Annotated in this window: 40 protein-coding genes, 1 tRNA gene and 2 pseudogenes; 29 read left to right on the plus strand and 14 right to left on the minus strand. The window is 67.0% G+C overall.

Annotated features, from left to right (window positions below; translation table 11 throughout):
• Nucleotides 1-208: 208 nt before the first annotated feature.
• A complete protein-coding gene (locus BUC15_RS09705) occupies nt 209-3,592 on the minus strand; it encodes a hypothetical protein (protein WP_073187620.1) in 3,384 nt (1,127 codons plus the stop codon).
• A gap of 170 nt (nt 3,593-3,762) precedes the next feature.
• Here BUC15_RS09705 and BUC15_RS19475 point away from each other — a divergent pair, with 170 nt between their 5' ends.
• Nucleotides 3,763-3,951: a hypothetical protein gene (locus tag BUC15_RS19475; RefSeq protein WP_139280192.1), complete on the plus strand. Its 189-nt coding sequence runs from the start codon at nt 3,763-3,765 to the stop codon at nt 3,949-3,951.
• A gap of 402 nt (nt 3,952-4,353) precedes the next feature.
• On the opposite strand, the gene BUC15_RS09710 is transcribed toward BUC15_RS19475, so the two are convergent.
• From BUC15_RS09710 to BUC15_RS09730, 5 genes are all read right to left on the minus strand, one after another.
• The gene (locus BUC15_RS09710; RefSeq protein ID WP_073187622.1) at nt 4,354-5,589 is read right to left on the minus strand and encodes a TIR domain-containing protein; all 1,236 of its coding nucleotides are present in this window, start codon (nt 5,587-5,589) and stop codon (nt 4,354-4,356) included.
• The gene (locus BUC15_RS19895; RefSeq protein WP_073187625.1) at nt 5,586-7,214 is read right to left on the minus strand and encodes a hypothetical protein; all 1,629 of its coding nucleotides are present in this window, start codon (nt 7,212-7,214) and stop codon (nt 5,586-5,588) included. The genes BUC15_RS09710 and BUC15_RS19895 overlap by 4 nt, the downstream gene beginning before the upstream one ends.
• Nucleotides 7,204-8,943: a hypothetical protein gene (locus tag BUC15_RS09720; protein ID WP_139280193.1), complete on the minus strand. Its 1,740-nt coding sequence runs from the start codon at nt 8,941-8,943 to the stop codon at nt 7,204-7,206. Before BUC15_RS09720 ends, BUC15_RS19895 begins: the two co-directional genes overlap by 11 nt.
• 223 nt (nt 8,944-9,166) lie before the next feature.
• The gene (locus BUC15_RS09725) at nt 9,167-10,069 is read right to left on the minus strand and encodes a hypothetical protein (RefSeq protein WP_073187629.1); all 903 of its coding nucleotides are present in this window, start codon (nt 10,067-10,069) and stop codon (nt 9,167-9,169) included.
• A gap of 85 nt (nt 10,070-10,154) precedes the next feature.
• Nucleotides 10,155-11,090, minus strand: a complete 936-nt coding sequence (locus tag BUC15_RS09730) for a hypothetical protein (RefSeq protein WP_073187631.1) — start codon at nt 11,088-11,090, stop codon at nt 10,155-10,157.
• A gap of 250 nt (nt 11,091-11,340) precedes the next feature.
• Here BUC15_RS09730 and BUC15_RS09735 point away from each other — a divergent pair, with 250 nt between their 5' ends.
• Complete coding sequence (locus tag BUC15_RS09735; RefSeq protein WP_073187633.1) at nt 11,341-12,258, plus strand: hypothetical protein; 918 nt, start codon at nt 11,341-11,343, stop codon at nt 12,256-12,258.
• A gap of 172 nt (nt 12,259-12,430) precedes the next feature.
• Here BUC15_RS09735 and BUC15_RS09740 read toward each other — a convergent pair whose 3' ends face one another.
• The 4 genes from BUC15_RS09740 to BUC15_RS09750 all read right to left on the minus strand — a co-directional run bounded on the left by BUC15_RS09740 (nt 12,431) and on the right by BUC15_RS09750 (nt 13,992).
• Nucleotides 12,431-12,640, minus strand: coding sequence for a hypothetical protein (locus BUC15_RS09740; RefSeq protein ID WP_073187635.1), 210 nt, complete (start codon nt 12,638-12,640; stop codon nt 12,431-12,433).
• Nucleotides 12,637-13,068: a hypothetical protein gene (locus BUC15_RS09745; protein WP_073187638.1), complete on the minus strand. Its 432-nt coding sequence runs from the start codon at nt 13,066-13,068 to the stop codon at nt 12,637-12,639. The genes BUC15_RS09740 and BUC15_RS09745 overlap by 4 nt, the downstream gene beginning before the upstream one ends.
• 189 nt (nt 13,069-13,257) lie before the next feature.
• Nucleotides 13,258-13,386 (minus strand): hypothetical protein, encoded by a 129-nt coding sequence (locus BUC15_RS20990; RefSeq protein WP_281249274.1) that lies wholly within the window; start codon nt 13,384-13,386, stop codon nt 13,258-13,260.
• Nucleotides 13,387-13,470: 84 nt separating this feature from the next.
• Nucleotides 13,471-13,992 carry a sulfite exporter TauE/SafE family protein gene (locus tag BUC15_RS09750; RefSeq protein WP_217652189.1) on the minus strand — a complete coding sequence of 174 codons (522 nt, stop codon included), beginning with the start codon at nt 13,990-13,992 and terminating at the stop codon, nt 13,471-13,473.
• A gap of 319 nt (nt 13,993-14,311) precedes the next feature.
• Here BUC15_RS09750 and gyrB point away from each other — a divergent pair, with 319 nt between their 5' ends.
• The 4 genes from gyrB (at nt 14,312) to BUC15_RS09770 (ending at nt 19,837) form a co-directional block, all read left to right on the plus strand.
• Complete coding sequence (gene gyrB, locus BUC15_RS09755; RefSeq protein WP_175558293.1) at nt 14,312-16,309, plus strand: DNA topoisomerase (ATP-hydrolyzing) subunit B; 1,998 nt, start codon at nt 14,312-14,314, stop codon at nt 16,307-16,309.
• A gap of 49 nt (nt 16,310-16,358) precedes the next feature.
• Nucleotides 16,359-18,935 (plus strand): DNA gyrase subunit A, encoded by a 2,577-nt coding sequence (gyrA, locus tag BUC15_RS09760; RefSeq protein WP_073187641.1) that lies wholly within the window; start codon nt 16,359-16,361, stop codon nt 18,933-18,935.
• On the plus strand, nt 18,928-19,686 hold the full coding sequence (locus tag BUC15_RS09765; protein ID WP_073187643.1) for a DUF3566 domain-containing protein: 759 nt from the start codon (nt 18,928-18,930) through the stop codon (nt 19,684-19,686). Before gyrA ends, BUC15_RS09765 begins: the two co-directional genes overlap by 8 nt.
• Nucleotides 19,687-19,760: 74 nt before the next feature.
• Nucleotides 19,761-19,837: transfer RNA gene (locus BUC15_RS09770), tRNA-Ile, on the plus strand.
• A gap of 513 nt (nt 19,838-20,350) precedes the next feature.
• On the opposite strand, the gene BUC15_RS09775 is transcribed toward BUC15_RS09770, so the two are convergent.
• Together BUC15_RS09775 and BUC15_RS09780 are read right to left on the minus strand one after the other, a co-directional pair.
• Nucleotides 20,351-20,563, minus strand: coding sequence for a hypothetical protein (locus tag BUC15_RS09775; RefSeq protein ID WP_073187645.1), 213 nt, complete (start codon nt 20,561-20,563; stop codon nt 20,351-20,353).
• On the minus strand, nt 20,560-20,889 hold the full coding sequence (locus BUC15_RS09780) for a hypothetical protein (protein WP_073187648.1): 330 nt from the start codon (nt 20,887-20,889) through the stop codon (nt 20,560-20,562). Before BUC15_RS09780 ends, BUC15_RS09775 begins: the two co-directional genes overlap by 4 nt.
• Nucleotides 20,890-21,209: 320 nt before the next feature.
• Between BUC15_RS09780 and BUC15_RS09785 the strand changes: the two genes are divergently transcribed.
• The 15 genes from BUC15_RS09785 to BUC15_RS09850 all read left to right on the plus strand — a co-directional run bounded on the left by BUC15_RS09785 (nt 21,210) and on the right by BUC15_RS09850 (nt 34,419).
• On the plus strand, nt 21,210-21,509 hold the full coding sequence (locus BUC15_RS09785; RefSeq protein WP_073187650.1) for a hypothetical protein: 300 nt from the start codon (nt 21,210-21,212) through the stop codon (nt 21,507-21,509).
• A gap of 1 nt (nt 21,510) precedes the next feature.
• Nucleotides 21,511-23,337, plus strand: coding sequence for a hypothetical protein (locus BUC15_RS09790; protein WP_139280194.1), 1,827 nt, complete (start codon nt 21,511-21,513; stop codon nt 23,335-23,337).
• Nucleotides 23,338-23,359: 22 nt separating this feature from the next.
• Nucleotides 23,360-23,740: a helix-turn-helix domain-containing protein gene (locus tag BUC15_RS19900; RefSeq protein WP_175558289.1), complete on the plus strand. Its 381-nt coding sequence runs from the start codon at nt 23,360-23,362 to the stop codon at nt 23,738-23,740.
• A 70-nt stretch (nt 23,741-23,810) separates the two neighbouring features.
• Nucleotides 23,811-24,512, plus strand: coding sequence for an SAF domain-containing protein (locus BUC15_RS09800; RefSeq protein WP_139280195.1), 702 nt, complete (start codon nt 23,811-23,813; stop codon nt 24,510-24,512).
• Nucleotides 24,512-25,243: a CpaE/TadZ family protein gene (locus BUC15_RS09805; protein WP_073187661.1), complete on the plus strand. Its 732-nt coding sequence runs from the start codon at nt 24,512-24,514 to the stop codon at nt 25,241-25,243. The genes BUC15_RS09800 and BUC15_RS09805 overlap by 1 nt, the downstream gene beginning before the upstream one ends.
• Complete coding sequence (locus BUC15_RS09810; protein ID WP_073187663.1) at nt 25,240-26,760, plus strand: TadA family conjugal transfer-associated ATPase; 1,521 nt, start codon at nt 25,240-25,242, stop codon at nt 26,758-26,760. Before BUC15_RS09805 ends, BUC15_RS09810 begins: the two co-directional genes overlap by 4 nt.
• Nucleotides 26,757-27,635 carry a type II secretion system F family protein gene (locus tag BUC15_RS09815; protein WP_073187666.1) on the plus strand — a complete coding sequence of 293 codons (879 nt, stop codon included), beginning with the start codon at nt 26,757-26,759 and terminating at the stop codon, nt 27,633-27,635. Before BUC15_RS09810 ends, BUC15_RS09815 begins: the two co-directional genes overlap by 4 nt.
• Complete coding sequence (locus BUC15_RS09820; protein ID WP_073187668.1) at nt 27,632-28,522, plus strand: type II secretion system F family protein; 891 nt, start codon at nt 27,632-27,634, stop codon at nt 28,520-28,522. The genes BUC15_RS09815 and BUC15_RS09820 overlap by 4 nt, the downstream gene beginning before the upstream one ends.
• Before the next feature lie 19 nt (nt 28,523-28,541).
• The gene (locus tag BUC15_RS19905) at nt 28,542-28,718 is read left to right on the plus strand and encodes a hypothetical protein (protein ID WP_175558290.1); all 177 of its coding nucleotides are present in this window, start codon (nt 28,542-28,544) and stop codon (nt 28,716-28,718) included.
• Nucleotides 28,693-29,082: a TadE/TadG family type IV pilus assembly protein gene (locus BUC15_RS09825; protein WP_073187670.1), complete on the plus strand. Its 390-nt coding sequence runs from the start codon at nt 28,693-28,695 to the stop codon at nt 29,080-29,082. The genes BUC15_RS19905 and BUC15_RS09825 overlap by 26 nt, the downstream gene beginning before the upstream one ends.
• Nucleotides 29,083-29,095: 13 nt before the next feature.
• Nucleotides 29,096-29,686, plus strand: coding sequence for a hypothetical protein (locus BUC15_RS09830; protein WP_073187673.1), 591 nt, complete (start codon nt 29,096-29,098; stop codon nt 29,684-29,686).
• Nucleotides 29,680-30,603, plus strand: a complete 924-nt coding sequence (locus tag BUC15_RS09835; RefSeq protein WP_073187675.1) for a hypothetical protein — start codon at nt 29,680-29,682, stop codon at nt 30,601-30,603. Before BUC15_RS09830 ends, BUC15_RS09835 begins: the two co-directional genes overlap by 7 nt.
• Before the next feature lie 5 nt (nt 30,604-30,608).
• Nucleotides 30,609-31,034 (plus strand): TadE/TadG family type IV pilus assembly protein, encoded by a 426-nt coding sequence (locus BUC15_RS20995; RefSeq protein WP_073187678.1) that lies wholly within the window; start codon nt 30,609-30,611, stop codon nt 31,032-31,034.
• Nucleotides 31,031-31,489, plus strand: a complete 459-nt coding sequence (locus BUC15_RS09845) for a pilus assembly protein TadG-related protein (protein WP_139280196.1) — start codon at nt 31,031-31,033, stop codon at nt 31,487-31,489. Before BUC15_RS20995 ends, BUC15_RS09845 begins: the two co-directional genes overlap by 4 nt.
• The gene (locus BUC15_RS09850) at nt 31,486-34,419 is read left to right on the plus strand and encodes a tetratricopeptide repeat protein (protein ID WP_073187682.1); all 2,934 of its coding nucleotides are present in this window, start codon (nt 31,486-31,488) and stop codon (nt 34,417-34,419) included. The genes BUC15_RS09845 and BUC15_RS09850 overlap by 4 nt, the downstream gene beginning before the upstream one ends.
• 260 nt (nt 34,420-34,679) lie before the next feature.
• On the opposite strand, the gene BUC15_RS09855 is transcribed toward BUC15_RS09850, so the two are convergent.
• Nucleotides 34,680-35,156 (minus strand): DUF2690 domain-containing protein, encoded by a 477-nt coding sequence (locus tag BUC15_RS09855; RefSeq protein ID WP_073187685.1) that lies wholly within the window; start codon nt 35,154-35,156, stop codon nt 34,680-34,682.
• Between the two features lie 236 nt (nt 35,157-35,392).
• Between BUC15_RS09855 and BUC15_RS19910 the strand changes: the two genes are divergently transcribed.
• The 8 genes and pseudogenes from BUC15_RS19910 (at nt 35,393) to BUC15_RS09890 (ending at nt 40,645) form a co-directional block, all read left to right on the plus strand.
• Complete coding sequence (locus BUC15_RS19910; protein WP_175558291.1) at nt 35,393-35,560, plus strand: hypothetical protein; 168 nt, start codon at nt 35,393-35,395, stop codon at nt 35,558-35,560.
• Nucleotides 35,550-35,849 carry a hypothetical protein gene (locus tag BUC15_RS09860; protein WP_073187688.1) on the plus strand — a complete coding sequence of 100 codons (300 nt, stop codon included), beginning with the start codon at nt 35,550-35,552 and terminating at the stop codon, nt 35,847-35,849. Before BUC15_RS19910 ends, BUC15_RS09860 begins: the two co-directional genes overlap by 11 nt.
• Nucleotides 35,834-36,241: pseudogene (locus tag BUC15_RS09865) on the plus strand (transposase); the annotation flags it as partial. The gene BUC15_RS09860 and the pseudogene BUC15_RS09865, both read left to right, overlap by 16 nt.
• Before the next feature lie 131 nt (nt 36,242-36,372).
• Nucleotides 36,373-36,690: pseudogene (locus tag BUC15_RS20775) on the plus strand (IS1380 family transposase); the annotation flags it as partial.
• A 571-nt stretch (nt 36,691-37,261) separates the two neighbouring features.
• Nucleotides 37,262-37,873 (plus strand): hypothetical protein, encoded by a 612-nt coding sequence (locus tag BUC15_RS09875; RefSeq protein WP_073187693.1) that lies wholly within the window; start codon nt 37,262-37,264, stop codon nt 37,871-37,873.
• A 29-nt stretch (nt 37,874-37,902) separates the two neighbouring features.
• Complete coding sequence (locus BUC15_RS09880; protein WP_175558292.1) at nt 37,903-38,889, plus strand: peptidoglycan-binding domain-containing protein; 987 nt, start codon at nt 37,903-37,905, stop codon at nt 38,887-38,889.
• Complete coding sequence (locus BUC15_RS09885; RefSeq protein WP_073187698.1) at nt 38,877-39,536, plus strand: ABC transporter ATP-binding protein; 660 nt, start codon at nt 38,877-38,879, stop codon at nt 39,534-39,536. The genes BUC15_RS09880 and BUC15_RS09885 overlap by 13 nt, the downstream gene beginning before the upstream one ends.
• The gene (locus BUC15_RS09890; protein ID WP_073187701.1) at nt 39,533-40,645 is read left to right on the plus strand and encodes an FtsX-like permease family protein; all 1,113 of its coding nucleotides are present in this window, start codon (nt 39,533-39,535) and stop codon (nt 40,643-40,645) included. The genes BUC15_RS09885 and BUC15_RS09890 overlap by 4 nt, the downstream gene beginning before the upstream one ends.
• Nucleotides 40,646-40,865: 220 nt before the next feature.
• On the opposite strand, the gene BUC15_RS09895 is transcribed toward BUC15_RS09890, so the two are convergent.
• A complete protein-coding gene (locus tag BUC15_RS09895) occupies nt 40,866-42,134 on the minus strand; it encodes an IS256 family transposase (RefSeq protein WP_139280199.1) in 1,269 nt (422 codons plus the stop codon).
• Nucleotides 42,135-42,289 lie beyond the last annotated feature (155 nt).

Consider the following 42,289-nt stretch of genomic DNA (forward strand, 5'->3'; position numbering starts at 1 on the left):
CTGGTAACGGGGCCAACCCGGCCCCGACGCCGTCACCAGCGAAATGCGTCGACACCAGCGAAGTACCGCAGGTATCGCGCACTATCCCTGGTAACCGGAGCGGAACGCTGGTGACGCGCACTATCCCCTGGTGACGGGCCAACCCGGCCTCGGGTCCTTCCCGCTCAGCCAGACCTCATCACGACCCAGGCAGCTGAGGAGGTCTGAGCTACGACCCCAGCACCGCGTCGGCGACCTTGTCCGAATATGCCGTGTCGCCGTCATTGACCACAACGCTCGCGATCCACACACCGTCGCCCAACACGTGGCTGCGTGCCAGTAGGTACTCTTCGGCCGCGTCGACCAGTTCGCATCGGGTCCGGCCGTCTACCTCCTCGCACAGGATTCCATTGGCCTCGATCACTGCGACGACCTCGTCCACCCTCTCGGCGGGAAGCAACGCGAGGGTCGTCCGGAACCCCTCGGGAGCGCCCTCGAAGCGGCCCCAGGAGCAGTCGATCCGCTCCAGCGGCGCGAGCAATGCTGCGATCCCGACATCGGTGGACTGCGCGGCGACGGGGGCGCCGAGCGGCCCGGGCCCCTCGAAGAGCTCATACCCCCGAGAACCCATCGTGCTGAAGGCCGGGTCGTCGAACAGCGCGATGCAGTTGGAGGGAAGCCCAACGGCTTCGGGGGCTGACGGCGATTGAGCAGATTCGGGGGCTGACTGCCCGGGTGCGGTAGCCGGCGGAGAGGCCGGTTCAGGGGGTGATGAGGGATCGGGTCGACCCGATGCGCCAGGTGTCGTCCCTGCCCCGCCGCAGGTCAGGTCACCGGGCACCGCCCGCCCGGTGGTCTCCCGCCATTCGGCCGCCGTCAGGCCACGGCCGACGGTCGCGCACACCACCTCGATCCATCGGCTCGGGCTGAGATCCAGTACGGCGAGCCCACCGCCTCTTGCCGAGGGATCGTTCTCGTAGCTGATCACTAGGCGCTCACCATTGTCGGAGAAGCCGTATCCCAATCTGGGCGACGTCCGCTCGACGTCCAAGGGGAGCCCGCCGAGGACGATTCCGGAGCTGAGGCTACTGAGTTGCATTCGTCCGACCGCGAGGAACGATGCGACCAGGTCGTTGCCCTGATCGATGACCAGTGGCGCGGCCGGATTGTCAGCCAGCGTCGCGACGATCCGTCCCCCGTCTGCCGTGCGCACCGTCGTGACGACCCCCTCGCGCAGCACCAACAGTTCATCGTGGTAGCGCGAGGTGGTGTCCAGCGGCACGGGCAACTCGGCGACCGTCGTGTCGTCGGCGACGGACGACACGATCACGGGCTTCCCGTTGAAGGTGTCGTTGCCCACCGCGTATGCACCGCTGCCGGAAAGAGACGATGTCTGAATTGCTGTTGCCGTGGTGTTGCCAGAAGCGAGGTCGAGCCGGACGAGCCCTGCCATCGTCCCAATGAGCAGCGTGTCGTCGGGCGCCAGGTACCGCCCCGTCACGTCACCAGAGCGCAGCTGGGCTTCGTCCCGCAGCACGCTGGCACCGGCTTCGCCGAGGCTGTTCCGCGCGATTTCGCTCCCGTCAGAAGACAGGATCACGACGTCGCCAGTGACGGGTTCGACAAAGAAGGCGGAGCCGTCGTCGAGCCAGTCAAGGAAGAGCCCAGAGACTCGTTGAGGCATCCCGACGCCGAGGACGTGCCAGACCGCCTCTGTTAGTTCATCCGCGGTCACGATCGCCTGCGTGCCGGAGTTGTTGACGTGAACCACCGGGGCGCCACTCGCATTGGAGAGCGTCGAGGTCGTTGCCTCCATCGTAGACAGTAACGGATGCCGGTCGAGGTCCCACAACAGCACCCGCCCACCTCCCGCCGAGAGGAGCTGGCCGTTTCCCAGGTACTGGAGCTGGGTCACGATCGTGCTGCCGGTCAGGGTGAGGAAATCGGGCCTCTCTGCGTCAGCGGGAGCCGGCTCGGAGACGTAGATCGCCCCCGAACTGGCGACGGCGACACGGGCACCAGTGGCTGAGACCGCCGACGCTGTGACCGTGCCATCGGGAGCCGCGCCACGCCGGGCACCCTGGCTCATATCGGAGCCCAGCGTGGAGTAGACCGCTACGTCGCCGCCGGGCATCGGGACCGCGACAGCCGAGCCTGAACCCGCGAGGGCATCCACCTGGTACCTCAACGGAATCCAGCCGCGTCCAGCCTCAGAATGCAGCGAGAAGTCGTCGATGCCGCGATGCTGCGCGGTGAGAAGGTCGTCGGAACTGATGAGGATGACGATGTTCTCCTCGTCGCGGAAGGCCACGCTGCGCAGGTACCCATCGACTTCGCCGAGGGGTTCAGCATTGGCGGTGCCGCTGACGCCGCGCAGGACGGCGACCTCGACTCCTGGGACGGCGTCTCCCGACGAGGTCGTCGTCGTACGGGCGTGGACTACGGTCTCGCCCGACGGCGAGACGACCACTGGGCCGACGGCATCGCTGGGGCCCTCGACAAGCGCTCCGTCTCGCCAAACTGCGATCGAGCGGGTCGTGCGCCAGGCATCCTTCCCGAACGCGGCGGCGACGGTGCGCCCATCGTCGCTCACTGAAATCCCTGTGACGGCCCCGCCGTCCTCGCGGAGTGCGGTCATGGCCCGCCCGGCGCGATCCCATTGGAGCACTGCCCCGGCGGAGGTTCCGATTATGACGTGTTTGCCATCTGCCGAGCCAGCCAGCGCCGTAGCACTCCCGTCGAAGTCGACGGCGTCGAGCAGATAGGGGTTTGAGGTGATCGATTGCAGCAAGGCTGCGCGGGTCAGCGCATCGTCCTCCATCCGGAACGCCTGGTCGGCCAACAGCCGGGCCTTCACGATGTCGGTGTCGACGAGCGACTGCGCCGTCGCCGCGAGCTGACGTGCGGTGGCAACCCGGGCCTCCTCCTCCGCACGGTCGCGCTGCTGGGTGGCCTCGCCGGCCTGCATGACGGCCACAATTCCTGCCATGACGGCGACCAGCAGTAGGACGGTCAGCCCCGCGATTGCGCTGCGGGCGAGCCTCCGGGCCCGCCTGTGTTGTCGCACGTTCTCGCCGATGAGGCCATCGCGGTCTTCGCCCCGCACGGTGGCGGCGATGTCAGCGACGCGTTCCTCGAATCGGGGATCGGCGGTCCCGAGGCCACCTTCATCCTCGAACCAGCGCAGGTCGATCCACCGCGGCTCCTCGCGGTAGGCATCGACGAGCACCCGGGGGAGGGCTGTCGAGCGAGCCGTGTCGAACCTGTTCGCCGCTCTGTCCCACCACAGCTCACCGGATGCCTGGACGAGGAGGATGGTGTCCGCGGACTTGTGATCCAGCCACCAACGCAGCTCGTTCGTGACGTATTCGGAAGCTGCGGCCTCTGGAGTTGCGAGCAGGACGAGCCATTTTGACTGTCGCAGCCCACCCTCGATCGTCGACCACAGCGCCGTGTTGGCCGACATGCTGGTGTCGTCGCGGAAGATCCGGGTCGCCCTCAGCCGGTACCAAGGCTTCGCGAAACGCTCCACTGCCCCCTGCAGCGCTGTCGCGAGCGGCGTGGAAGTGGATCGCGCATAGGAGATGAACGCCTGAAACTGCTCGGAACTCATTGGCCCTCCGCATCAGTTGTGGGGGAGAATCGAGTACTGCTTAGGTGCATCTGGCAATTTGTTCTGCGACTCTACTGCTCTCGGGACGCCACCGCAGGCGACCAACGGTCTCAGGACTCCGCTGGCTAGAAGGTGACGCCTTCGTCGTCGGCGCGTACGCGGTTGGGGCGTTGAGCACTATCCAGGACTCGATCGGCGACACGCCGCAGGCGGGCGTCGATTCCCGCAACGAGCCGGGAATAGTGCTCAACGCCCGACGCAACCCGAGCCCCGGAGCCAGGGCCGAGGTCCAGCCTGGTGGCGGGCCAACCCGGCCCGGACGTCGTTACCAGCGAAATGTCTCGACACCAGCCCTCTGACGTCGTCACCAGCGAAGTGCGTCGACACCAGCCCCCTGACGTCGACACCAGCGAAATGTCTCGACACCAGCCCTCTGACGTCGTTACCAGCGAAAACGGTCGATACCAGCGAAGTACCGCAGGTATCGCGCACTATCCCTGGTAACGGGTGCAGACCGCTGGTAACGCGCACTATCCCTGGTGACGGGTCAACCCGGCCCTGACGTCGTCACCAGCGAGGTGCCTCGACACCAGCCCCCAACGGTCGCTGGAGAGGCGGGAGCCGACCCGGGTAGCGTGGCGACTGCGACGACAGAGCAGAAAAGCCCGGGCAGGAGGAGCGCCCACCAGCCGAGGCGTTGTTGAGAGGGGCCAGATCGACCGGGCAGGGGCATGCCGTCGAATCCTTCCCCGCCCATGCGGTTAGGCACCTGTCAGGTCATCCTTGCGTGGCAGAAGCCACTTCACGGCGTAGCGGGTCTGGACGGCGGGCCTCGTTCGTTCGATCCCGATCGAGTAGCCACCGTTCTCGTCACGAACGCACGAGTACGCACCCTTCATCAGGGTTGCGCTCTCGTCGACGAACGGTGCTCCCCGCCAGGTTGCCTCTGGAGGGAGCGGGTCGATCCAGCAGTCCGGCGCGAAGTTGACCGTGTACCTGTAGAGCTCCGTTGGGTTCAGGACCTGGATGATGAACGACTCGTAGTTGCGCATGTCTAACTCGGGGTTCTCCAGAAGCAGTTCACGCAGCTTCTCTCTATGCGCCACCTTGAGGGCGGGGAGGGTGAAGCGGTAGGTCATCTTGACTTCGGTGCCTGCCACCAGCGGCGGGTGGAAGTCCAGGTGGAAGCTGTAGTTGCCTCCTGGCACGACGGACTTGTTGGAGATGCTGATTCTTCCGTTGGGATAGTCGTATTCGAGAATCTCGACGCCGAAGCCCTCGTCGGCGCGGAAAGGGAGGATGTTCGCCGCTTGAGCCACGACGACCGGCACGTAGTGGATCACCGGTGACTGGCAGACGAAGTGCTCCTTCCTGGTGGAGGTCGCGCGGAGGGAATCCCGGTCCGCGCCCAGCGCCAAGTCCCACGTCTGGTCCAGGAGAATGTGACGTCGTGGATACGTCGAGTCGGCCGGTGCGTTCGCTGACGGGTCGACGATGCCCGGTTCGGGCGCAGCGGCGCCGCACTCCTCGAACGCCTCCTGGGCGTAGTAGCAGATGAGGTCCGCGTGCTCGAAGGGCACCCGCTGCCTCCCACACAATCCGGCGAGGTTCGTGAGGAACTTCTTGACGCCGACGGTGTCGCCGATCTCCGTTGCCTGGTAGTCGTCGCGCATGGGCGTGAACAGGTCATCGGCCTCGATGTCAGGGAACAACAAGATGAAGATGGGTTTCTCGGACAGCCAGAACGCGGTGAACTCGGCACTCAGCCACTGGCTTCCCCGGTACCTCGGAGTCACGAGGAACAACCCGGCGTCACACTCGTTCAGGCTCTTCCGGATCCAGGATTTCCACATGTCTCCAGCGCCGAGATCCCGGGCATGGGTGAACTGGAGGTCCCCGTCGAAAGCGTTGCTGAGTCGTGTGATGACGGACTCAGCCAAGTGCGCCTCGGCAAGGCTGGAACTGACGAACAGGTTCGTCCTCGACTGGTTGATCATGGGTTTCCTCCCTTTCGCTCCTTCTTGACGGACGGGTCCAGCAGGCCCGATGATCCCGCCCGGAACACCTCCACCCCACCCTCCGCGAGGATGTACGGCAACTGAGCCATGATGTGGAAGTCGTACCTCCGCGTCCTTTCCGGCACGTCTTTCCAGGGTTCCATCCATTTGTGGTCGTTGGCCCCGTTGAGTCTCTGGAACAAGGCCCAACGACGGTGTTCCAACTCGGCCAACCTGCCTATCGGAAGGTCGACGGGGGCTGAGCCCCCTGATCTGGTCGACCTCCAGTCGAGCCCGACGGCGGCGTGAGCGACCGCCGAGCCGACGACGACCCCGCGGTTGCTGGCCTTGAGGAAGTCCGAGAGTTCCTCCCACATCTCATATGCGACACTCGAGCCGGTGGCGTTGCCGGTCTCCGAACTGACGTCCTGGTAGGCGAGATGCACCATCGGCGCCAGCAACTCGGCCGTCTCAAGGCTCAGCAGGGGCGCTTGGCCGACGGGGCGGTTGACCGCCAGCCCGGCCCGCCTGGCAAGCCGGGGCAGCTGGAAGGCGAGCTCCAAAGCAGTCAGACGGGTGCCGTCCGATTCTCTACATCCCACAGCCCGTTGGATCTCCCGTGCCATGGCACTGAGCTCGCCCGGCGTCAGGATGATTCCGACGTCCCCGGCACCTTCCCCCGACAGCTCCAGCCCGGCGCTGGCCAGGATCGTCTCGCAGGCAGCCGCCACCGACCCCAGCTGTCGGCGAAGCATCTCGGGTTGCTCGGCATATGGGACCGGAGACGTCGTACCTGGCTGGTTGATGACGTCGTCGAAGATGGGTTCCTCCGGTCGCGTCGCGGCGGCTTCAGGGGCGTTCATCCACGCGGTGTCGGCGAGCAGCAATTCGCGGAGCCGGACGGAAGCGTCGGAATCGGTGGTCGCAGCAAGTTGGATCGCCTGGGTCACCGAGAAGACGGTCACGGCCTCGGGAGAGGGCCAGCGCGCGGCGTGGCCGTCGATGATGGCGGCCACACGAGCCTTGGGATGACGGCGTGCGATCGCCGAAGCGATGGTGAGAGTGGAGTCGGGTGCGGCGGTCGCCACAATCACGGTCGGCCCGGTTGCGGTGCCCTTCTCGTCGGGTGGGGCGTCCCACATCTCGACGAGTTCACCGACACGGATCGCCACCGGGATGGGTCTTCCCGAAACCTCGGTCCACGTGACCCGACCCTCCCGCCCTGCCTCCTCGCGGGCATCACGCGCCCAGCCCGGCTCCTGCCCAATGCAGTGGACGATCAACGGCCAACCCGGCTCAGACCAGCCCTCGAGAAGTGCGCGGGTCACATGCCGTGCCAGGTCGCCGTCGCCCACGACCACCGGGGGCGGTGCGACCCTCCCGAGCGGCGCGGGCGGGAACTGATCGGTGACCCGCCTTGCCAGCGCCGGACCCCAGGCCGTGGCGGTGACGAGCGGATCGCGCGCGTACAGGTCCGCCAGGTCCTGTTCCAGGAAGACGGTTCTGCACGGCTGCCCGGGGTGCTGCCTACGCCACTGGGCAAGTAGCTCCCCCGTCTCGGCATCAGAGGAGCCGATGACGATTTCGATGGCGTCGTCTCCGGACAGCGCGCAATCAGATTGCATAGTGGATCCCTTGGGTCGGGGTGCGATCAGAAGGCCCGGAGCGATGCTCGGCCCGGTTGGTGTGTCCCTGGATGTCGAAGGGGAGGTCGTCGGGGTCGCCTGTCCTCGGCACGGGAAGGAAGGGGAGATCCGTCCTGTCTCCGCCGGCGATATCGGGGGCCCCGGAGGCCACGAAACCTGCGGTTCGAGAGAACACGATGATCTCGGAGGCGACCTCTGGAAGGTTCCGCTCCAAAGCCAAACGAACCCCCAGCTCGAAAGCCGGATGGAGCTCGGTGCGGAGCCAGGCATCCCGGAAGGCGCGTTTGCGCATCGCGAAGCGCTCCAGATGGAGGGCACCGGCACCGCCCAGCACGCACTCCAGCGCCCGATCCGATTCACCCATCGCGTCGAGGGTCCGCCCCAGTTCGAGGAGCGCCCTGGCCTCCCACAGCTCCATTCCATCCAGGAACCGGACGCGTTCAACGGCTCGGCGGAGGAGTCGCTGCGACTCCAGGAGCGACGTCGTCCCCAGCCCTCTCAACAAGGCGCCGGCTTCGACCAACGCGCCCACCTCCACCCGCTCAAGGCCGGGAACCCCGTGCAGCCGCGCCACTTGACCAGCGACCCGCGGGGTCAAGGCCTTCGGAGAACCTTTGGCCTCGTTGATGGCCAGGTCGACCTGGCTGCCCAAGGCCGCCGCGGAGAGTCGGCGCTGGCTCAAGGTTGCTTTGTCGCGGAGGCGTCGCGCGAGCCGGGCCTGCAACTGCTCATCGGAGTGGACCAGGTCCTGATTCACCCGGCGCTCATCTGGGGTGCGACGCTCGCGGCCGAGGTCCACCGCGATGGGGGCCGACGGTGGGGGTGGCGGCTCTCTAGGGCCGTCGAATCGCGGAGCGAGGCGATCCAGACGGCCATTGGCCTTCTTCCGCCTGCCCTCGGCACGGTCGAGTTGCCCCCACTCGGTCAGGCAGGCGGCGAACTGCTGGTCGAGTCGCACCTTGACGGCGTCCATGCCGGTGCAGGTCCCCAAGAGCGCCTGGGCGTCCTCAAGGTTGTCCAGCGCCTCGGCGATGCGACCCAGCTGGTGCAGATTCCCGGCACGGGCCAGAAGGTACCTGATCCTGATGCGGGTTGGGGCCGCTGGCTGCGACCAGTATCCGCGATCCTGCTCCAGCACGGATGCGGCATCGCCAAGCCGACCGCAACGGGTCAGCGCATCGGCGAGCGTGATCCTGACGCTGCGTTCGCGCACCTGCTTCCCTGCCCGGGCGAACTCGGCGAGCGCGTTCTGCAGATCTGCGACAGCCACGAAGAACTGTGAAGTCTCAAGGTGGCACTCACCGACAAGCGCCCACGCCCAGCCGGAAACCGTGGCGTCCGGATCGTCGAGCCACCCTTTGGCCATGCCCAACGCCTGGATGTGACGGTCGGAGGCCAGCAGGCATGCGGCCAGTTCCAGCTCGGCCAGCCCGACGCTCCGCTCGCCGGGAGCGGACGCCGCCAAGTTGGCGAGTCGCACCGCGTGCGATGCCGAGTCGCGGGCCATCCGGAGGTCGGCCGGGTCTTCGCCGTGGCGCAGGATCCGTGCCTGAAGCCGGAATGCGGCTGATCGTCGCCGCGAGTCCTGTCCTCTGCCGCTGCCTCGAAGGTACCGGAGGAGGTGCTCGTGTGCGTCTTGTAGGTTACCGGCGAGGTCGAGCCGGCGCGCGGCGTCCAACTGAGAGTAGTCCAGGATTGTCATTGTCATCGTCGTCCGGATCTGATTGCCGCTTGTCGAGGGGCGGGAGGAGTTCGACTGCCGCCCTTGGCGAAGTTGCGCGTCTGGTGGTGCCGCCCGCGCCACCGTCCCAGCGTTCCTTGGTCGCTTGGGGACATCCTTGCCGACCGCGGCGTCGTCCGGGGCCAGTGACGCGAGGATCTCCGCCCTCACTGTTCGGGTCAGGGATGGCCCCTGTCGCGCGTGTTCCCGTTCAGGAGGCCAGCAACAACTCGTGGTCCAGGTCGGACAGCGCGTCGCGGATCTCGCTGGTCTCAGTTGGCGGTTCCTGGCCCACCACCTCGACCGCGGCCTTGTGGAAGGCAACCTGTGGGTCGTCTCCAGCGGAACGATGGCGGGCATATGAGGCGCGCAGCAGTCGCATGAGGATCCCGTCGACCTCATCGGGGCGGTCGACGGTGTGCTCCGGGGTGAGTGCCTCGGCGGGGCCGGTGGTGTAGAGGGGCAGGGTCAGGTTCGAGTACACCCAGGCATGTCCGGCCGTGGCCTTGGCGGTGGCGATGACAAGGCCGACGTCGCGTCGGACCTCCTCCAGCGGAACGACCCGTCCCCCGTCCAGAAACGTCTTCTCCTCGGCGAAACCGGCCATCGGCCAGCGGCCGGGGACGTGGTGTGGGCTGAACGGGTACGAACGCATCACCCGGAAGAGAACCAGCAACCATTCGCCCTCAGGCAGGAGGGCCAGTTCGCGGTTGATGCGCCCGGCGGCTCCGTCCGTTCGGGAAGGCTTGACGGGGAACCCTTGCGCCGCCCGCTCACAGCGCCCCATCTCCACGAGTTCCGTGGTCGCGATCCGGTACGCATAGGCTCCCGGGTCCTTGACTGTTGCGTTGGAAGCCGAGCCTGCCCTGGTCAGCTTCGCCAACACGCGTGACAGCAACTCGTGGTGCAAGTCGATGCACCCGACGGTTGTACACCACTCATGAACGTCGAGACCGCCCCGGTCGTTGGGTCCGTACGGCGCGTTCCGGGTCAGGCAACGCGACCACCCGTAGTGGAGCGCCATGCGTTGCTGCAGGCTGGCCACCCAGACCGCCTCAGCGAGTACCGGTAGGGGGAGAACGATGCTCTGGTCTTTCGGAACCTGTGCTTCCATACGCACAGGGTGGTTGCGCAGGTCGCCTCAGTAGGACGGCTCCCCCTGAAATGGCAGGGAATTGGCGGAAACCCCTACAGGCTCGTCACCAGCGCCAGCGAACCCCGTAACACAGCCCCGGCTGCATCTGGTCAAACCTGAACAGGTGTCGCCTGGCCACCGGCTGGCTCCACTGCTCGGGCGGCACATGGGCTTCCGGCTCCAAGGGAGGCGTTGAGACGAACTGCTGGAGCGCGTTCGGGCGGGATTCCCCGAAGAGAAGTTCGACCTCGGCGTCGTAGGTTGCCGTGTGCGGCAGAAACCCGACGAGCGGATCAAGAGAAGCGTGGTCAGGCAGTATCACCGAGAAGGCGAAGGAATGCTGCTCGCCCGGGTGCAACTTCTTCGGGAGCAGCAGCCGCAACGCCCAGGTGCCAGGTGCTACGAACTTGAGGTCGCCGATGGAGCAACCTTCCAGGGCTCGGAGGCCGAGATGCTCTCCTGCAAGCCGCGGGAACCCGATGCGTTCATCCGTATGGTCGATCCCCTCCGAGCGGGCAGTGATGGTCCTTTCCATCACCACGGCCGGTTTGGGGCCGCTCATGTCGACGCGGCAGCGCGCACCGGCGAAGACGTAGTCGACGTCTTGCAGCACGCATCGCTCCTGGTTGGACAACAGCATCGAGACCAACGTGTCGATCGCGTCGTCGACCATGCGGTACGCGGTACGTTGCGACACCCCGAACAGGTCCGCTGTCGCCTGGAGCCGCGCCCCGCGGGTCGGTGGCGCGTCGCGACGGAACCCCGCCGCCTCCAGGAACGCCTTGCGTGGGCGATCGTTGAGGCGGTCGGTGCAGGAAAGCAGCGATCTCCGGACGAGTTCCCTGGTGCGGGCCGCAGAGTCGGAGTCCGAGATGTTGAGCGTGTCCAGAAGCACCTGGCTGAATCGGTCTGCGCGATGAATCCCTGTCGCGCGCAACGCGACGAGGGCAGCCCTCAGCGCCACGGCGCCGTCCTCGCGGGTGTCATCTGCGTTGCTCATCTGTCGCCCCCTCAGGGCGCATCTTAGTAAACCGCTGCCCTGCAGCGATGGGCGCCCGCCCTGAACCCGTCCGTCCGTCATAGTTGGCACGAGCGGAAGGAACAACGTGACGCAACTGATGGTCCTGTGTGTCGATTGGGTGGAGAGCCTGCCATGTTGGGCTCAATGTGCGCCGTCTGGTCGTGGGATCTCAGCCGCGCTGGCGGCTACCCATCTTGTCGTTCCCTCATTGGCCAGGCGTTGGCCTCGCATGCCGGGAGCCGACGCCGACCTCCTGCCTCAACAGGTGGAAGAGGCCCTCACGGTGCTCGGTCAGGCCGAACCTGAAGTGTCGGGTCACCTACTCCAGATCAGGTCCGTGATCGACGAAGGACTTGCACGGTGGGAAGGCCCCCGCTCATCGGTGATGGCCAACGCCGTCGCGAGGAAGCTGTTCGAGAAGGTCAACTCGTTTGAGTCGGAGGGGGAGCGCCTGACCTCGACGGAGTTGTCGGCCGTGCTCTCCACCTACCTCAGCAACCTGCGCCAGCCGAGCCTCGCGGCGGGGTCGTCTGTGGCCGGGGGCTGGAAACATCTCCCTGCGCCGCGTGCGGAGTCGTTGACGGTGACGCAAGGCTCGCGGGGAGTTGTCCGTATCGGTTCTGCTTTCACCGAGTCGTCCGGAATCGTCACGCTCCCACTGAAGGGGGCGTTGCTCGCCGTCGACATCGGCGATCCCGAGATGCTCCCGTCTTGCGAGGTGCTCGACGTTGAGATCGCTGCGCCGGTCGTCGCGGCCTTGTACGGCGACGAGGTGTTGAGGGCGGTCAAGACCGTCTCATCTGGTTTGGATGGGCACGTCGCAGCACCGGTGTCGGACGCGATGATCATGGGCAGGCTCGTGAACCTCGCATGTCTGCGGTGGTGCAGGGAGACGTCCCCTGTTGAGCTGGACGATGCGCTGCTTGAGGCGCAGGAACTCTGCCTGGTGGGGCAGCTTCAGGATCTGCTCGAGTCGCCTCCAGCTTGGGAGGGTCGCCTGGCCCAGGTCTGCGGTGAGCTGATCGGGCGTGAGGAGCCGCAGCAGGGCTCCACCCTCAGCAGGACGCTGGTCGAGGCTGCCGAGTTGCTGACCGGGTCGTCCGCTTCTCGCTCCGGTGATTGGCCCGAGACCACCGATTGCAGTTGAGAACGCGTCCTTAAGATCGCGATGTTGGTTCGTGGATGAACCAACATCACGATCTTAAGCCGATCCTCTCCGGGCCGACCCCATGGACTCAGGCATTAAACGCGGTGGTACGGCCGGGTGGGATGGCTGGCGACACGACTCCGCGCCCGCCACGGCCTCCGGTGTCGCCCCGCTAGGACCCGATGTCGGTGGCTTCGATGGCGGCCGCGACCCAGGCGGAATCGAGCCGGTCCGCGACGGCACCGCAGGTGCCTCCGGGCACGGCCGCGCTCACGCCGTCGATCCGCATCCCGCGGAGCGGCCCACGGGCATCGGCGGCGACCAGCTCGCCGCGCCGACCCGCCTGCGCGAGTTGCGCGAAGTTCACCTCGAAGTCGCTCATTTCTGGCGCGGGATGTCGTAGTGGACCGCGAGGTCGTCGAGGGTGACGGTGCCGGTGAGTCCGAGTTCCGACAGCTCGAAGCCGTCGCCAGAGGCGCTGACGACCTTGATACGGACCCAGCTGTCGGCGATCGGATTCTCCACCATGGCGTTCGCGACGGCGCGACCGACATCGTCGAGGAGCGACAGGTTGACGGCCTCATCGTCGGTGTCGGACCACACGGCCCCACCGATCCAGGCCTGGTTGCTGTTGAAGGGCCCCTGCAGCGAGTAGCCGACGTCGACCAGGTTCGCCACGTGGGGTAGAGGCTCGATCGCCTCCTGAAGTGCGGTGGTCCACCGCTCGGAATCCTTGGCCTCGTCGGGGACGCCGCCGCACCCGAACAGCGCCAGGGTGGCGGCGAGACCGACGGCGATCTGTCTGCGCATGGTTCGAAGCGTAGTGGGCAGGGGGTCCTTGCCCGGGGGCTAGGCCCAGGTGACGGAAAACTGCGGACAGATGAGCCGAAATCGGCCTGAGAAACGATTCTCTCAATGTGGCTGCACTTCTCCGTCAAACCCTGGTGGGGACCGATCTTCCCGCCTTGCTCGGGGCCAGCCCTCCGGGGGGCCGTCCCTCTACAGGACGATCAGCGCTCCGGCCGCGATCACCGACGTCAGCAGCGTCACGATGTCGAACAGTCGCTGAGGAACCTTCCCGATCACCGCCATACCCACCAACGCCCCGACGAGGACGGCTGGGGCCATCAGCGCCCCAGTGGTCAGGACCCGTGGGGTGAACAGCCCAAGCGATGCCGTCAGCGGTGTCTTCGCCAGGTTGATGATGAAGAACTACCAGGCGCCGGTGCCCAGGAAGCGGAGCTTCTCCACCTTCGCCAACTGCAGGTAGATGGCCATCACCGGCCCCGCCGCGTTGGCCGCCATCGTCGTGAACCCGGCCATCACGCCCGCGGTCACCGTCAGGGCGCGGTGGGGCGGCCGGTCGTCATCTGCCTGCGGCTGCCGGTTCATCACCTTCGTCGCCAACTGCATGAGCACGAAGATCAGCAGGAGCACCCCGATGGAGCGCTTCAAGACCAGGTCGTCGACCATGGAGAGGAACAGCGCTCCCAGCAGGAGCCCGGGGACGACGGCAGGGATGAGCCCGCGCAACAGCTTCCAGTCGGCCGCCTTCCGGTACCGGATCACGGCGATCACGTCTCCGGTGAGCAGCATCAGCAAGGCGGCGGCCGTCGATTCCTTCGTGGGCATCGCGAGGGCCAGCATCGCGACCGAGATCGAGGCCAAGCCACCGAAGCTGGTCTTTGCAAGGCCGATCAGCAACGCCGCGACGGCCAGGATCACCCACTCCATGCTGCACTCCCTTGTTAGTACATATCGGAGATCAACGATAGGGCCATGTCGCGACCCCACGGCAGTCAGGTCCACTCAACGGCCATGGCTCGTTGTGGGGTGGATCGTGGGCCCCCCCGCCCTAGGGCCTCCAACCCGTCAGAGGGGCAAATTTGGCCTTACACGGCCATTGACGATGATCGGATGCCCGGATTCTCACAGGAAGGCGGTAGAATTGGCCCGTTCAAAGGCGCCGGCTCCACCGGCGCCAATGTGTGTGGTCAGGAGCAATGTGTCGGAAGACGTGCAGGAAATCGACGAGTTCGGTCCCCAGGAGCGGATGGAAGGCCTCGTCGACGCGGCCGACATCACCGTCACCGGCAGCTATGACGCGGATCAGATCTCGGTGCTCGAAGGGCTCGAGGCGGTTCGCAAACGCCCGGGCATGTACATCGGGTCCACCGGTGAACGAGGCCTCCATCACCTCGTGCAGGAGATCGTCGACAACTCCGTCGACGAGGCCCTCGCTGGCTACTGCGACACCATCGAGATCGAACTGCTCGACGGCGGTGGCGTGCGTGTCCGCGACAACGGCCGCGGCATCCCCGTCAAGGAGCACCCAGTCGAGAAGATCCCCACCGTCACACTCGTGTTGACGGTGTTGCACGCCGGCGGCAAGTTCGGCGACGGCGGCTACAAGGTCTCAGGCGGTCTCCACGGCGTCGGCTCCTCCGTCGTCAACGCCCTCTCCGAGAAGTTGATCGTCGAGGTGAGCCGCGACGGCTACCGTTTCGAGCAGACCTTCCACCTGGGCGACCCGGTCACCGAACTCGAACAGATGGAGGCGACCGAGACCACCGGCACCACGATCACGTTCTATCCGTCGCCGGAGATCTTCGAGACCACCGAGTTCAACTACGACACCCTGGCGACCCGGTTCCGAGAGATGGCCTTCCTTAACAAAGGGCTCAAGCTCACGTTGATCGACCTGCGAGCCAATCATCAGGTCGCTACGGGTGACGAGGGTGAGACCGACACCCCGTACAACGAGTTCCTGTATGCCGATGGCTTGAAGGACTACGTCAAGTACCTCGCGGCAGGCAAAGAGGCCATCCATCCGACCGTCATCGATGTCGAGGCCCATGCGCCCGACCTCGGCATGGGGGTCGAGATCGCGATGCAGTGGAACTCGAGCTACTCCAACTCGGTCTACACCTTCGCCAACACCATCAACACGCACGAGGGCGGCACGCACGAAGAGGGCTTCCGCGCCGCGCTGACCAACACCGTCAATCGGTGGGGTGAGGCGTGGGGGCTGATGAAGAAGCGTGAGGACCGGGTCTCCGGCGACGACATCCGCGAGGGCCTGACCGCCATCGTGTCGATCAAGGTCGCCGAACCACAGTTCGAGGGCCAGACCAAGACCAAGCTTGGCAATACAGAGGCAAAGAGCTTCGTGCAGCGGGTCATGAACGACCGGCTCGGCGACTGGTTCGAGCGCAACCCGGCCGAGGGCAAGGACATCGTCCGCAAGTCGCAGTCCGCGGCGCAGGCACGGATCGCGGCCCGTAAGGCCCGCGACATGGCCCGCTCCCGTAAGGGCCTGCTCGGCGGCTCCGGCCTGCCGGGCAAACTCGTCGATTGCCAGTCGACCAACCCCGCCGAATGCGAACTGTTCATCGTCGAGGGCGACTCCGCAGGCGGCTCCGCCCGGGGCGGCCGCGACCCCAAGACGCAGGCGATCCTCCCGATCCGGGGCAAGATCCTAAACGTCGAGAAGGCCCGCATCGACCGGATCCTCGCCAACAAGGAGGTCGAGGCGATCATCAACGCGCTCGGCGCCGGCATGCAGGAGGATTTCGACGTCGACAAGCTGCGTTACCACAAGCTCGTGCTGATGGCCGACGCCGACGTCGACGGCGCGCACATCCGGACGCTGCTACTCACCCTGCTGTTCCGGTTCATGCGTCCGATGATCGACGCCGGGCACGTGTACCTGGCGCAGCCGCCCCTTTTCCGGCTCCGCTGGACCAACGCCCCGCACGAGCTCGCCTACAACGATGCCGAGCGGGACGCGCTCCGAGACAAGGGATTGGCAGACGGCAAGAAGCTGCCCCAGGTCAACCCGATCCAGCGCTACAAGGGTTTGGGCGAGATGAACCCCGAGGACCTGTGGGAGACGACGATGGACCCGGAGAACCGGATCCTGTTGCAGGTCACCCTCGAAGACGCGGCGATGGCAGATCAGATGTTCTCCATCCTGATGGGCGAGGACGTCGAACAGCGCCGCACGTTCATCCAGCGTAACGCCAAAGACGTCCGCTTCCTCGACATCTGAGCGCCCCGCGCCTCGAACTCCACACAAGGTTTAAGAAGGTAACTGACTAATGGCTGCAGACGATCTGACACCGATGATCGGCCGGATCGACGCGATCGATCTCCAGGCAGAGATCCAGAGCTCCTACCTCGACTACGCGATGAGCGTCATCGTCGGACGCGCCCTGCCCGACGTGCGGGATGGGCTCAAGCCGGTACACCGACGGGTGCTCTACGCGATGTGGGACGGCGGTTACCGTCCCGACCGGGGCTGGAACAAGTGCTCCCGCGTGGTCGGCGAGGTGATGGGCCTCTACCACCCCCACGGCGACTCCGCGATCTACGACACGCTCGTGCGACTCGCCCAGCCGTGGGCCATGCGTCACCCGCTGGTCTCCGGGCAGGGCAACTTCGGCAGCCAGGGCAACGACAAGGCCGCGGCCATGCGGTACACCGAATGCAAGATGGCTCCGCTGGCCGTTGAGATGGTTCGCGAGATCGAGCAGAACACCGTCGACTTCCGACCGAACTACGACAATCGCGAGGAGGAGCCGGTCGTCCTGCCTGCGCGGTTCCCGAACCTCCTGGTGAACGGGTCGACGGGTATCGCCGTCGGCATGGCGACCAACATTCCCACGCACAACCTCCGCGAGGTCAACGACGCGGTGCAGTGGGCGCTGGCCAACCCGGGGGCGAGCCGCGAGGAGCTGCTTGAGGCCGCGATGCAGCGCATTCAAGGCCCCGACTTCCCCGGCGGTGGCCTCATCGTCGGGCGCAGCGGGATCGAGGAGGCGTACCGCACCGGCCGCGGCTCCGTCACGATGCGCGCAGTGATCGACATGGAGGAGGACGCAAAGGGTCGCCAGCTCCTGGTTGTCACAGAGTTGCCGTACATGTGCAACCCGGACGCGTTGGCGCAGAAGATCGCCGACCTGGTCAACTCGGGTCGACTCACCGGCATCGCCGACATCCGCGACGACACCTCGGCGCGCACGGGCACGAGGCTCGTGTTCGTCCTCAAGCGCGACGCGCAGCCGCGGGTCGTGATGAACAACCTCTACAAGCACACGGCTCTGCAGGACACCTTTGGCTGCAACATGCTCGCGATCGTCGAGGAGGTGCCCCGGACGCTGCGGCTCGACCAGTTCCTCTCGCTGTGGATCAAACATCAGCTCGAGGTCATCCGGCGCCGCACGCAGTGGCAGGTGGACGAAGAGGAGAAGCTCGCCCACATCGACCGAGGCCTGGTAAAGGCCTTGAACATGCTCGACGAGGTGATCGCGCTCATCCGTGCGAGCCGCACCGCGGACGAGGCCAGCGTCGGGCTGCAGCAGTTGCTGGGCATCGACGAGATCCAGGCTCGCGCCGTCCTCGATCAGCAGCTGCGACGCCTGGCGTCCATGGAGATCCAGAAGATCGTGGAGCGTTTGGCCGTCCGCGAGGCGCGGATCGCCGACCTCAGGGCCATCCTGGCCGATGAGGGGCGGCAGCGTCAGATCATCTCGACCGAGCTCCAGGAGATCGTCGACAAGTACGGCGAAGAGCGTCGCACCAGGATCGTCGCGGCCGACGGCGATTTCTCCGAAGAGGACTTCATCCCCAACGAGGATGTCGTCGTCACCATCACTCACGGCGGCTACGCCAAGCGCACCCGGGCCGACCAGTACCGGTTGCAGAAGCGGGGCGGCAAGGGCGTCCGTGGGGCCAGCCTGCGGGCCGACGACGAGGTGCAGCATCTGTTCACCACCTCGAACCACCAGTGGATCCTGTTCTTTTCGAACTTCGGGCGCGTGTATCGCTCCAAGGCGTGGCAACTGCCCGAGGCGGGCCGTGACGCCAAGGGCGGCCACGTCGCCGGCCTGATGAACTTCCTCCCGGATGAGAAGATCGCGCAGGTGCTGACGCTCAACAGCTACGACGACGCGCCGTACCTACTGCTTGCCACGAAACGTGGGCTGGTGAAGAAGACCGACCTGAAGGCCTACGACTCACCGCGTCAGGCGGGCGTGATCGCGATCAACTTCCGAGAGGAGGGCGACGAACTGATCGGCGCCTCACTGGTGTCGTCGGTCGACGACGTGCTGCTGATCTCCCGGAAGGGCCAGGCGATCCGGTTCCAGGCCGACGATTCGCAGTTGCGGCCGATGGGTCGCGCGACCTCCGGCGTATCGGGCATGAAGTTCCGGGCAGGGGACGAGTTGCTGAGCATGGCGGTGCTTCGCGCGGACGTCGACTACGCAGACCAGTTCGTGTTCACCGTCACCGACGGCGGCTTCGCCAAGCGGACCCTGGTCGAGGAGTATCGACAGCAGGGTCGCGGCGGCCTCGGGATCAAGGCCATGAAGCTCAGCGAGGACCGCGGCCAACTGGTCGGAGGCCTCATCGTAGGCGAATCGGACGAGGTCATGGCGATCAAGGTCTCGGGTCAGGTGACCCGGTCGGCGGTCGCGGACGTGCCCGTCAAGGGACGCGACACCATGGGCGTGAAGTTCGTCGGGGTCCGCGGAGAGGACGCCGTCGGGGCGATCGCCCGGTATCCCGAATCGGAAGACGTGGAGGCCGTCGATGAGGCCGAATCGGAGCAACCAGGTAGCGTAGGCGATGCAAATGTTGCCGAAACGGTGAACGAGGAGGACTCGGATGAGTGAGAACTCGCCCCGCTGGCCAGGCCGGAACGGGTCGCCAGGCCTTGATTTCTCGCCCTACCGCCAGTCGGAGGAGGACGAGACCGCCTCGGTCGCCGCCGGTGCGGAGGGTGCGCCCACGGTCATGGCCGAAACAGTCGCGCAGCCCGCGGTCGACGGCCCAGCCGGTCAACCTTCGCCGCAGAAGCCCCGGACCCCACCTTCGGCACGGGTGGCCAGCACCGCCAAGGAATGGGCCGCGGTCCCGGTTGCCGGGATGTCGACCCCACCCGCCGTCGGGGCCGATCCCATGGCTCCGGGCACCCCGACGCGGGATACCGCTGCTGGGGTTGCCGGGGTTCCCATGGTCGGGATCGGTTCGAAGCAGCGAGGCTCGCGGCGCACGCGGAAGGCGCGGTTGCGCCTCTCTCGGATCGACCCCTGGTCCGTGATGAAGACGACGCTACTGTTCTCGATCGCCTTCGGCATCATGGGGTTGGTCGTCGCTTTCGTGCTCTGGTCCGTGCTGGCGGGATCGGGAGCCCTTGAATCTTTGAACACGCTGATCAACACGCTCCTGGGTGATGCGGAGAACAGTGGGGCCGGGTTCCGGGTGGAGGAGTTCCTCACCGTTCAGCGGGTCATGGGCTTCGCGGTGGTGTTGGCGGTTATCGACGCTGTGATCATCACGGCCGTGACCACGCTGTTCGCGTTCCTGTACAACCTCGCGGCCACGGTAATGGGTGGGCTGGAAGTCACCCTGGCCGAGGACTGAGGTTGGCGGCGACAGGTTGCACGTCCCGGTTTGCGGGTGGGTCGCCTGTTGCGCTAGAGTTCTCGACGGTAAGCGGGCCTATAGCTCAGACGGTTAGAGCGCTGCCCTGATAAGGCAGAGGTCACTGGTTCAAGTCCAGTTAGGCCCACCAATAAACCCCTAGGTGACTAGGGGTTTTACTATTTCCCTCTTGAGGAGAGGACAAATAGAGGACGTTTGCACCGGACGGAACCTTGGTTGAGGGAACCCTTAGGTGGCCGACCAACACACTGTTGCCTACCCGCAGGCATCGCACGCGGCGTCGATGAACTCGTTAGCAGAGGGCCGTGAGCCGTGAATGGACGGCAGAGGACGTGTCACATCTGCCGACTGCCCGATCGCCGCGTTTCCTGACGGGCTGCCGCCCAGGGGACCGTGGGCGACCAGGACCTGACGCGCTCAACACGGTCATCGGCGGGCGTGCTCACACCATGGCCATCCTCGGCCCGCCACCCCGGGCCGACGCGCTCGATCAGCGTCTGTGGGTCTCAGTGCAGGGATACGACGCTGCGCCGCCTTGCCGTGTTGCTGATGGAGGGGCAGAAGTTCGCGCCGAGTGGAACGACCACCGACCCACGTCGGAACTGCGGGACACCCTGCGGAGCGATTTCCGGCCGGGCGAGCCTCAGGCCACGCGCTGAATCAACGTGGCGACGTCCTCTGTCTTCAGCCGGAAGACACGCGCGCTTCCCAAGCGGTAGCAGGGCAGGTTGCCGGCGGCGGTTTCCCGCTTGAGTGATCGGACGCTCAAGGACGTGATTTCGGCCGCCTGGGGATAGGAGACGAATCGGCCGTAGCTTCCGATGAGCTCTGCCACGTCAAGCACGGCGCGCTTCATGAGTGGGCCACCTTTCCTGCCACTTCTTGCTGCTGGTTCGGGCGACCCCCACGCATCCGAAGCAGCCGCTTGGCTTCCTTGACGTCAAGTCCGCACAGCTCCGCGGCCTCATCGATGGGCATTCCCTCAGTCGAGGTCAACGCCCCCAGGGCTTGGCCGAGTCGAGCTTCTGCCTCCAGCACGGCTCTGTCGCGCGTGAGGATGGCCGCTGCCGCTTCCAGCACCTCTGCCCGGATCCTCGCCTCCCTGGCCATGAGCGCCTCGTGGCGTTTGATGAGCTGACCCCTCACTCTGACGCGGGCCTCATGACGGTCGCTCTGAGCCATGGCTGCGATCCTTCCGGGCGACGTGGGATTGGAATCCCCTCCTGTGCCTCTCATGAACCCCAACTGCGGGCGCGTGTGGCGGAATGCCCTCGAGTCGACCCAACCGGTCGCCTGCCGTCCGCCTCTTCTTGCGTGACTCAGTGACCAGCGGCTGCGTTCGCGGGGGGTATCTGTGCGCGTTGGACGGGTGTGGCGGGGGTTCAAGGGGTTGGAGGCGTGAGGCTTCCGGGTCGCGGCTGTGGATAACGGCATGCACGTGTCCGTGATTGCGATCAAGGCTGATGGAGAACGTCTCCACGGCTCCGCTTGGAGGAGGACCTGTGTCGGTTGATGGTTTCTACGAAGTGTTTGTCCTGCTGGATCAGGCCAGCGACCTGATGGTCCGGGACGAGTCGATTTCCGGCGCCGCGGCGCTCGATATCGCTGCGGGTCACGCGATCGCCTCGGACCTCGCTGCGGGCCTTGACGAGGCGCCGGTCGAGTTGCCGTCGTCGGTGGTCGGCTGTCTTGAGCAGGCTGCGCGCCGGGTGATGCGGTGGGAGCCGTCCGAGCTCAGCACCGAGGCGCTGGTGCTCGTGACCATCGTGCTGCAGCTGCGCCTCGAACTGTGCAGGGCCTGACGTGCCCAGGTTCAACGACTCAGTGCGACACGCCGCCTCGCTGATGGGCGGTTCCCCGGTCCACATCGGGGCCTGGGCTGCGACGGTCCGACGCTGCGACGAACTGCTGGAGGGAAGGGATCCAGCGGTGCGGCACGCATCGGCGCTGGTCCCTCTCCTGGCGGGCGAAACGGGGCGAGGGAGGGCTGCGGCGCCGTCGGTGCCCGGTCTGGACTGTGATCCTGGGGCGGTGTTGACGCGGCAGGATCGGCAGCAGGTGCGTCTCGTTGTGCTGTATGTGACCCGTGCTGCTTCGACGGGTGTGGAGGATCCGGCTGCTCGGTTGCTGTTGTCGGGGGTGGAGCGGCGCCTGTTGCAGTCCACGCCTGGGTCGATGGATGGCTTCGAGGGTGGGTTGCGGGAGTGGAGTTCCGCGGTGGCCGGTTCGGTGGAGTCGATGACGCCGGCGTTGGCGTTGGCGGTGTGCCGGACGCAGTGGGCGTTGATGCGACGCGCGACTGATCTGATGGGTGAGTTCGAGGTCACTGACGGGGTCGGCCATGAGCGGCTGCAGGCAGCTGTGGAGGCCAGCCGACTGTCCTGGGAGGACGCCTACGATGCGTGGCGGGCGATTCTGCCGCGGCAGGCGACGGCCTCGGGCGACATCGGTCGGGCGACCCTGGCGGTCAGACTGGCGGCCCGCAAGGCCGGCGATGCCGAGAAGCTGATGGGGTTCTTGGGCACGGGCTTTGGCGGGAACTTGGCCGCCGCGATGGCGGTGACTCCACCGGAGATGCGCAGGAGCTCGGGGCTGGTGTTGGCGGCGGTCACGCTGGAGACGCGCAGCGATCTCGCCACGACCGTCGAGCCCCGGCCGGCCTCCCGATCGGAGCCTGCCGAGGAGCGGAGCCGTCGCCTTGGGCCGGCGGTGAGGTTTACCGCGGACTCGAGTCGCTTGCCGTTGGTGCGAGCGCCGGGGCGTTCGTCGCCGGATCCGGAGTGGCCGAGGATCGAGGATCACGGGGCGCTGGTTGAGCTCGCGGGGCAGCGGGACGCCGGGGTGATCGCGGCGGCGGCCCGGTCTGGTGTCGCGGAGGCCCAGGCCCTGGTGGCGGGAGTGTCGCCGAGTGAGTTGGATGCCTTGGTGGAGCGGGGCCGGTTGGCGCGGGCGGCGATCGTGGCGTCGGGTGTGGCGGCGGCGAAGCATTGGAGCCGGAGGATCCCGCCTGATCTGAGCCACGCGCGCCAGGAGTTCGTCGCGGAGGCATCGCTGCGGATGGCGGAGATCGTGGACCGGTGGGACCCGCGTCGCGCGTCGTGGGGGTTGTTCGCGTACCAGGAGGCCGGCTACGAGTTCTGGGACAGCAACCGCCGTCGGGCACGGGCACGTGAGGTGGTCAGTGACCGGATCGGCGACTTCGCCGACGAGCAGGATCGCATAGTGGGTCAGGTCCCTGTCTCGCCCGAGGAGAGGGTGCTGCGCGGGGTGGAGCGCGCGCTGGTGGCGCAGCTGGTGGACGGGTTGCCTGGCCGGCTCAGCGACGTGATGGCGGGTCGTCTGGGATTGGCCGGACAGCGAAAAACGTTGGCTGTGATCGGGGAGGAGGCGGGGTCCTCCCTGTCGACGGTCTATCGTGACGACCGCGAGGGTACCCGGCTGCTGCAGGAGCGCTATCTCGCCCAGCAGGACCGTCACCCGTCGACGCCGTCCGGTGTGACGCTGCGGCAGCTGGCGCAGGTTCTGCAACCTCCATCAGGGGAGGAAGCGTCGGCCGGGTCGGGCTCGTCGCGGCCGGAGCATCGGCACGAGAGGCGTGGCGCTGGGGGCGTGCCGGGGGTGTCGAGGTGATGGAGGCCCTTATCATGTGGGCATGTCAGTGGCACAGCGGCTCCGTGAGGCGAGGGTGGCCGCTGGTTTGACCCAGGCGCAGTTGGCGGCCCGGCTGGGGGTGGCGGACGGCACTCGGGTCGCGGCGTGGGAGCACGGACGCGCGACGCCGCATCCGGCGACGTGGGCGGCGATCTGCTCCCTGCTGGACACGGACCTGGAGGAGCCAGGGGAGGTGACCCTGCGGTCGCTTAGACTGCGGCGTGGCTTGACCCCCGAGGATGTGGCTGCGGAGCTGGGAGTTGCCGCTGTCACGGTGCGGCGGTGGGAGTCGGGGGCTCATCGGCCGCGGGCGCGGCACGCGCAACGGCTGGCGCAGCTCTATGGGGTCGCCACCCTCCTCGAAATGACCGAAAGACACTAGCGGCAAAAATACGTTGCATTTAGGTTCACGCTGTAGGCCCAGTGTTTCCGGGTTATGGGGGAGTGTGATCATGCGACAGGATCTTGTGGGAGATGAACCGGCGGCGTCGAGGCCGCCGATCGTGGCGGCTGCCAGGACGCAGCGGCGTCCGTTGTTCGCGGTGCTCGCGGGGCTGTTGATCCTGCTTGGCGCGGCCGGGGGTGCGTTGGTGTTCCTGTCGACAGGCTCGAGTGTGGAGGCTGTCGCGGCCCGGGTGTCGGTGGCGCGCGGTCAGGTGATGACGGCGGAGATGTTCACCACCGTGCAGATCGCCCCGGATCAGCAGCTGTCGTTGATGGAAGCATCCGAGCTGCCGTTGCTGCTGGGGAAGCGTGCCGCGCACGATGTGGCGGCCGGCTCCCTGGTGTCCCCTGAGGCCGGGATGGAGGCGATGGTTCCGGGGTCGGGTCGCACGGTGGTGGGGCTGTCGTTGCCGCCGGGGGCGGAGCCGGCGATTCCTTTGCTGGTCGGTGACCGGGTCCGGGTGATCCTCACCGAGCCCGCCTACGCCTGCGCCGCGGGCGAGACCACCGAATCCCTGGACGGCTCACCGGCTACTGCGGGGTGCACGGTCAACGTGGTCATTCCCGGCACTGTGGTCGCTACGGCGCGGGATGAGGCGTCGGGTCAGGTGTCGGTGTCGGTGGATGTCGCCGCGGCCGATGCCCCCCGGACCGCGGCGGCCGCCGCGTTGGGCCGCGCGGCGCTGGTCCTCGACAGCCGGGACACCTGATGGCTGTCTACGCGCTGACCTCCGCCTCGGGTTCCCCCGGGGTGACCGCCACCGCGCTGGGTCTGGCGTTGGAGTGGCCGAACCAGGTGCTGCTGGTCGACGCGGACCCGGTCGGCGGGTCGGCGATCCTGGCTGGCTACTACCGCGGCACCGTGGCTCATCCCGGCACCCTGGTCGAACTCTGGTCCGCCCACCGCCAGGGCGGGCTCGAGGCCGCGGTGCGGGAGTTGGCGTTGCGGCTGTCGGAGACGGCCTCCCTGATCCCCGGCCCCGCGGGCGCGGCGCAGGCCGGCGGCCTGGCGGATCTGTGGCCGGCGCTGGCCGCGCAGCTGCGGGTGCTGTCTCAGCTTGGCGTCGACGTCCTGATCGATCTGGGTCGCCTCGGCCACACGCACTTCGCCACCCCCCTGGCCAGGGCCGCCGACGAGCTGCTGCTGGTCATGCGTAGCGATCTACCGGCGGTGGCGGCAGTGGCGGCCGCGGAGGTGCCCTTGGAGGCCCCGGTCCGCGGGCTGCTGATCGGCCCGAACCGGCCCTACACGGCCCACGCCGTCGCGTCGGTGATCAAACGCGAGGTCAGCGTGTCGTTGCCGTGGGCGCCGGAGGAGGCCGCCGTCCTCAGCCACGGTCAGCCGGAGCCGAAGCGTGGCCTCAAGCTCCGCAAGGCGCTGCGGCAGGCCGCCGAAGAGCTCCACACCACATCCATCACCGCCCTGGGGGTTTCCGCATGAGCGACGCTTTGCAGGCCGCCGAGATCGATCCCGGCACCCTGGCACTGTTCACCCAACCTGCCCCGCCGGCGGGTCGGACCCGCGGCAGCTTCCGCATGCTCACCACCGACGAGCCGCGCCGCCAAGCCCAGCAGGCGCCCGATGCGCAGCCGGAGCTGGTGCGGGCGGTGCTCGCCCCACGGGTCCAGCGTCGCCTGGCGGGGGAGATCGATTGGGATCTGGTCGACACGCTCCGCGAACGGGTATCGGCGGAACTGTCGGAGCGCGACCCTGACCCCTCGGCGCGTGAGGACGTGGGGAGGGAGATCATCGCGGCGGTGCTGGAGGAGGAGTCCCGCGCCTCCACCGTCCGCGGCCAGCTCACCTGGACCCTCGACCACCAGGACCAGCTCGCGCAGGCCCTGTTCGATGCGGTGTTCCGCCTCGGCCGGTTGCAGCCGTATCTCGATGACGAGGCGGTGGAGAACGTGATCATCTCCGGCTTCGACAACGTGCTGGTGGAAAACAGCGACGGCGAGCTGGTCCCCGCGCCCCCGGTCGCGTCGAGCGATGAGCAGCTGATCGAGTACCTGACGTTCATGGCCGCCCACCAGCCCAAACCCAGGGAATTCAGCGAGGCGGCGACGAAGCTGCACCTGGCCCTGCCGGGCCGGGCGAGGCTGTTCGCCTCGGCGTGGGTGACGTCGCGGCCGACGGTGATCATCCGCCGCAACCGCCTCGTTGACGCAGGGCTCCACGAGCTCGTCGCGTTGGGTTCGTTGTCGCAGGTGGCCGCGTCGTTCTTGTCTGCGGTGGTGCAGGCCCGGATGTCGCTGGTCGTCTCTGGGGATCAAGGCACCGGCAAGACCACCATGCTGCGCGCGTTGGCCCACGAGCTGCCCGCACACGTCCAGATCGGCACCATCGAAACCGAGTACGAGCTGTACTTGAAGGACACCGGGGATCATCAGGTGGTCCACGAGTGGCAGGCCAACCCCGGCTCCGGGGAGATCGGGCTCAACGGCCGCCGCGCCGGCGAGTACACCGTCCGCGAGGCCCTCGAAGACTCTCTGCGGGCGAACTTGTCGTACACGATCGTGGGGGAGGTCCGCGGCTCGGAGATCGTGACCATGTTCAAGTGCATGCAGTCCGGCTCCGGCTCCATGTCCACCACGCATGCGAGGACTGCCGAGGGGGCGATCCGGAAGCTTGTCACCTGTGCGACGCAGGAGGGCGCCAACATCACCCGCGAATACGCGCTCAACGTGATCGCCGAGGACATCGACGTGATCGTCCAGCTCCAGGTCGAATCCGTCCAACAGCCTGATGGCACCTGGCGGAAACGCCGCTGGGTGTCCGAGATCATCGCCGTCGAACCCGGCGAGGACGCCAAGGGCTTTGCCACGACCACCATCTTCGCCGCCGAACCGGGCAGCCACCGCGCCACCGCCCGCATCCTGCCACCGAGGTTCCGGATGCTGGAGCGGTTCGGGTTCGACCTGGCTGGCTTCAACGCCGAGCGGGGAACCCGCGCATGACTGTCCTGGCAGCATTGTCTGGTGCGCTGATCGTCGCGGGCATCCTCGGCCTGATCTACGCGCTGACCCCCCACCCCGTCACCCCCGCGAAGGCGCCGCGGGTCCGGCGCCGCCGGCTGTCGAAGGTCCGCACCGTTGCTCTCGCCGGGCTGGCCGCCGGGGCGCTGATCGCGGTGGTGACCGGGTGGCTCGTCGCCCTGGTCATCGCACCAGCCGCCTCGGTGATGATCTACAAGATGGTCACCGGTCGGGCGACGAACCGCATCGAGCGGCTCAACGCGCTGGCGGACTTCGCCCGCGCCCTCGGCGGCGTCCTGACCGTCGGCCGCGGCCTGGAGCAGGCGATCCTGCACGCCGCCCGCTCCGCCCCCGCCGCGCTGGCCCCCGAAATCGGCAGATTGGCTGCACGGGTCCGCGCCAACGTCGCCACCGCCACCGCGCTCAGGTTGTTTGCCGACGAGTTGGATGATGCGACAGGGGACCTGTTCGCCGCCACCCTGATCCTCGCCGCCGAACGCCGCGGCCCCGGCGTGGCCTCCGCCATGCAGGGCCTGGCCGAATCCATCGACGAGGACGTCAAGGCCCGCCGCCAGGTCGAAACCGAGCAGCAGAAGGCCCGCACCGCCGCCAGAATGATCACCATCATCTCCGCGCTCCTCCTCGGGGGCCTGTTCCTGGCCGGCAGCTACGTCGAGCCCTACCGCACCCCGCTGGGCCAGGTCCTGCTGACCGTGTTCATGTCCATGTACCTGGCCGCCTTGGTGTGGATGGGCCGCATCTCCGCCCCCAAGCCCCTGCCGCGGTTCATCGGCGTCACCGGACAGCACGCCACAGCCAACACCGCTGTCGCCGGGAAGCAGGGGGGTGTGGGATGACCGCGCTGCAGCTGGCCATGCTCTCGGGCGCCACCATCACCGCCGGCCTGGTCATGCTCGTCGCCGGCCTGGTGCCGGCCCCGACCCATCTGAAGGACGCCATCGGCCGCCTCCAACCCCGCATCACCCTCGACACCCTGAGCATGGGGGAGAAGGCAGATTCGGAGGTTCGCCTCGGCCGCTGGGCCGAGCGCCACCTCCCCGCGATCATCTGGGGCACCGCACCGGAGAAGGACCTCGCTCTCCTGGGACGCACCAAGGCCACGTTCTACGGCTCCAAACTGATCTCCGGCATCCTCGGCCTCCTCGTCGTGCCCGTGATCAGCGTGGCGACCATGTTGCTCGGTCTCCCCATCCCGATCGCGGTGCCCGTCCTCGGCTCGCTCGGGTTCGCGGCCATCATGTGGTTCCTTCCCAACAACGAACTCCGCGACCAAGCCGCCAAAGCCCGCGAAGAATTCTCCTACGCCCTGGTCGCGTTCGTGGAAATGGTGGCCCTCGAGCGGCTCTCCGGCGCCACCGTCCCCGAAGCCCTGCTCCGCGCCGCCGACACCGGCGACTCCTGGGTGTTCCAACGCCTGGCCACCGTGCTGCGCCGCACCCACTACACCGGCCAGAACCCGTGGGACGCGCTGGCGGACATGGGCCACCACTACGACCTGCCCGATCTGGTCGACCTGGCCGACATCATGCGCCTGGCCGGCGCCGACGGCACCCGCATCTACTCCTCACTACGCGCCCGCGGCGCCGCCATGCGCAACGCCACCCTCAACCAACAAATTTCGCGTGCCAACGCCGCCGGGGAACGCATCGCCATCCCCGTCACCCTGCTCGTCCTCGTCCTGGCGATCACCCTCGTCGTCCCCGCAGTCCTCCGCATGATCTAACCCGAAAGGAACCACTTCGATGCTTGCCCTCTACAGCTACCTCACCGCCACCCTCCACACGCGTGTCCGGGTGCGGGATCAGCGGGGCCTGTCCCAGTCCACCGAGAACGCGATCCTCCTGGCCGGCGCCGTCGGGATCGCCGTCCTGATCATCTCCGCCATCACCGCATATGTGCAGGCCAACCTCCCCTCCTGACCAGGACCAACGGGGCCTCAGCTCCTCCGTCCTGGCCACCATCCTCTTCCCGCTCGTCATCAGCGCCCTCTGGCTGACGATGCAGTGGGCCATGCTCACCTGGGCACAAGCAACCGCCCATGCAGCAGCACAAGACGGAGCCAGAGCAGCAGCAGCCCTCAACGCCACCGGAACACACGGTCAGGCCACAGCCACCCGAGCCGCCGACAACGGATCCATCGACAACCTCCACGTCACCGCCCAACGAGCCGCCCGACTCACCACAGTCACCATCACCGGCACCGCCCTACAAGTCATCCCCGGCTTCCCCGTCACCATCCAGGTCACGGCCACCTCACCCACCCAACGACTCACCCCATCCTGACGGAGACGAAGAGATGATGATCACACGACTCGCACTCGCGGCCCTGGCCGCACTGTTCCTGCTCGGTGTCTGCACCCCAGAGCCGGCGGAGACGCAGTCACCGACGGCCAGCACACCGGCCGCGACACCCTCGATCACGCCGTCACCGAGCCCGTCCCCCACCGCCTCACCGTCGCCCACCAGCACCCTGTCACCCGAACAAGAAGCCGCCCAAGCGGCAGCGGTGGAGTACTTCCGCGCACTCAACGCGGTCCGGAGCGACCTGGAGGCTGACTTTCAGCAGGTGGCCGACATCACAACAGGGACGCACACTTCGGCAGAGTCGCAGGTCATCGGTGAGTACCGCAGTAAGGGGATCGTCCAAGTCGGCGAGCGCACGTACACCTACAAGGGGGTGGGTCCGGTGGTGGAGGCCGGAGGCGTCAAGTCCGTGGAAGTCCGCGTGTGTAGCGACAGCACCAGCAGCGACATGGTCGACGCTGAGGGCAACTCGGTCCTCGACCCTGCCCGCCTGCGCTTCGTCGACTTCAGGCTCGACGTAGTCCAGGTCGGCAACAGCTGGCGGATCAACGGAGGACAGAGTGAGGCGGTCGAATCATGCTGAGACGAGTCCTACCGGTATTGGTCGTCCTCGGAACCCTCCTCGTCGGGGCATCAGTTCGGCCAGCCTCTGCAGAAGGCTCCGGCGGCGCCTTCTTGAACGAAGACACGATCGTGGTGTCGGTGAATGTGCCCGGCTCGTCGGGGGGTGGTGGCCGCGGGCAGGGGAGTGCTGGCGGTGGGGGATCGGCGCCGTCGGGTTGCTACACCGGTGGCGGTGCGGAGTTGCCCTGCACCCAGTGGGGCCTGGCCTGGCGGCCCGACCTGCAGTGCTACGCCCGCGTCAAGCCCTACCAGCCGCCACTGACCGACCCAGTCTGGGAGGGCAACACGACCGGGACGATCATCGAGTGCCGCACCGGCACTGAGGGTGGGTGGAGCAACACCTGGGACCTGTGGGCGGCTGCGGCGCAGTTGGCGGCTCCGCCGGATCCCGCGGAGCTCGCCAGGCGAGCGGTGGAGCGGATGCAACTCGAAGCGATCCGGATGGGTACCTTCCCCGAACAAGCCGAACGCGCACCCAGAGACCTCGGCTACGTCGGCTGGAACTCGTGGATGTGGGTCTCCAACCCGACCCCGTCGACGTGGGGACCGATCACCAAGTCCGTGTCTGAGGCCGGCTACACCGTCACCGCCACCGGACAGGTCGACAAGGTCGTGTGGGACATGGGCGACGGCACCACCATCACCTGCGGCCAAGGCAAACCCTGGCGCTCCATCTGGGTCCACAACGAACCATCCCCGGACTGCGGCCACATGTACGCCAAGGATGGCGAGTACACGATCACCGCCACCTCCCACTGGGTGGTCAACTGGTCCGGCATCGGACAGAGCGGCACCATCACCACGCAGCTCTCCGACACCGCCACCCTGCGGATCGCCGAAGTCCAGGTCGTCAACATCGTCACCCCCGAGAGCTGACGACGATGAGGCGTGATGGGCAGCGGGGGATGATGGTGGCCGTCGAAACCGCCATCATCCTGCCCGTCCTGCTAGCCATGGTCGGGCTGCTGGTCGTGCTGGCCACCGGAGCGTTGGCGCAGATGACGGTGGATTCGGCCGCTTCCCAGGCCGCCCGCGCCGCCTCCCTCGAACGCGACACCGGCACCGCCACCGCCTCCGCACGAGCTGTGGCCGCCTCCACCTTGACCGAGTCCGGCACCACCTGCCGCACCTCGAACGTCGCCGTGAACGCCGCCGGCCTCCGCGCCCCCCTCGGCACCCCGGCTGTGGTGTCGGTGACCGTGACCTGCACCGTCGACCTCCAGGTCGGCCTCCCCGGCTTCCCCTCCACCCGCACCCTCACCGCCACGAAATCCTCGCCGGTCGACACCTACCGGAGCCGACGATGAACCCCCGTCACGCGCTGACCCGCCCCGGTCGGGGTTCTTCCGGGCATGGGAAGAAGCGTGGGGAGCGGGGAATGGTGTCGGTGTGGGTGTCGGTGGCTTTGGTGGCGTTCATCGTGACCATCGGCATCGGCGTCGACTTCGCCGGCCACGCCAGCGCCGCCCAGCACGCGCGCGCCGTCGCCGACGAAGCAGCACGTGCCGGCGGACAGCACCTGACCCTCGACTCCGGCCGGGCCCGCCCCGATGTGCACACCGCCATCGCGGCCGCGAACACCTACGTCGCCGCCTCCCCCTACACCGGCACCACCACGATCCGCGGCGGCGACACCATCACCGTCACCGCCACCGGCACCTACCGGTGCCAGTTCCTCTCCATCATCGGCATCACCACCCTCCGCGTCCAAGAGACCGGCACCGCGACCGTGAAATCAGTCCTCGGAGGAACAGAACAATGACCCGCCTCCTGAGCAGCCTCGCCGCCATCTCCGCGATCGCAGGAATCCTCATCGGCGCACCAGCGCTGCTGATCCAACTCGGACAACTCCCCGGCTTCCTCCCCCGCCTCGACCGGCTCGCCGGGATGCTCCTGGCACCCGACTCCGGCCGCTTCCTCCTGGTCCTCATCTGGGCCGCCGCATGGACGCTGTGGGCATGGCTCACCGTCCTGATCCTCATCGAGACCGCGGCACTGCTGCGCGGGGTGAAAGCGCCCCGCCTCCCTGCAGCGTCGATGCCGCAAGGCCTGGCCAGGGCCCTGGTCGTCGCGGCCGCCGCCGCGTTCATCGCCACACCCCTCAACGCCGGCGCAGCCCAACCAGACACCGCCTCAGCCCCCGTCGCTGCGGTGCCGGCGGCGGTGGCGCTGCCCAGCCAGGACCCCCGCCCCACACCCCCACCCGACGTGGCCCCGGCAGAGTCGGTCACGGTCGACGAGGGCGACACCCTGTGGGATCTCGCCGAGGAACACCTCGGCGACCCTGGTCGGTGGCCCGAGCTCTACGACGCCAACAAAGGCACCCCCCAGCCCACCGGGCACGTCCTCGAGGACCCCGACCAGATCGATGTCGGCTGGACCCTCACCCTCCCCGGCCAACCAGCCCGAGCCACCACCGAACCGGCGCCCCAGACCCAGACGCAGCCGGAGACTCCTCGCCGCGAAGCCGTCACCTCACTGCTCCCCGCCGAAGACACCGCCCCCGTCGAGACGCCGGCCGCCGCCACCCCGTCGACAGCACCTTCAGTCACGCCCTCCGCCACGCCGTCCGCCGCCGCGCCGTCCGCTGCCGCGCCCACGGCGATCTCCTCCGCGGCTCCGGCGACGCTGACCCCGCTCCGCGCGGAAGCCACCGCCGTGGACATCGCCGAGGACTCCGACAGGGTTGATGCGCCGATGTATGCGTGGGAGGTCGCCGGGCTCCTCGGCGCCGGCACGTTCCTCGGTGTCGGGATCTCCACGCTGCTCGGCGCGCGGCGCAGGGAGCAGTTCCGCACCCGCCGCCCGGGCCGGATGATCGCCACCCCCGACCCGGTGGTGGCCCCGATCGAGCAGACCGCACAGCTCGCCACGAGCCTCTCCGGCCTCCTGGTGGCCCGCCTCGACCAAGTCCTGCGCCGCCTCGACCCCCACACCACCCTCACCGCAGTCGTCGTCGCCCGCGACGCAACCATCGTCGTCCACACCCCCGACCAGCTCCCCGCCCCCTGGATCCACGACCGCGACGGGTGGCTGCTGCCCAACACCGCCCCCGTGGAAACCGTCGGCGACCTGGTCCCGGACAGGCCGTGCCCCTATCCGCTGCTGGTCACCATCGGCGCCGACACCTCCGACCGGGTCGTGCTCCTCAACCTCGAACACGCCGGCCTCGTCACGGTGTCCGGGGATCCGGTGATGAGCGCCGACTTCACCCGCTACCTCGCCGCCGAACTCGCCATCAACCCCTGGTCCGACGGCGTCCGGATCGCCTGCGAGGGACCTGCCACCCAAGTCATTGGCATGTTCCCCGAACGCCTCGACGCCCACCTCGACGAGATCCTCACCATCGCCACCACGAACGCCGCACGCGCCGCCAACAACGCCGTCCAGGCGTCTGAGGGCCGCGCCGTGCAGGCCGGCGACGAAACCTGGGCCGCGGCCGCCGTCATCACCGGCAAGCCATCAGAGGACCTCGAGGAGCTGGCCGCGCTCATCGCGAACCACCCCCACCAAACCGGCACCGCCCTCCTCACCCTCACACCCACCGGAGGGGATCTGGCGCTAACACCAGCCGGACGCATCCGAGGACTCGGTTTCGAGCTCACCGCCGTCGGCCTCACCGAAGACGAAGCAGCCGGCTGCGCCGACCTCCTCGCCGCCGCCACCCGCGACGACACCCCACCGGCACCAGCCGATCAGCTCGTCGACGTCACCGGCAACCTACTCCCCGAACACCGCGCCGACCGCAACAACGACGACACCGACACGGTCGAGTCGCTGCTCCCCGAACCCGACCACGCCTACATCGACACCGCCGCCGTCACCAGCGATGACCTGATCACGGTGGCGCCCCGGGTGCCGGAGCCGGTCGCCGAGGCGCTGCAGGAGCGGGATCCGGACCTCGATGCGCAGGTGCGGGCCTGGTTCTCCGCCCACTGCCCCTACCCCCGCCTGTCCCTCCTAGGCCCCGTGACCGCCCGCTGCCACGGCAAACCGCTGGCCAAGCAGAAGGCCTACTACACCGAAGCCCTGGCCTACCTCGCCCTCCACCCCCACGGCGTGACCGGCGACCAGGTCGCCGAAGCCCTCGGCATCACCGTCGAACGGGCCCGCACCGTCATCTCCACCCTGCGCCTGTGGCTCGGCACCAACCCCGCCACCGGCACCCCCCACCTTCCCGACGCGAAAAGCTCCCCGCAAGCCAAAGCCAGGGGAGTGGGTCTCTACCTCGTCGAAGACCTCCTCGTCGACGCTGACCTGTTCCGCCGCCTCCGAGCCCGTGGCCTCGCCCGCGGTCGCGAAGGCATCGAAGACCTTGAAACGGCGCTGCAGTTGGTGACAGGCCGCCCGTTCGACCAGCTCCGCCCCGCTGGCTGGGCCTGGCTCATCGACGGTGACCGCGTCGACCACCACATGGTCTGCGCCGTCACCGACGTCGCCCACATCCTTGTCACCCACCATCTCCAGTCAGGTGACCTCGACGCCGCGAAACACGCCGCTACCATCGCCCTGACAGCCGACCCCGACTCTGAAACCGCACGCCTCGACCTGGCCGGGATCATGGTCCACGACGGCCGCACCACCTCAGCACGGCGGATCCTGGCCGACGCCCTCGGCGACAACGCAGACCTCGACCTCACCCCCAGAGCAAGCGACATCCTCAACGGCAAGAACTGGCTCAAGACCGGGTAGGACTGCCTGCCGTCGCATGAGAGTGGCGCTGGGTAGCTCGACAAACCTCAGGCTCCTCCCGAGAGCTCTGATCGAACTGTTAGCCAGCGCCGCCCCTTCACCCGGCAACACCCACCGACTTGCGCATCCACGGGCACACAAGGCCGGCCTATCAATCCCAGGCCGGCCCATGCCCAGCGATTCCTTGAGTCCCTGTCCTTCGCGACTAACTCAAAGATCGGCTGTGAATGAGGCATTGGGCTCAAGGTGTTCATCCAGGATCAGGCGCATACCTTGCCACCATTTGTGTGGAAGTTGAGGGTTCCGAAGTCGGAGGACAGCCACGCTTGGGCGCATGCAGGGCTGGAGCTGTTAGCGAGCCTCAGGTACGGCGTCCATGTGGTCGCGCCGTTCGGATAGGGCCTCACCGAGTCGTACGCACCAGCGGCTCGTCCCTCGGAGGTGACCTGCTGCTCAACGGTGACGGTGTTCCGGTAGGCACCTGTGCCGACCAGCACCACTCGAGACCAATTCGCGTAGCACATATTGGACCAGCGGAGTTGGACCCAACCCAAGAGCACCCCCTTCGTAGGACCACGTGTGCCATAGATCGCCCGCTGCGCGACCGTGTATGCGTCGGTGCAAGACGTTGGACTGCCGTTCCCGCCCCAGTCGGCCGCCTGGGCAGCCGACGGGGGCGACACGACCAGCGATGCGGCCAATGCCAGCGAAATCGCCAATGCTCGAATCTTCTTCATTAGTTGTCCCCCACCTTGTTCGATGAAGCCACCTCTAGTTGGGTGGCGCTTATGCCAAAGCATGCCCTAAACGAGTTCTTCCAGGGGGCAGTGAGTGGGCTTTCATCAACTGGAGACCTCGGGCCCCCTGGCCTGACAAGTCGACCAGCCCTTCACGACCCTCATCTTCGAGCTCTGGTCGGATCAGATAGTCATCAGAGAAGCGTGGCTGACCTCCGGCAGAAGCTGCCATTGACGTGGTCGATGCGCTGACTCCTGCCGCGGCTGATGCGCTGACCAGCCCGGCGGAGCGCTACGGCTGCGCCTTCGAACCGGAGGCGGTGGAAATCCTGGTGAGGGACAGCCGCGGCTATCCCTACTTCCTCCAGGAGTTCGGCCGCACCACGTTGGAACGTGGCCTCTGACAAGCTCTTCACCGCCCAGGACGCCGGGTTCTTCGCGGTGCGTTGCGTCCACAGACGCGCCATCGAGAAGGAACGTCGCTACCTCCATGCGATGGCCTCGCTGCCTGAGTCTGAACCTCGTAGCGCCGACGTTGCCGCCAAGATGGGGTTTCCGGCCAGCGAGCTGACCACGGTGAGGCGGTCCCTGATCGACAAGGGGCTGATCTACGCACCCGAGCGTAGGAAATCCTCGCCTTCACCGAGCCGGGCCTGGACGAGTTCATCGCCAGCGCTGAACGGCCCTCACTGAGCCTCGATCCGTTCCTTCCGGGCATGGGTGCGGAACTGATCGCCGCCGCCTGGGATCTGGCTGGTTATCCGAACTCCGGCCGGCTCGCCTCGGCTGCCGGGCTCGTGCCCGTCCCGCGAGACTCCGGCCGTCGCACCGGGAACCTGCACCGGCCGATGCGCTACTCGCGGAAGCTGCGCCGGGTGTTCTACCTCTCCGCGTCGGCCGCCATGATGCGCGAGGGACCCAACCGTGACTACTACCTCAAGAAACGCGGACAGGGACACAGACACGTCCAAGCACTCATCGCGCTCGCCCGCCGACGCGTCGACGTCCTGTGGGCGCTACTCCGCGACAACAGGCCCTTCGAACTCGCCCCACCCATGCGAGAACCCGTGGCCCGAACGGCTTGACAAAGTCATTGAGAATCCACCGATGAGCCTGGATGGTGTGCGGGCGTCGTGACGCAGGAATGCCTCTCTGACCGGGAAGAAATAGAGCTTGTCTAAGGTCTTATTCGTCCGATTCGAGAGGTATCTCGTAGATGCAATTCAGGCACGCTCCTGCCGCGGTGTCGGCAGTGTTTGACGATCCGAATCTCGTGTCGGTCGCGGGCCTTATCCCACTGCTCAGGCTCGCGCAGTGTGCCGGGCTGGCATAGCTGGCTCAGGGGCGGTTGAGCGTGCCGACGGACAAGGGCTCCCATGCGGGCGCGAAGGTGATGGCGCTGGTGGCGGGGATGTGCGCTGGGGCGGACTCGATCGACGACATGAACCTGCTCCGACATGGCGGGATGGGCCGGTTGTTCGACCGGGCGTACGCGCCGTTGACGCTGGGATCGGTCCTGCGTGCCGGTACCTTCAACGCGTCGTAGGAGTACCTTGGCCCAAGGCTGCGTTTGTGGATCAGGTCCACCATTGACACCTGACTAGGGACGGGCGTAGCTTTGATTGGGCAGAAGTTCGATCCCGCACATCGCTCATTGTGAGGGGCGACCCAACGGAGGGAAGTCTGACTAATGAACCGAGTTCGCACAGTATTTGTCGCCGCACTTGCGGTGCTTTTTGTTTCTGGGGTGCCGACAGGTGCAGGGGCTGCCCAGGATTCTACCGGGTGGATCACGCACAACGCCCTGTACAACCTCGTCGGTTGCGGCGTGTACAGCGATTGGAACACTGCCCGCAGGGTTGCCACGTCCACTGAGGCCTCACCATGCCCTGGCCAGGTCCAGGCCGGGATAAAGGTCGGCTCGTCGACCTATGTTTATGGCCTCTGGTACAACTACCAGTCTCAGGTGGTCGCGGACCGGACGGGCAGCGCCCACTGGTCCGCCTATCGGACCTAGTGTTGACGGTGGGTGCGGTGACCGGCGGGGGGCGGAGGTGACTTCAAGTCCCACCGAGTCGATAGCGGCGCGGGTACGAGGTGCGCTGGTGGCGGTCTCGCTTGGTGTAGCGGCGCTTCTTCTCGTCGCCTGTGGCCAGTCGAATGACGGGTCCGGGACTGACCCGGCGCAGGACGGTGGCCTCTTCGATGAGCGAATCGGGGCGGAGATCGAGGACGCGACTGCCAATGGTGCGAGCGCGGATCAGCTGGCCCTGCTTGAGCGGGCGCGGGGCGAGGGTGAGGTGACGATCGAGACGGCTCGGCAGGCGCGACGGGCGTATGCCGAGTGTGCGACTGCTGCCGGGGTGGAGGTGACGTTCGACGAGACGACTCGCCCCGATGGTTGGGTGAGCTGGGTGACGATCGTTGATGGCTCCGGCGCGGCCAACACGGAGCAGATCGCCCGTGACTGCGAGCGCAGGGAAGCACTGTGGGTGATCGTGCTGTACAGCACGCAGCCGGCCACCGAGCAGGCGACTGCCGACTACCTCGATCAGCAGGCACCGGTGCTGCGTTCCTGCTTGGAGGAAGCCGGTTTCCAGCCCGAACCGGACGCCACTGGGATGGAACTCGCCATCTTGACTACGAGAGCGGACGATCCGGTAATGCGCGAGACGGGGGTTATGTGCCTTCAGCAGATCGGCATCGATGGCTTCTGATGAGTGCCGGCGGCAGGTCCCGTGTAGTCGTGGCCGTGCTCGCTCTCGGGGCGCCGTTGCTCGTCGGCGTGGTCCTGGCGGTTTGGGCGCTGGCTGATTCCCCGCTGCAGTCCGCGACGCGGCCACAGCCCTTGATCGGGACGGTCGAGCTGGCTGAGCGCCGCGATGTGGAGCTGACTTCGGTGACGCTGATCCCGGCTGAGCCGTACCCCGTTGTGAGTCAGTCGACGGGGACGGTGACCGCATTGTCGATCACTTCCGGGGAGGCGATCGGCTCTGGGGCGACGGCCTTGGCTGTCGATGGCCGGCCAGTGGTGGCGTATGTCTCGGCTGCGCCGCTTTACCGGGACATCGTTGAGGGACTGGAGGGTGATGATGTCGCGGCGGCTCAGCGGCTACTGGCTGATCTGGGTCATCTCGACGCAGTGGACGGACGTGCCGGCTCGCCGACTACGGCCGCGATCCGCGCCTTCAACGCTGCCCAAGGATACGGTGAGGACAACGGTGTCCTCGCGGTTGGGTCGCTGTTGTGGGTCCCGGAGGGTAGTGCTGCGCCGCAGTCCGTGACGATACGCGTCGGGCAGCTCGTCGCACCGCAAACGGAGTTGTACATGACGGCCTCGGGCGAGGATCGCATCGAGGTCGGTGCACCCGAGGCCGACGTCGACCGTCTGCTGACCGTTGGCTCGGTCACAGCGACCCTTGGGTCCGGGCAGACCACCCTCACCGATCCCGCGGACATCGAGGCTATCAAGACTGTGCTCGGTGGCGAGACCACAGCCGGTGCGGCTCTCGAGTCCATCACGCCACGGACGGTCGGCACGGTGCCGGCCAGTGCAGTTGTGGTGGGAACCGATGGAGTGGCCTGCTTCTTCACGGACCTTCAGGGACCGGGGACTCGGATCGATGCAGCTGCCGGTTCGTTCGGGCTGGTCGACGTCGACGCCGATCTCATTGGGACACCAGTGCTGATCAATCCGCGTACGACGCGGGAGGATCTGGCATGCGACTCGTAGCCGAGGGTCTCCACTTCAGCTATCCGGGTGGAGACCGGTCTGTTCTGGCAAACCTGTCGTTCGAGGTTCAATCGGGCACGAGCGCGGCGATCATCGGCCCGTCGGGTTCGGGCAAGACCACGCTGTTGTCCGTGCTCGGAGGCCTTCTTCCCCCGCAGCGGGGCCTTTTCCGTTGCACGGACGACGACGGCCTCGATCATGCGCCTGCCGACGTCGCGACCTGGGTGCTCCAGACAGTCTCGCTGCTCCCCGAGCGGAGCGTGAGAGACAACGTGTGTCTGGGCGCCTACCTCGACGGCACTCCGCGCGATCTGGCCCGCGAACGGGCGGCGGATGCTCTTGCCGTCGTGGGCCTGGCCGACCGTGCCAGCGAGCCGGCCGGGGTGCTCTCCGGTGGTGAGGGGCAGCGTGTCGCAATCGCACGGGCCCTCGCCTCGAGGCGGCCGCTGATCTTCGCCGACGAGCCCACCGGCCAGCTGGACGCCTCGACCACCGCTGCGGTGCTCGATGCATTCTTTGCACTGGCGTCACGGACGATCGTGCTGATCACTCACGACGAGACGGCCGCGGCCCGGTGCGACATCGTCTGGCACCTGGTGGATGGGACGCTGGTGCGATCAGAAGCCGGTCAGAAGGTGCGACGATGAGCGAGTCACCCTGGCCGGTCGGCTTGGCCGTCTCGGAGGGGGTGGCGAACGCGCGGTCCGGGCGCTGGGTCTCCCTCATCATCGTCGTGGCTGTGGCGTGGATTACGACCGGGGTTGGCCTGGCCAACGCGCTCGAGGTGAGTACTCTCTCTCGCGCCGAGGAAGAGTGGATCGCCGCGGGAGCATTCGTCATGTCGATCGAGCCCGCCTCCCACGAGACAGGCGCCCGCATCGATGTCGCTGCCTGCGAGCGGCTGAGCCAAACGGACGGGATTTCGGCCTCGTTCGCGGTGGCCGTGACCACTGCCACGATCGAACCGGCCAATGCGCCGGGCACGCTCACGACGCTAAGCGAGGTCTCGCCCGGAATCTATCCCTTCCTGGATGTCCGTGAACCGACCGGAGCTGGACTGGTGGCCACTGCCACCGCAGCAGGCCCGATTGGTCTCGCAGACGGCGAGGACACAATCTTCACGCGAACCGACGCCTCCGGAACCTCGACCCCCATGCGGGCCACCGCAGTGATCGTCGACCGCGCCGCCCTCAGCGCCGGCCTGGAAGGCTCCTTCATGCTGCCCGCCTTGCTGACCGGTGAGGCGGACTCGTGCCACGTCAGGACCGACGCAGCTCACATTGAGGCCGTCCCCACCTATGTGAGCCAGGCACTGTCTGCCCCAGACGGCACCTTGGCCATCGTTCGACCACTCCTGTCCACCAACACGTACGGCCTCGACTTCGCCACGGCCTACTCGAACCGGATCCTCACCGGAGCGTGGGCCGGCGGAACAGTGGCACTGACCGCACTATGGGCGCTAGTGCAACGGGCACGGCGAACACGTCACGCCATCTACCAAACATTCGGCGCGCACTCACGGGCAAGACTGACGATGCAGCTCACCGAATGGGCCGCCCTGTCACTCCCCGGGGCGACCTGGGGCTGGGGAATCGCGACATCCCTCGCGATCGGTCTAGGCGCCGACCCGGGCATCTCGCTGACTCAAATCACCCTGCAGATCATCGCCACCTGGTGTGCTGTGTCGATCGCGATCGTCGCCATCGCACTGATTCCCGTCGGGACACTACTCGATGCGTTGAAGGACCGCTCCTGAGCCCGGACCAGCCGCACAGGTGACAGGAGCATCACCAAATCAGCAACAGATCCCAGCCGTCTGCATAACCGGTTTGCGACCGACTGTAATGCCTCGCTGAGTCCTTAAGCTTGGCGTTTTACCGCCTCATCCACATGCTATGCCGCCGACTACTGCGTGGGCACGCTCGCGGGGGGGGGGGGCTGTCAAGTTAACGGTGTATCTCATTGTTGTTTGACTCTCAGTATCGGCGGCCGGCGGAGAGCCGACCGTCGAAGGTGATCTCGAACGCGTTGAGGGCGCCCTTCCAGCGCTGTGTCCAACGTGCTCGTCCCTTGCCTGTGGGGTCCAGCGCCATCACGGCCAGGTAGACGCACTTGAGCGCGGCCTGCTCGTTGGGGAAGTGCCCGCGGGCCTTGACGGCTTTGCGGATCCTGGCGTTGACCGACTCGATCGCATTGGTGGTACACACGATCCGGCGGATCTCCTTGTCGAACTGCAGGAACGGGACGAACTCCGGCCACGCGTTCTCCCACAAGCGCACGATCGCCGGATACTTACTACCCCACTGCTCGGTGAACTCCAGGAACCGGTCCTCGGCCGCGGACACGGTGTCGGCGGTGTAGATCGGCCGTAGCGCGCGGGCCAGCTTGTCCCAGTCCTGCCTTGCCGCGTAGCGGAACGACCCGCGGATCAGGTGGACCACGCAGGTCTGCACAATCGTTTGCGGCCACACGTTCCCCACCGAATCGGGCAAACCTTTCAGCCCGTCGCACACCAGCATCAACACGTCCGTCACGCCGCGGTTCTTGATCTCGGTCAGCACCTGCTGCCAGTACTTCGCGCCCTCGCCGCCGTCCCCGGCCCACAGCCCGAGGATGTCGCGGTTCCCCTCGACGGTGACCGCCAACGCGACGTAGATCGGCCGGTTCGCGACCTGCCCGTCACGGACCTTCACATGGATCGCGTCGATGAACACCACCGGATACACCGGGTCCAGCGGCCGGTTCTGCCACTCGCCCATCGAGTCCAGGACCTTGTCAGTGATCGTCGAAATCGTGGTCTTCGACACCTCAGAGCCATACACATCGGCCAGATGCGCCGCGATATCGCCATGCGTCAGCCCGCGAGCCGACAGCGACAACACCACATCCTCGATCGCCCCCAGACGCCGTTGCCGCTTCGCCACCACGACCGGCTCAAACGACCCGGCCCGATCCCGAGGCACAGCGATCTCGACCGGGCCGGCCTTCGTCAGCACCGTCTTCGACCGCGTCCCGTTACGGGCATTGTCGCTGCCCTCGACCCGCTCATGCTTGTCATAGCCCAGATGCGCGGTCATCTCGCCCTCCAGGGCCGACTCCAGGACCAGCTTCGTCAGCTGAGCCAGCAACCCGCCCTCGCCCTCCACCGACAGCCCCAGCCGCTGCGCGTCGCCCACGAGCTGCGCCACCAAATCCTTGTCCACCAGCGGGGCCGTTCCCGTCGCCGTCACCTCGTCACCCTCCATCACGACCGCCTCAGCGACCGGCTCAACCTGCATCCTCATCAGGTACCTCCTACATCGGAGTTATGTGATGTCTCACGAGATCGTGGACGGTTGTGTCTCGGGACATCGTTGACGGTCGGGTGTCTCATGAGTTCGTGGACGGTCGGTTCTGGGTG

The sequence above is a fragment of the Tessaracoccus bendigoensis DSM 12906 genome (assembly GCF_900141915.1).
In the GTDB taxonomy this organism is placed as follows: domain Bacteria; phylum Actinomycetota; class Actinomycetes; order Propionibacteriales; family Propionibacteriaceae; genus Arachnia; species Arachnia bendigoensis.

Excerpts from the sequence above, each read along its gene's own strand:
- BUC15_RS09705 (WP_073187620.1), bottom strand. The coding sequence starts at position 3,592 with ATGAGTTCCGAGCAGTTTCAGGCGTTCATCTCCTATGCGCGATCCACT.
- BUC15_RS09820 (WP_073187668.1), top strand. The coding sequence starts at position 27,632 with ATGACCGCGCTGCAGCTGGCCATGCTCTCGGGCGCCACCATCACCGCC.
- BUC15_RS09730 (WP_073187631.1), bottom strand. The coding sequence starts at position 11,090 with ATGAGCAACGCAGATGACACCCGCGAGGACGGCGCCGTGGCGCTGAGG.
- BUC15_RS09775 (WP_073187645.1), bottom strand. The coding sequence starts at position 20,563 with ATGAAGCGCGCCGTGCTTGACGTGGCAGAGCTCATCGGAAGCTACGGC.
- BUC15_RS19895 (WP_073187625.1), bottom strand. The coding sequence starts at position 7,214 with ATGCAATCTGATTGCGCGCTGTCCGGAGACGACGCCATCGAAATCGTC.
- BUC15_RS09885 (WP_073187698.1), top strand. The coding sequence starts at position 38,877 with ATGCGACTCGTAGCCGAGGGTCTCCACTTCAGCTATCCGGGTGGAGAC.
- gyrB (WP_175558293.1), top strand. The coding sequence starts at position 14,312 with ATGGAAGGCCTCGTCGACGCGGCCGACATCACCGTCACCGGCAGCTAT.
- BUC15_RS09895 (WP_139280199.1), bottom strand. The coding sequence starts at position 42,134 with ATGGAGGGTGACGAGGTGACGGCGACGGGAACGGCCCCGCTGGTGGAC.
- BUC15_RS09740 (WP_073187635.1), bottom strand. The coding sequence starts at position 12,640 with ATGAGCGACTTCGAGGTGAACTTCGCGCAACTCGCGCAGGCGGGTCGG.
- BUC15_RS09830 (WP_073187673.1), top strand. The coding sequence starts at position 29,096 with ATGATGATCACACGACTCGCACTCGCGGCCCTGGCCGCACTGTTCCTG.
- BUC15_RS09725 (WP_073187629.1), bottom strand. The coding sequence starts at position 10,069 with ATGGAAGCACAGGTTCCGAAAGACCAGAGCATCGTTCTCCCCCTACCG.
- BUC15_RS09810 (WP_073187663.1), top strand. The coding sequence starts at position 25,240 with ATGAGCGACGCTTTGCAGGCCGCCGAGATCGATCCCGGCACCCTGGCA.
- BUC15_RS09800 (WP_139280195.1), top strand. The coding sequence starts at position 23,811 with ATGCGACAGGATCTTGTGGGAGATGAACCGGCGGCGTCGAGGCCGCCG.
- BUC15_RS19900 (WP_175558289.1), top strand. The coding sequence starts at position 23,360 with ATGTCAGTGGCACAGCGGCTCCGTGAGGCGAGGGTGGCCGCTGGTTTG.
- BUC15_RS09855 (WP_073187685.1), bottom strand. The coding sequence starts at position 35,156 with ATGAAGAAGATTCGAGCATTGGCGATTTCGCTGGCATTGGCCGCATCG.
- BUC15_RS09845 (WP_139280196.1), top strand. The coding sequence starts at position 31,031 with ATGAACCCCCGTCACGCGCTGACCCGCCCCGGTCGGGGTTCTTCCGGG.
- BUC15_RS19905 (WP_175558290.1), top strand. The coding sequence starts at position 28,542 with ATGCTTGCCCTCTACAGCTACCTCACCGCCACCCTCCACACGCGTGTC.
- BUC15_RS09750 (WP_217652189.1), bottom strand. The coding sequence starts at position 13,992 with ATGGAGTGGGTGATCCTGGCCGTCGCGGCGTTGCTGATCGGCCTTGCA.
- BUC15_RS09735 (WP_073187633.1), top strand. The coding sequence starts at position 11,341 with ATGCCGGGAGCCGACGCCGACCTCCTGCCTCAACAGGTGGAAGAGGCC.
- BUC15_RS09805 (WP_073187661.1), top strand. The coding sequence starts at position 24,512 with ATGGCTGTCTACGCGCTGACCTCCGCCTCGGGTTCCCCCGGGGTGACC.
- gyrA (WP_073187641.1), top strand. The coding sequence starts at position 16,359 with ATGGCTGCAGACGATCTGACACCGATGATCGGCCGGATCGACGCGATC.
- BUC15_RS09780 (WP_073187648.1), bottom strand. The coding sequence starts at position 20,889 with ATGGCTCAGAGCGACCGTCATGAGGCCCGCGTCAGAGTGAGGGGTCAG.
- BUC15_RS09720 (WP_139280193.1), bottom strand. The coding sequence starts at position 8,943 with ATGACAATGACAATCCTGGACTACTCTCAGTTGGACGCCGCGCGCCGG.
- BUC15_RS20990 (WP_281249274.1), bottom strand. The coding sequence starts at position 13,386 with ATGGCCCCAGCCGTCCTCGTCGGGGCGTTGGTGGGTATGGCGGTGATC.
- BUC15_RS20995 (WP_073187678.1), top strand. The coding sequence starts at position 30,609 with ATGAGGCGTGATGGGCAGCGGGGGATGATGGTGGCCGTCGAAACCGCC.
- BUC15_RS09745 (WP_073187638.1), bottom strand. The coding sequence starts at position 13,068 with ATGCGCAGACAGATCGCCGTCGGTCTCGCCGCCACCCTGGCGCTGTTC.
- BUC15_RS09710 (WP_073187622.1), bottom strand. The coding sequence starts at position 5,589 with ATGATCAACCAGTCGAGGACGAACCTGTTCGTCAGTTCCAGCCTTGCC.
- BUC15_RS09815 (WP_073187666.1), top strand. The coding sequence starts at position 26,757 with ATGACTGTCCTGGCAGCATTGTCTGGTGCGCTGATCGTCGCGGGCATC.
- BUC15_RS09765 (WP_073187643.1), top strand. The coding sequence starts at position 18,928 with ATGAGTGAGAACTCGCCCCGCTGGCCAGGCCGGAACGGGTCGCCAGGC.
- BUC15_RS09835 (WP_073187675.1), top strand. The coding sequence starts at position 29,680 with ATGCTGAGACGAGTCCTACCGGTATTGGTCGTCCTCGGAACCCTCCTC.
- BUC15_RS09825 (WP_073187670.1), top strand. The coding sequence starts at position 28,693 with ATGTGCAGGCCAACCTCCCCTCCTGACCAGGACCAACGGGGCCTCAGC.
- BUC15_RS09890 (WP_073187701.1), top strand. The coding sequence starts at position 39,533 with ATGAGCGAGTCACCCTGGCCGGTCGGCTTGGCCGTCTCGGAGGGGGTG.
- BUC15_RS09850 (WP_073187682.1), top strand. The coding sequence starts at position 31,486 with ATGACCCGCCTCCTGAGCAGCCTCGCCGCCATCTCCGCGATCGCAGGA.